63 protein-coding genes (2 of these 63 running past the window's edge) are annotated in these 53,547 nt (G+C 69.8%); 18 read left to right on the plus strand and 45 right to left on the minus strand.

Annotated features, from left to right (window positions below; genetic code table 11):
* The 4 genes in view from IEY82_RS23330 to IEY82_RS23345 are tightly spaced (at most 11 nt apart) and all read left to right on the plus strand, a layout consistent with a single transcriptional unit that may run on beyond the window.
* A protein-coding gene (locus IEY82_RS23330; RefSeq protein WP_189126333.1) for an SIS domain-containing protein crosses the window boundary here: on the plus strand, positions 1–80 show its final stretch. It extends 796 nt beyond the left edge of the window; the window shows 80 of its 876 coding nt (coding positions 797–876); its start codon lies beyond the left edge, outside the window; the stop codon is at positions 78–80.
* A complete protein-coding gene (nagA, locus tag IEY82_RS23335; protein ID WP_189126334.1) occupies positions 77–1,219 on the plus strand; it encodes an N-acetylglucosamine-6-phosphate deacetylase in 1,143 nt (380 codons plus the stop codon). The genes IEY82_RS23330 and nagA overlap by 4 nt, the downstream gene beginning before the upstream one ends.
* On the plus strand, positions 1,216–2,136 hold the full coding sequence (locus IEY82_RS23340; protein ID WP_189126335.1) for a 1-phosphofructokinase family hexose kinase: 921 nt from the start codon (positions 1,216–1,218) through the stop codon (positions 2,134–2,136). The genes nagA and IEY82_RS23340 overlap by 4 nt, the downstream gene beginning before the upstream one ends.
* Before the next feature lie 11 nt (positions 2,137–2,147).
* Positions 2,148–2,972 (plus strand): class II fructose-bisphosphate aldolase, encoded by an 825-nt coding sequence (locus IEY82_RS23345; protein WP_189126336.1) that lies wholly within the window; start codon positions 2,148–2,150, stop codon positions 2,970–2,972.
* Between the two features lie 180 nt (positions 2,973–3,152).
* Here IEY82_RS23345 and IEY82_RS23350 read toward each other — a convergent pair whose 3' ends face one another.
* The 3 genes from IEY82_RS23350 to guaB form a co-directional block, all read right to left on the minus strand.
* Positions 3,153–3,587 (minus strand): GNAT family N-acetyltransferase, encoded by a 435-nt coding sequence (locus IEY82_RS23350; protein ID WP_189126337.1) that lies wholly within the window; start codon positions 3,585–3,587, stop codon positions 3,153–3,155.
* A gap of 229 nt (positions 3,588–3,816) precedes the next feature.
* Complete coding sequence (locus tag IEY82_RS23355; protein WP_189126338.1) at positions 3,817–4,935, minus strand: GuaB3 family IMP dehydrogenase-related protein; 1,119 nt, start codon at positions 4,933–4,935, stop codon at positions 3,817–3,819.
* Positions 4,936–4,938: 3 nt separating this feature from the next.
* The gene (gene guaB / locus IEY82_RS23360) at positions 4,939–6,420 is read right to left on the minus strand and encodes an IMP dehydrogenase (RefSeq protein WP_225263606.1); all 1,482 of its coding nucleotides are present in this window, start codon (positions 6,418–6,420) and stop codon (positions 4,939–4,941) included.
* A 426-nt stretch (positions 6,421–6,846) separates the two neighbouring features.
* On the opposite strand from guaB, the gene IEY82_RS23365 reads away from it, so the two are divergent.
* Together IEY82_RS23365 and IEY82_RS23370 are read left to right on the plus strand one after the other, a co-directional pair.
* Positions 6,847–7,860 carry a helix-turn-helix transcriptional regulator gene (locus IEY82_RS23365; protein ID WP_189126340.1) on the plus strand — a complete coding sequence of 338 codons (1,014 nt, stop codon included), beginning with the start codon at positions 6,847–6,849 and terminating at the stop codon, positions 7,858–7,860.
* 36 nt (positions 7,861–7,896) lie between these two features.
* Positions 7,897–8,274: a DUF5319 domain-containing protein gene (locus tag IEY82_RS23370; protein ID WP_189126341.1), complete on the plus strand. Its 378-nt coding sequence runs from the start codon at positions 7,897–7,899 to the stop codon at positions 8,272–8,274.
* Here the strand turns inward: IEY82_RS23370 and IEY82_RS23375 are convergent.
* The 4 genes from IEY82_RS23375 to groES form a co-directional block, all read right to left on the minus strand.
* Positions 8,235–8,423, minus strand: a complete 189-nt coding sequence (locus IEY82_RS23375; protein ID WP_189126342.1) for a hypothetical protein — start codon at positions 8,421–8,423, stop codon at positions 8,235–8,237. The two genes, IEY82_RS23370 and IEY82_RS23375, sit on opposite strands and share 40 nt — an antisense overlap.
* The gene (locus IEY82_RS23380) at positions 8,420–9,055 is read right to left on the minus strand and encodes a sigma-70 family RNA polymerase sigma factor (RefSeq protein ID WP_189126343.1); all 636 of its coding nucleotides are present in this window, start codon (positions 9,053–9,055) and stop codon (positions 8,420–8,422) included. The genes IEY82_RS23375 and IEY82_RS23380 overlap by 4 nt, the downstream gene beginning before the upstream one ends.
* Before the next feature lie 368 nt (positions 9,056–9,423).
* Entirely contained in the window at positions 9,424–11,043 is a 1,620-nt protein-coding gene (groL, locus tag IEY82_RS23385; RefSeq protein ID WP_189126344.1) for a chaperonin GroEL, read from the minus strand.
* Positions 11,044–11,130: 87 nt separating this feature from the next.
* Complete coding sequence (gene groES, locus IEY82_RS23390) at positions 11,131–11,442, minus strand: co-chaperone GroES (RefSeq protein WP_043623565.1); 312 nt, start codon at positions 11,440–11,442, stop codon at positions 11,131–11,133.
* Positions 11,443–11,712: 270 nt separating this feature from the next.
* On the opposite strand from groES, the gene IEY82_RS23395 reads away from it, so the two are divergent.
* A complete protein-coding gene (locus IEY82_RS23395) occupies positions 11,713–12,978 on the plus strand; it encodes a class I SAM-dependent methyltransferase (protein ID WP_225263605.1) in 1,266 nt (421 codons plus the stop codon).
* 192 nt (positions 12,979–13,170) lie between these two features.
* On the plus strand, positions 13,171–15,267 hold the full coding sequence (locus tag IEY82_RS23400) for an apolipoprotein A-IV repeat region-like domain-containing protein (RefSeq protein WP_189126346.1): 2,097 nt from the start codon (positions 13,171–13,173) through the stop codon (positions 15,265–15,267).
* 52 nt (positions 15,268–15,319) lie between these two features.
* On the opposite strand, the gene tsaD is transcribed toward IEY82_RS23400, so the two are convergent.
* The 12 genes from tsaD to IEY82_RS23460 form a co-directional block, all read right to left on the minus strand.
* The gene (tsaD, locus tag IEY82_RS23405; RefSeq protein ID WP_189126347.1) at positions 15,320–16,351 is read right to left on the minus strand and encodes a tRNA (adenosine(37)-N6)-threonylcarbamoyltransferase complex transferase subunit TsaD; all 1,032 of its coding nucleotides are present in this window, start codon (positions 16,349–16,351) and stop codon (positions 15,320–15,322) included.
* Positions 16,344–16,775, minus strand: coding sequence for a ribosomal protein S18-alanine N-acetyltransferase (gene rimI, locus IEY82_RS23410; RefSeq protein ID WP_229697658.1), 432 nt, complete (start codon positions 16,773–16,775; stop codon positions 16,344–16,346). The genes tsaD and rimI overlap by 8 nt, the downstream gene beginning before the upstream one ends.
* Before the next feature lie 11 nt (positions 16,776–16,786).
* A complete protein-coding gene (gene tsaB / locus IEY82_RS23415) occupies positions 16,787–17,431 on the minus strand; it encodes a tRNA (adenosine(37)-N6)-threonylcarbamoyltransferase complex dimerization subunit type 1 TsaB (protein WP_189126349.1) in 645 nt (214 codons plus the stop codon).
* A 27-nt stretch (positions 17,432–17,458) separates the two neighbouring features.
* On the minus strand, positions 17,459–18,388 hold the full coding sequence (locus tag IEY82_RS23420) for an aminoglycoside phosphotransferase family protein (protein ID WP_189126350.1): 930 nt from the start codon (positions 18,386–18,388) through the stop codon (positions 17,459–17,461).
* A 32-nt stretch (positions 18,389–18,420) separates the two neighbouring features.
* Positions 18,421–18,957: a class F sortase gene (locus IEY82_RS23425; RefSeq protein ID WP_225263603.1), complete on the minus strand. Its 537-nt coding sequence runs from the start codon at positions 18,955–18,957 to the stop codon at positions 18,421–18,423.
* A gap of 2 nt (positions 18,958–18,959) precedes the next feature.
* Positions 18,960–19,616: a hypothetical protein gene (locus IEY82_RS23430; protein WP_189126351.1), complete on the minus strand. Its 657-nt coding sequence runs from the start codon at positions 19,614–19,616 to the stop codon at positions 18,960–18,962.
* Between the two features lie 166 nt (positions 19,617–19,782).
* The gene (gene tsaE, locus IEY82_RS23435; RefSeq protein ID WP_268241133.1) at positions 19,783–20,253 is read right to left on the minus strand and encodes a tRNA (adenosine(37)-N6)-threonylcarbamoyltransferase complex ATPase subunit type 1 TsaE; all 471 of its coding nucleotides are present in this window, start codon (positions 20,251–20,253) and stop codon (positions 19,783–19,785) included.
* Positions 20,254–20,296: 43 nt separating this feature from the next.
* Entirely contained in the window at positions 20,297–21,346 is a 1,050-nt protein-coding gene (locus IEY82_RS23440) for an alpha/beta fold hydrolase (RefSeq protein ID WP_189126352.1), read from the minus strand.
* Complete coding sequence (alr, locus tag IEY82_RS23445; protein ID WP_189126411.1) at positions 21,343–22,473, minus strand: alanine racemase; 1,131 nt, start codon at positions 22,471–22,473, stop codon at positions 21,343–21,345. The genes IEY82_RS23440 and alr overlap by 4 nt, the downstream gene beginning before the upstream one ends.
* 36 nt (positions 22,474–22,509) lie before the next feature.
* Complete coding sequence (locus tag IEY82_RS23450; RefSeq protein ID WP_189126353.1) at positions 22,510–23,985, minus strand: NAD(P)H-hydrate dehydratase; 1,476 nt, start codon at positions 23,983–23,985, stop codon at positions 22,510–22,512.
* Positions 23,986–23,994: 9 nt separating this feature from the next.
* Positions 23,995–24,345: a holo-ACP synthase gene (locus IEY82_RS23455; RefSeq protein WP_189126354.1), complete on the minus strand. Its 351-nt coding sequence runs from the start codon at positions 24,343–24,345 to the stop codon at positions 23,995–23,997.
* Positions 24,346–24,364: 19 nt separating this feature from the next.
* Positions 24,365–25,783 (minus strand): PhoX family protein, encoded by a 1,419-nt coding sequence (locus tag IEY82_RS23460; RefSeq protein ID WP_189126355.1) that lies wholly within the window; start codon positions 25,781–25,783, stop codon positions 24,365–24,367.
* Positions 25,784–25,967: 184 nt separating this feature from the next.
* On the opposite strand from IEY82_RS23460, the gene coaA reads away from it, so the two are divergent.
* From coaA to IEY82_RS23490, 6 genes are all read left to right on the plus strand, one after another.
* Positions 25,968–26,885 carry a type I pantothenate kinase gene (coaA, locus tag IEY82_RS23465; protein WP_189126356.1) on the plus strand — a complete coding sequence of 306 codons (918 nt, stop codon included), beginning with the start codon at positions 25,968–25,970 and terminating at the stop codon, positions 26,883–26,885.
* Positions 26,886–27,062: 177 nt separating this feature from the next.
* Positions 27,063–28,019, plus strand: a complete 957-nt coding sequence (locus IEY82_RS23470; RefSeq protein ID WP_189126357.1) for a DUF389 domain-containing protein — start codon at positions 27,063–27,065, stop codon at positions 28,017–28,019.
* Positions 28,020–28,030: 11 nt separating this feature from the next.
* Positions 28,031–28,939, plus strand: coding sequence for an ABC transporter ATP-binding protein (locus IEY82_RS23475; RefSeq protein ID WP_189126358.1), 909 nt, complete (start codon positions 28,031–28,033; stop codon positions 28,937–28,939).
* On the plus strand, positions 28,932–29,786 hold the full coding sequence (locus IEY82_RS23480) for an ABC transporter permease (RefSeq protein ID WP_189126359.1): 855 nt from the start codon (positions 28,932–28,934) through the stop codon (positions 29,784–29,786). Before IEY82_RS23475 ends, IEY82_RS23480 begins: the two co-directional genes overlap by 8 nt.
* Complete coding sequence (locus IEY82_RS23485; RefSeq protein WP_189126360.1) at positions 29,783–30,697, plus strand: ABC transporter ATP-binding protein; 915 nt, start codon at positions 29,783–29,785, stop codon at positions 30,695–30,697. The genes IEY82_RS23480 and IEY82_RS23485 overlap by 4 nt, the downstream gene beginning before the upstream one ends.
* A gap of 82 nt (positions 30,698–30,779) precedes the next feature.
* On the plus strand, positions 30,780–31,496 hold the full coding sequence (locus tag IEY82_RS23490) for an ABC transporter permease subunit (RefSeq protein WP_189126361.1): 717 nt from the start codon (positions 30,780–30,782) through the stop codon (positions 31,494–31,496).
* A gap of 16 nt (positions 31,497–31,512) precedes the next feature.
* Here the strand turns inward: IEY82_RS23490 and IEY82_RS23495 are convergent, their stop codons facing one another.
* Together IEY82_RS23495 and IEY82_RS23500 are read right to left on the minus strand one after the other, a co-directional pair.
* Positions 31,513–32,031, minus strand: a complete 519-nt coding sequence (locus IEY82_RS23495) for a pyridoxamine 5'-phosphate oxidase family protein (protein WP_189126362.1) — start codon at positions 32,029–32,031, stop codon at positions 31,513–31,515.
* Positions 32,032–32,065: 34 nt separating this feature from the next.
* Entirely contained in the window at positions 32,066–32,713 is a 648-nt protein-coding gene (locus IEY82_RS23500; protein ID WP_189126363.1) for a DUF899 domain-containing protein, read from the minus strand.
* A 92-nt stretch (positions 32,714–32,805) separates the two neighbouring features.
* On the opposite strand from IEY82_RS23500, the gene IEY82_RS23505 reads away from it, so the two are divergent.
* Positions 32,806–33,267, plus strand: a complete 462-nt coding sequence (locus tag IEY82_RS23505; RefSeq protein ID WP_189126364.1) for a winged helix-turn-helix transcriptional regulator — start codon at positions 32,806–32,808, stop codon at positions 33,265–33,267.
* 109 nt (positions 33,268–33,376) lie between these two features.
* Here the strand turns inward: IEY82_RS23505 and glmM are convergent, their stop codons facing one another.
* The 3 genes from glmM to rplM are packed head-to-tail and all read right to left on the minus strand — an operon-like array spanning position 33,377 to position 35,716.
* Positions 33,377–34,723 carry a phosphoglucosamine mutase gene (gene glmM, locus IEY82_RS23510; RefSeq protein WP_189126365.1) on the minus strand — a complete coding sequence of 449 codons (1,347 nt, stop codon included), beginning with the start codon at positions 34,721–34,723 and terminating at the stop codon, positions 33,377–33,379.
* 1 nt (position 34,724) lies between these two features.
* On the minus strand, positions 34,725–35,246 hold the full coding sequence (gene rpsI, locus IEY82_RS23515) for a 30S ribosomal protein S9 (protein WP_189126366.1): 522 nt from the start codon (positions 35,244–35,246) through the stop codon (positions 34,725–34,727).
* Between the two features lie 26 nt (positions 35,247–35,272).
* Positions 35,273–35,716 (minus strand): 50S ribosomal protein L13, encoded by a 444-nt coding sequence (rplM, locus tag IEY82_RS23520; RefSeq protein WP_189126367.1) that lies wholly within the window; start codon positions 35,714–35,716, stop codon positions 35,273–35,275.
* 310 nt (positions 35,717–36,026) lie between these two features.
* Here rplM and IEY82_RS23525 point away from each other — a divergent pair, with 310 nt between their 5' ends.
* The 3 genes from IEY82_RS23525 (at position 36,027) to IEY82_RS23535 (ending at position 41,136) form a co-directional block, all read left to right on the plus strand.
* A complete protein-coding gene (locus tag IEY82_RS23525; protein WP_189126368.1) occupies positions 36,027–36,770 on the plus strand; it encodes a CAP domain-containing protein in 744 nt (247 codons plus the stop codon).
* Between the two features lie 24 nt (positions 36,771–36,794).
* Positions 36,795–37,715, plus strand: coding sequence for a flagellar basal body-associated FliL family protein (locus tag IEY82_RS23530; RefSeq protein ID WP_189126369.1), 921 nt, complete (start codon positions 36,795–36,797; stop codon positions 37,713–37,715).
* Between the two features lie 862 nt (positions 37,716–38,577).
* Positions 38,578–41,136, plus strand: coding sequence for a hypothetical protein (locus IEY82_RS23535; protein ID WP_189126370.1), 2,559 nt, complete (start codon positions 38,578–38,580; stop codon positions 41,134–41,136).
* Here IEY82_RS23535 and truA read toward each other — a convergent pair.
* From truA to rplE, 21 genes are all read right to left on the minus strand, one after another.
* Positions 41,101–41,979, minus strand: a complete 879-nt coding sequence (gene truA / locus IEY82_RS23540; protein WP_189126371.1) for a tRNA pseudouridine(38-40) synthase TruA — start codon at positions 41,977–41,979, stop codon at positions 41,101–41,103. The genes IEY82_RS23535 and truA overlap by 36 nt on opposite strands.
* 93 nt (positions 41,980–42,072) lie before the next feature.
* Positions 42,073–42,612: a 50S ribosomal protein L17 gene (rplQ, locus tag IEY82_RS23545; RefSeq protein ID WP_189126372.1), complete on the minus strand. Its 540-nt coding sequence runs from the start codon at positions 42,610–42,612 to the stop codon at positions 42,073–42,075.
* A 150-nt stretch (positions 42,613–42,762) separates the two neighbouring features.
* Positions 42,763–43,779: a DNA-directed RNA polymerase subunit alpha gene (locus IEY82_RS23550; protein ID WP_189126373.1), complete on the minus strand. Its 1,017-nt coding sequence runs from the start codon at positions 43,777–43,779 to the stop codon at positions 42,763–42,765.
* Positions 43,780–43,884: 105 nt separating this feature from the next.
* Entirely contained in the window at positions 43,885–44,511 is a 627-nt protein-coding gene (gene rpsD / locus IEY82_RS23555) for a 30S ribosomal protein S4 (RefSeq protein WP_189126374.1), read from the minus strand.
* Positions 44,512–44,530: 19 nt separating this feature from the next.
* Positions 44,531–44,935 carry a 30S ribosomal protein S11 gene (gene rpsK / locus IEY82_RS23560; protein ID WP_020542285.1) on the minus strand — a complete coding sequence of 135 codons (405 nt, stop codon included), beginning with the start codon at positions 44,933–44,935 and terminating at the stop codon, positions 44,531–44,533.
* Positions 44,936–44,983: 48 nt separating this feature from the next.
* Entirely contained in the window at positions 44,984–45,364 is a 381-nt protein-coding gene (gene rpsM, locus IEY82_RS23565; protein WP_125644650.1) for a 30S ribosomal protein S13, read from the minus strand.
* A gap of 210 nt (positions 45,365–45,574) precedes the next feature.
* Positions 45,575–45,688, minus strand: coding sequence for a 50S ribosomal protein L36 (gene rpmJ, locus IEY82_RS23570; protein ID WP_003956441.1), 114 nt, complete (start codon positions 45,686–45,688; stop codon positions 45,575–45,577).
* A 25-nt stretch (positions 45,689–45,713) separates the two neighbouring features.
* Positions 45,714–45,935 (minus strand): translation initiation factor IF-1, encoded by a 222-nt coding sequence (infA, locus tag IEY82_RS23575; RefSeq protein WP_012887858.1) that lies wholly within the window; start codon positions 45,933–45,935, stop codon positions 45,714–45,716.
* A gap of 330 nt (positions 45,936–46,265) precedes the next feature.
* Positions 46,266–46,685, minus strand: a complete 420-nt coding sequence (locus tag IEY82_RS23580) for a hypothetical protein (protein WP_189126375.1) — start codon at positions 46,683–46,685, stop codon at positions 46,266–46,268.
* Positions 46,686–46,786: 101 nt separating this feature from the next.
* Positions 46,787–47,221, minus strand: a complete 435-nt coding sequence (locus tag IEY82_RS23585; RefSeq protein ID WP_189126376.1) for a DUF1707 SHOCT-like domain-containing protein — start codon at positions 47,219–47,221, stop codon at positions 46,787–46,789.
* Positions 47,222–47,241: 20 nt separating this feature from the next.
* Positions 47,242–48,048, minus strand: a complete 807-nt coding sequence (gene map / locus IEY82_RS23590; protein ID WP_189126377.1) for a type I methionyl aminopeptidase — start codon at positions 48,046–48,048, stop codon at positions 47,242–47,244.
* Positions 48,049–48,158: 110 nt separating this feature from the next.
* Positions 48,159–48,809 carry an adenylate kinase gene (locus tag IEY82_RS23595; RefSeq protein WP_189126378.1) on the minus strand — a complete coding sequence of 217 codons (651 nt, stop codon included), beginning with the start codon at positions 48,807–48,809 and terminating at the stop codon, positions 48,159–48,161.
* A complete protein-coding gene (gene secY / locus IEY82_RS23600; protein ID WP_189126379.1) occupies positions 48,809–50,119 on the minus strand; it encodes a preprotein translocase subunit SecY in 1,311 nt (436 codons plus the stop codon). The genes IEY82_RS23595 and secY overlap by 1 nt, the downstream gene beginning before the upstream one ends.
* Before the next feature lie 165 nt (positions 50,120–50,284).
* Positions 50,285–50,740 (minus strand): 50S ribosomal protein L15, encoded by a 456-nt coding sequence (gene rplO / locus IEY82_RS23605; protein ID WP_189126380.1) that lies wholly within the window; start codon positions 50,738–50,740, stop codon positions 50,285–50,287.
* Between the two features lie 2 nt (positions 50,741–50,742).
* Positions 50,743–50,925, minus strand: coding sequence for a 50S ribosomal protein L30 (gene rpmD, locus IEY82_RS23610; protein ID WP_080043226.1), 183 nt, complete (start codon positions 50,923–50,925; stop codon positions 50,743–50,745).
* Between the two features lie 2 nt (positions 50,926–50,927).
* The gene (gene rpsE / locus IEY82_RS23615) at positions 50,928–51,557 is read right to left on the minus strand and encodes a 30S ribosomal protein S5 (protein WP_189126381.1); all 630 of its coding nucleotides are present in this window, start codon (positions 51,555–51,557) and stop codon (positions 50,928–50,930) included.
* Between the two features lie 49 nt (positions 51,558–51,606).
* A complete protein-coding gene (rplR, locus tag IEY82_RS23620) occupies positions 51,607–51,990 on the minus strand; it encodes a 50S ribosomal protein L18 (RefSeq protein WP_189126382.1) in 384 nt (127 codons plus the stop codon).
* A 2-nt stretch (positions 51,991–51,992) separates the two neighbouring features.
* Complete coding sequence (rplF, locus tag IEY82_RS23625) at positions 51,993–52,535, minus strand: 50S ribosomal protein L6 (protein ID WP_189126383.1); 543 nt, start codon at positions 52,533–52,535, stop codon at positions 51,993–51,995.
* Between the two features lie 16 nt (positions 52,536–52,551).
* The gene (rpsH, locus tag IEY82_RS23630) at positions 52,552–52,950 is read right to left on the minus strand and encodes a 30S ribosomal protein S8 (RefSeq protein ID WP_106253393.1); all 399 of its coding nucleotides are present in this window, start codon (positions 52,948–52,950) and stop codon (positions 52,552–52,554) included.
* A gap of 179 nt (positions 52,951–53,129) precedes the next feature.
* Positions 53,130–53,315 carry a type Z 30S ribosomal protein S14 gene (locus IEY82_RS23635; RefSeq protein ID WP_189126384.1) on the minus strand — a complete coding sequence of 62 codons (186 nt, stop codon included), beginning with the start codon at positions 53,313–53,315 and terminating at the stop codon, positions 53,130–53,132.
* Positions 53,316–53,317: 2 nt separating this feature from the next.
* Positions 53,318–53,547, minus strand: partial view of a 50S ribosomal protein L5 gene (gene rplE, locus IEY82_RS23640; protein WP_189126385.1) — the end only. The gene runs 346 nt beyond the window's last position; only the last 230 of its 576 coding nucleotides appear in the window; its start codon lies off the right edge, out of view; it ends in the stop codon at positions 53,318–53,320.

The raw sequence follows: 53,547 nt of genomic DNA on the forward strand, positions 1-53,547 counted from the left end.
CGGTCGCCAGGGCGTTCGCCCGCGGCCTCAACCCCGACGAGCCGCTGCACCTCACCCGATCTGTGATTCTTTCCCCATGAGCCTCACACTCGCCGACGCCCGGATCGTGACTCCCGAAGGAGCTCACGACGGGTGGCTGACCATCGAAGACGGCCGCATCACGCACGTCGGCCGCGGCTCCGCCCCCCGCGCGGGCCACAGCCTGGGCGGCCGGCACGTGGTGCCCGGCTTCGTCGACCTGCACAACCACGGCGGAGCGGGCGGATCCTTCCCGACCGGCGATCACGACGGGGCTCGTGCCGCGGTGGCGCTGCACGAGCGCCACGGCACCACGACGATGGTGGCGAGCCTGGTCACCGGCGCGATCGACGAGCTGACCACGGCGGCGGCCTCGCTCGCCGAGCTGTGCGACGAGGGGCTGTTCGCGGGCCTGCACTTCGAGGGCCCCTACATCGCCGCGGCCCGCTGTGGCGCCCACAACCCGGCGCTGCTGCGTGAGCCGTCGCCGGGAGAGTTCGCCCGGCTGGTCAAGGCGGGGCGCGGGCACGTCCGCATGCTCACGCTGGCCCCCGAGCTGCCGGGCGCCCTCGACACGATCCGCGCGGCCGCGGCGGAGGGGGTGATCGCCGCGCTCGGCCACACCAGCGCCACCTACGAGCAGACCCTGGCGGGCATCGAGGCCGGCGCCACGGTCGCCACCCACCTCTACAACGCGATGGTGCCGCTCGGCCACCGCGATCCCGGGCCGATCGCCGCCCTGCTGCAGGACGAACGGGTCACGGTCGAGCTGATCAACGACGGCGTGCACGTTCACCCGGCGATGCTGCGCCTGGCCTACGACGTGGCGGGGCCCGCCCGCACCGCGCTGGTCACCGACGCGATGGCAGCCACCGGCATGGGCGACGGCGACTACGTCCTGGGCTCCATGCGGGTCAACGTGGCCGGCGGCGTCGCCCGGCTGGCCGAGGGCGGCTCGATCGCGGGCAGCACGCTCACCATGGACGTCGCCTTCCGGCGGGCCGTCCAGGAGGTCGGGTTGTCGCTGCCCGAGGCCGTGGAGATCGCCTCGCGCACGCCCGCCCGCGTGCTGGGCATCGCTGACCGCGTCGGCTCGATCGCCGTGGGCAAGTCCGCCGACCTGGTGGTGCTCACCGACGAGCTGGAGGTGGCCGGGGTGATGAGGCGGGGCGCCTGGGTTCGCCCAGCGGAGCCCGCATGATCCTCACCGTGACGCTCAACGCCGCCCTCGACGTCACCTACCAGGTGCCCGACGTCGACTGGGACGGCGTCAACCGGGTCTCGGCCGTGCACCGGCGGGCCGGCGGCAAGGGCGTCAACGTGGCCCGCGTGCTCCAGGCCCTCGGCCAGGAGGTGCTGGTCACCGGCCTCGCGGGCGGGCCCACCGGCCAGGCCATCGAGGCCGATCTGCGCGCGGCCGGCCTGCCCAGCGCGCTGGTCGAAGTCGCCGCCGACGCCCGCACGACGCTCGTCGTCTCCGAGACCTCCAACGACGACGGCACCCGCCGCGCGGCCCTGTTCAACGAGCCCGGCCCCGAGGTCACAGAGCAAGAGCTCCGAAATTTCACGAAAAAGTACGAAGCCTTGCTGGCCCAGGCCCAAGTGGTCGTGCTCTCCGGCAGCCTCCCCAGGGGCCTGCCCAGCGACACCTACGCCACCCTGGCCGCCATCGCCGCCGAGCACCGCGTGCCCGCGATCGTCGACGCCGACGGCGAGCCGCTGCGCCATGCCCCCCGGGGCCGCCCCGCGATCGTCAAGCCCAACGCCGACGAGCTGGCCCGCGCGGTGCCGGGCGGCACCCCCGCCGAAGGCGCCGAGCGGTTGAGGGCCCAGGGCGCCGGCTCCGTGGTCGTCTCCCTGGGCGCCGAGGGGCTGCTCGCCGTCACGCCCGAGGGCACGTTCCGGGCCCGCATGCCGTACCGGGTGGACGGCAACCCCACGGGCGCCGGCGACTCGCTGGTGGCGGGGCTGGCACTGGGCCTGGTGGAGAGCGCCGCATGGCCCGACCGGCTACGGCGGGCGGCGGCGCTGGGCGCGGCCGCCGTCGCCGCGCCGGTGGCCGGCGACTTCGACCGAGACGTCTACGCCGACACGCACGCCCAGATCGTCATCACCTGAGGAGCCCCGTCATGCCCCTTGCCGCCATCGGCGACATCGTCCACGCGTCCCCCGCGGGGGTGGGCGCGTTCAACGTGATCCAACTGGAGCACGCCACCGCGATCGTGGCCGGTGCCGAGGCGCTGGGGCTGCCGGTCGTGCTGCAGATCAGCGAGAACTGCGTGCGCTACCACGGCGCGCTGGAGCCGATCGCGCTGGCCTCGCTCGCCGTCGCCCGGCGGGCCGCCGTGCCCGTCGCGGTCCACCTCGACCACGCCACCGACCGCGCGCTGGTCGAGGAGGCCGTGCTGCTGGGCCTCGGGTCGGTGATGTTCGACGCGTCGGCGCTGCCCGACGAGGAGAATGTCGTCACCACCGCCGCCGTGGCCGCCTGGTGCCACGAGCGCGGCGTGTGGGTGGAGGCCGAGCTGGGCGAGGTCGGCGGCAAGGACGGCGTGCACGCTCCGGGCGCGCGCACCAAGCCGCACGAGGCCGTCGACTACGTGACGCGCACCGGCGTCGACGCGCTGGCCGTCGCCGTGGGCAGCTCGCACGCGATGACCACCAAGGACGCCGTGCTCGACCTGGAGCTGATCGCCGAGCTGCGCGCCGCCGTGCCGGTGCCGCTGGTCCTGCACGGCTCCTCGGGGGTGCCCGACGACACCCTCCGCCACGCCGTACGGCACGGCATGAAAAAGATCAACATCGCCACCCACCTGAACAAGGCGTTCACCGGCGCCATCCGCGACTACCTGAGCGGCGACGAGAGAGTGGTCGACTCGCGCAAGTATCTGCGGGCGGGCCGCGACGCGGTGACCCGCGAGGTCACCCACCTCCTCAGCGTGCTCACGGCGTGAACTCCTGACGTGAACACTCCTCACGCCAGAACTCCTCAACGTGAGCTCCGCACGCCTGAGCTCCTAACACGTGAGTTCCTTGCGCGCGGGTTCCTTGCGCATGAGTTCCTGGCCCAGAGTTCCTATCGCGTGAGTTCCTTGCGCAGAGTTCCTATCGCGTGAGTTCCTTGCGCAGAGTTCCTATCGCGTGAGTTCCTTGCGCATGAGCACGGCCGACCGGCCCTCGATCCCCTGGCGGCCGGTCACCACGTATCCCAGCGACTCGTACAGCGCGATGTTGGAGGCCATCTTCGCGTTGGTGTAGAGGCGCAGCGCGGGCAGCCCGAGCCGCCGCGCCTCCTCCTCCGCGAAGGCCAACAGCCTCCTGCCGACGCCCCTGCCCTGCCGCTCGGGTGACACGGCGACGTTCTCGACCAGCAGCACGCCGTCCTCGGGCACCAGCACGACGAGCCCGTCGAGCGGGTCGGTCACGTGCACGCGACCGGCCGCGATGAGCACGCCGTAGTCGGCCTCCATCGGCAGCGGACGCATGCCGACGACCTCGACCCACGGCTCGTAGGCGTCGTGCACCAGTTTCTCGACGGCCGCCAGGTCGGCGGCCACTGCCTGCCTCATGCGGACAATCTTCGCACCCGCATCACCTGCCGGGTTCGGAGCCGCCCAGATGGCCGGCAGGACGTCGTCACGGCGGCCGGCCACGTGCGGGTCAGCGGCCGTCTCCCTGGAGGCCCTCAACCGCGTGCGGCGGGTGGGGCCTCCTTGGCCGTGCCGTAAGGGATGGCGATGATTTTGACTGTGCCCTAAGGGACGGTGATCACTGTGGCTATGCCGCACAGGCTGGTGATCACTGGGTCGGGGCGACGACCACCTCGACGCGCTGGAACTCCTTGATGTCGGAGTAGCCGGTGGAGGCCATGGTGCGCTTGAGCGCGCCCATCAGGTTCATCGAGCCGTTGGCGACGCTCGACGGGCCGTGCAGGATCTGCTCCAGCGAGCCGACCGTGCCGAACTCGACGCGGCGGCCGCGCGGCAGGTCGGGGTGGTGCGCCTCGGAGCCCCAGTGGAAGCCGTGTCCCGGCGCCTCGGAGGCGCGGGCCAGCGGCGAGCCGACCATGACGGCGTCGGCCCCGCAGGCGATGGCCTTGGCGATGTCGCCGGAGGTGCCCATGCCGCCGTCGGCGATCACGTGCACGTAGCGGCCGCCGGACTCGTCCATGTAGTCGCGGCGGGCCGCGGCCACGTCGGAGATCGCGGTGGCCATCGGCACCGCCACGCCCAGGACGTTGCGCGTGGTGTGGGAGGCCCCGCCGCCGAAGCCGACCAGCACGCCGGCGGCACCGGTGCGCATCAGGTGCAGCGCGGCCGTGTGGGTGGCGCAGCCGCCCACGATGACCGGCACGTCGAGCTCGTAGATGAACTGCTTGAGGTTGAGCGGCTCGGCCCGGCCCGACACGTGCTCGGCCGAGACCGTGGTGCCCCGGATGACGAAGATGTCGACGCCCGCGTCGATGACCGTCTTGTGGTACTGGACCGTGCGCTGCGGCGACAGGCGGACCGCGGTGGTCACGCCGGAGGCGCGGATCTCCTCGATGCGGCGGCCGATCAGATCTTCCTTGATCGGCGCCGTGTAGATCTCCTGCAGCCTCCTGGTCGCGGCCTCGGCGTCGAGCGAGGCGCACTCCTCCAGCAGCGGCGAGGGGTCCTCGTAACGGGTCCACAGCCCTTCGAGGTCGAGAGGGGCCAGCCCGCCGAGGCGGCCGATCTCGATCGCGGTGGCGGGTGACACCACGCTGTCCATGGGAGCGACCACCACGGGCAGCTCGAACCGGTAGGCGTCGATCTGCCAGGCGATCGAGACCTCTTCGGGGTCGCGGGTGCGCCGAGAGGGCACAAGGCCGATCTCGTCGAGCGAGTAGGCACGCCGGCCCGTCTTGCCCCGGCCGATCTCCACCTGCTGAGTCATGAATTACCTTCTGTGATAGTTCGGAGCTTCCACGGTCATCTGGATGTCGTGGGGGTGGCTCTCCGTGAGGCCCGCCGACGTGATCGGCATCAGCTCGCAGTCGGAGTGCATCTGCGGGATCGTCCGGCAGCCGGAGTACCACATGCCCTGGCGCAGCCCGCCGATCAGCTGGTGGGCGACCGCCGCGACCGGGCCGCGGTAGGGGACCTGGCCCTCGATGCCCTCGGGGATGTACTTGTCCTCGCCGCCGACGTCGCCCTGCGCGTAGCGGTCCTTGCTGAACGAGGTGCCGCCACGCTCGCGGTTGCGCACCGCGCCGAGCGAGCCCATGCCCCGGTAGGACTTGAACTGCTTGCCGTTGATGAAGATCAGCTCGCCCGGCGACTCCTCGCAGCCCGCCAGCAACGAACCGAGCATGACCGTGTCGGCGCCCGCGGCGATGGCCTTGACGATGTCACCCGAATACTGCAGGCCGCCGTCGCCGATGACCGGCACTCCCGCGGGCCCGCATGCCAGCGACGCCTCGTAGATGGCGGTCACCTGCGGCGCGCCCACCCCGGCCACCACCCGGGTGGTGCAGATCGAGCCGGGGCCCACGCCCACCTTGACCGCGTCGGCGCCCGCGTCGACCAGCATCTGGGCGCCGGCCCTGGTCGCGATGTTGCCGCCGATGACGTCGACCTTGCTGTTGGCCTTGACCTTGGCGATCATGTCGGCCAGCCCTCGGGAGTGACCGTGGGCCACGTCCACGACCACCACGTCGACGCCCGCCTCGATCAGCGCCTTGGCGCGCAACTCGGCGTCGCCGCCGACGCCCACCGCGGCCCCCACCACCAGGCGGCCGTCGGAGTCCTTGGTGGACAGCGGATATTGCTCGCTCTTGGTGAAGTCTTTGACCGTGATCAGGCCACGCAGCCTGCCGTCGGGGTCGACCAGCGGCAGCTTCTCGATCTTGCTCTTCCTGAGCAGCGTGAACGCGTCGTCACGCGAGACGCCGACCGGGGCGGTGACCAGCGGCATCGACGTCATGACCTCGCGCACCCGGCGCGACTGGTCGGTCTCGAAGCGCATGTCGCGGTTGGTCACGATGCCGACGAGGATGCCGTCGGCGTCGGTCACCGGGACTCCGGAGATCCGGTAGGTGGCGCACAGCCGCTCGACGTCGGCCAGCGTGTCGTCGGGGGTGCAGGTCACCGGGTTGGTGACCATGCCGGCCTCCGACCGCTTGACCAGGTCGACCTGCTGGGCCTGCTCCTCGATCGACAGGTTGCGGTGCAGCACGCCGATGCCGCCCTGCCGGGCCATCGCCACCGCCATGCGGGCCTCGGTGACCGTGTCCATCGCGGCGGAGACCAGCGGGATGGACAGGGTGATGCCGCGCGACAGGCGAGACCGCGTGTCGGCCTCGCCGGGCTGCAGATCGGAGTAGGCGGGCACGAGCAACACGTCGTCGAAGGTCAGACCTGTATCGGTGAACTTGGACATGCTGCGGCCCCCTCCTGCCGTTGCGCGTGATGCTGCCAAGTCTAGGGCCTGGGACCAAACCGCATGGTTGCCGGGAGGACGATGACCCCCACGGCCCGTCGTACTCCCGGCAAGCATCGAAAAAGGGGGATGGGCCGGTCGGTGATCCGCCCCATCCCCCAGCTACCGGCACCCGGGCGGAGCGCGCAACGCGCCACCGGACCCCCCTCCGCGCCCTGATGACTGGCACCGCTTGCGCCCGGTGGGTTGCCGACTGTGGGTTAAGCCTGCGTCACTCATCGGCACATCGCAACGTGAAAACGTGCAATTGCACGAACCTGCACGCCTCGGGAGTAGCCGGGAGTAGTCGGTGCAAGGAGCGGACAGGGGCCTGGGGCCGGGTTATCCTCGCGGCACGCCCGTGTCCTCCCTACGGAGCTCTCCGTCATGCGCAACGCATCGCCCGCAGCGTCCGACCCGCTGGAGACGCTGGGGCTCGACTCCGCCCAGTCCGCCCTCTACACCGCGGTGTTACGGCTGCACCGGGCCACGGTGACCGAGGTGGCCCAGGCCATGGACGGTCCGATCGACAAGGTGAGCAGACAGCTCGACGAGCTGGTCCGGCTGGGGGTGGTGGACGAGCAGTCGGGCGAGTATCTCGCCCGGCACCCCGCGGGCGCCCTCGGGCGGTTGATCGCCGAGCGCCTCGACCGGCTGGCCGAGGAGAGCCGGCGCATCGACTCGGCGCTCGGCTCGATCCGGGGGCTCATCCACGACTACGACGCCGGACGCGACTACCAGAGCGGGCCGTTCCCGGTCGAGCTGGCCAGCGGAGCGGACGTGCTCTACGAGAGCGTGGTCGGCATGGCCGTGCAGGCGCCGCCGATGCAACTGCTGACCGCGATTCCCGACGAGCGCACCATGGCCGACTTCGTGCGTAAGTTCGCCGATCCGTGGATCGACGCGCAGGAGCGCGACCTGCTGCGCGTGCACGCGATCATCCCGGTGTGCACGCTGTCGCTGCCCGGCGTACGCGAGCAGCTCACCCGGCTGCGGAAGGCCGGCGGCCAGGTCCGCACCCTCGATCGGGTGCCCAGCTGGTTCATGACCGCGGGGCCCGACGCCGCCGGGCTGCCCGCGCTGTGGGGCGGCAACCTGCCCGACCACGCGTACAACTTCTACCTGATCCGCACACCGATCGTGGTGGGCCTGCTGCGCTCGCTGTTCGAGGAGCTCTGGGCCAGAGCCGTGCCGCTGCCCTGGGACGGCGGGATCGACGGCGTGGTGCAGGTGCTCAGGCTGGCGGCGCAGGGCATGTGCGACGACTCGATCGCCCGTCAGCTCGGCCTGTCGGTGCGCACGGTGCGCGCCAGGTTCGCCGACGCCATGAGCGAGTTGGGGGCCCAATCACGCTTCCACGCAGGGGTGGAAGCCTCGCGCCGTGGATGGCTGGGCCAATAGCCACCGCTGAGGCCGCATCGGTCATATGGTGGGAAGGTGCTGGAAGACGTTCCCCGCGACCCGTTCGCGGACGACCCGAATGATCCTTCCGCTGCGCTGGGCGAGCTCGACGACGCGGAGCCACTGACCGCGACCGAGCGCGACGAGGCCATCACCGACCTCGCCGACGTGGAGGTCTTCCACTCCCTGCTCGAACCTCAGGGGGTGCTCGGTCTCGTGCTCGACTGCCCCGAATGCGGGGAGCAGCACTTCTTCGACTGGGAGCTGCTGCGCGGCAACCTTCGTCAGATGATCGACAAGGGCCGGCCGCAGGTGCACGAGCCGGCCTTCCAGCCCGACCCCGCTGACTACGTCAGCTGGGAGTACGCCAGAGGCTACGTCGACGGTGTCATCGACACCGAGGAACGCCGCTGACCGAGCTCCGCTAACTCCGCGAGCTCCGCGAGCCCGGTCACGTCCTCCAACAGGACGGCGAGCAGCCGGGCGGCGGGGTCGCCGCAGCCGGGAGGCTCACCGCGGGCGAGAGCGTCGAGTAGCGCGTCGCTCTCTTCCTCCGGCGTCAAGCCGACTCCAGCTCAGCCATCTGCCGCAACCTCGCCAGCGCCCGATGCTGGGCGACCCGGACCGCACCTGGTGACATGCCGAGTACATTACCGGTCTCCTCGGCCGACAGCCCGGACACCACCCGCATCAGCAGCAACTCGCGCTGCGTGTCCGGCAACCGGGCGAGCAGCCGGCGGGCGTACTCGACCTCGATGTAGCGGACGACGGTCTCCTCGGGCCCCGGCCCGTCGTCGGGCCCGTCGGGCAGATCCTGGGTCGGCACGGCGGAGCGGACCGAGCTCCGCAACGCGTCGGCCACCTTGTGCGAGGCGATCCCGAAGACGAATGACGCGAACGGCCGACCCATGTCGCGGTATCGGGGCAGCGCGGACAGGACCGCGATGCACACCTCTTGGGCGACGTCGTCGGCAATGTGATATTGCCCTGCCACCCTGCCCAATCTGGCGCGGCAATAGCGCACCACTCTCGGACGCAACTCACCGAGCAGGGATTCGATCGCACCGCGATCTCCCTGTACGGCGAGGCTCGTCAGTTCCCTTAGGTCGGAGTCATCCGTCCGTGCCGGAAGTCTCGACGCGAGCCTTACCCCAATTTTGGCGTCGGCGACGCTTCCCTCGCTCACGATAGGCATGATGCCCGCCCTGATCGGGCCTGTCGTCATCGCGAACGGCTACGGATTGGTCACATTGAAGCGACGATAACCGTTAGTAATCAATTGGCGACACTGAGCCTTTCGGGCTGGTGGAATATTTCATCCCATAACCCGAATGCGCGACATTCGTCAGAGGCCCAGACGCTTTGTCCCCATGTTGGGTTTACTCGAATAAGTCACTTTCCCACATCACCTGACCAAAGCACCATCTCCCTGGCGTTTCATCAGGTACTACGTCACACGCCATATATACGCCATCCCATGGTCGTTGGAAACAGGGCGAGCGCGAAAACACAGACGGCCCGCGCCCCGCGATGCGGGGGCGGGCCGTCTGTGGTCGGGAAGGGTCAGTGACCGTGGCCGTGGCCGTGGCCCTGACCGGCGGCCGGGGCCTCTTCCTCGGGCTTGTCCACCACGAGGACCTCGGTGGTGAGGAGCATGCCCGCGATCGAGGCCGCGTTCTGCACCGCCGAGCGGGTGACCTTGACCGGGTCGATGACGCCCTGCGCGAGCAGGTCGGTGTATTCGCCCGTCGCGGCGTTGAGGCCGTGACCGGCCGGCAGCTCGGCGACCTTGTGGGTGACCACGTAGCCTTCGAGACCGGCGTTCTCGGCGATCCAGCGGGCCGGCTCGACCAGCGCGCGGCGAACGACGCCGACGCCCGTGGCCTCGTCGCCCGTCAGACCCAGGTCGTCGATCTCGGCGGCGACGTGGATCAGCGCGGAGCCACCACCGGAGACGATGCCCTCCTCGATCGCGGCCCGCGTAGCGGAGATCGCGTCCTCGAGACGGTGCTTCTTCTCCTTGAGCTCCACCTCGGTGGCGGCGCCGACGCGCAGCACGCACACACCGCCCGCGAGCTTGGCCAGACGCTCCTGCAGCTTCTCGCGGTCCCAGTCGGAGTCGGACTGCTCGATGGCAATCTTGATCTCCTTGACGCGGTCCTCGATGGCCTGCGCGTCACCGGCGCCGTCGACGACGGTCGTGGCGTCCTTGGTGACCACGATGCGGCGGGCCTGGCCGAGCACCTCGAGACCGACGTTCTCGAGCTTGAGGCCGACCTCCTCGCTGACGACCTGGCCGCCGGTGAGGATGGCCATGTCCTGCAGCATCGCCTTGCGACGGTCACCGAAGCCGGGCGCCTTGACGGCGACCGAGGTGAACGTGCCGCGGATCTTGTTGGTGACGAGCACCGCCAGGGCCTCGCCCTCGACGTCCTCGGCGACCACGAGCAGCGGCTTCTTGGTCTGCGCGACCTTCTCGAGCAGCGGCAGGAAGTCGGCGATCGAGGCGATCTTGCCCTGCGTGAGCAGGATGTAGGCGTCCTCCAGGACGGCCTCCATCCGCTCGGGGTCGGTCACCATGTAGGCCGAAAGGTAGCCCTTGTCGAACTGCAGGCCCTCGGTGAACTCGAGCTCCATGCCCATGGCGTTGGACTCTTCGACGGTGAGGACACCGTCCTTGCCCACCTTGTCGAACGCCTCGGCGATCAGGTCGCCGATCTTGGCGTCCTGGGCGGAGATCGTCGCCACATTGGCGATCTCCTTCTTGTCCTCGACCGGACGGGCGCTGGCGAGCAGCTTGTCGCTGACCTCCTTGGCCGCCTTGTCGATGCCGCGCTTGAGCGACAGCGGCGAGGCGCCGGCCGCCACGTTGCGCAGGCCCTCGCGGACCATGGCCTGGGCCAGGACGGTCGCGGTGGTGGTGCCGTCACCAGCGATGTCGTTGGTCTTGGTGGCCACCTCCTTGGCGAGCTGGGCGCCGAGGTTCTCGTAGCGCTCCTCCAGCTCGATCTCACGAGCGATGGTCACGCCGTCGTTCGTGATCGTCGGAGCACCGAACTTCTTGTCGATGACGACGTTGCGGCCACGCGGGCCGAGGGTAACCTTCACGGCATCCGCGAGGGCGTTCACGCCACGCTCAAGCGCGCGCCGGGCGTCCTCGTCGAACTCCAGGATCTTCGCCATTTTGCTGAAAGTCCTCTCCTGGTGTCGAAGGCCCCGGCCGCCGCGTGTCAGATCGACAGCGTGCGTCCGGGGCCCGACACAACCGGCTTACTTCTCGATGATCGCGAGAACGTCGCGGGCGGAGAGCACGAGGTACTCCTCGCCGCCGTACTTGACCTCGGTGCCGCCGTACTTGCTGTAGAGGACGATGTCGCCCTCGCTGACGTCAAGCGGAATCCGCTTGTCGCCGTCCTCATCCCAGTTGCCCGGGCCCACCGCGAGGACCTTGCCCTCCTGCGGCTTCTCCTTGGCGGTGTCAGGGATGACCAGGCCGGAAGCGGTGGTCTGCTCGGCCTCAAGCGGCTGCACCACAATGCGGTCGCCGAGCGGCTTAACGGGAACCTTGGTGGCGGTCGTCACGATCGGACCTCCCCTTCAGATTTGAATGATCTAGAAGAGGCGACCAGCGGGGCCTGCCGTCGCGGGTGTCAGACCTGCCTCGTCGCACATTGGCACTCTCAAGGGGAGAGTGCCAATGGGAAACATATGCAAGAGGGGCTTGACAGTCAACACGAACGCGTCTGCTCAGAGCGATCAGGCGCAAACCTTGACGTCCGCGTCGCCCACTCTGTCACCTGTCGCGCCCCGCGCCGTCCCGGTCCCGGCGGCGACGCGCTAACGTCGTCAGACGTGGACCTCGACGCCTTCAACGAGCTGCTGACACCTCGCGGCATCCGCGCGCTGGCCGAGGCTGAGGCGCTCCGGGCGGCCGGCCCGGTGGCCGCGGCGACGAGGCTGCGCAGGTCCTACGACGCGGCGCTCACCTCGGCCGCGCTCACCCAGGCAGAGCTGCGGGAGCGGGCCAGGGAGAAGTTCGGCCCCGACGCCGGGGTCATGTATTTCACACCGCACGGCCTGGAGCAGTCCACCCGCCAACAGGTCGCCCGCCACCGCGCCCACCGGCTCACCGCGTGCGAGCCCCACCGGCCGCGGGTGCTCGACGTCTGCTGCGGCATCGGGGGCGACACCATCGCGCTGGCCCGCGCCGGCTGCCACGTGGACGCGGTGGACGCCGATCCCCTGACCGCCGCCGTGGCGAGGGCCAACGTCGAGGCGCTCGGGCTCGGCGAGCGGGTGACCGTCAGGACGGCCGACGCCGCCACGGTGTCGCCGGAGGGCTACGACGTGCTGTTCGCCGACCCGGCCCGCCGCACCTCCCGTGGCCGCACGTTCGACCCCATGGCCTACTCCCCTCCGTGGCCGGTCGTGCTCGACCTCGTCTCCAGGGCTCCCCGTGCCTGTCTCAAGGTCGCGCCCGGCATCCCCTACGCGTTCATCCCGGCCGACGCCGAAGCCGAGTGGGTGTCGTACAAGGGCGAGGTGAAGGAGGTCTCGCTCTGGACGGGCGCCCACTGGCCCGGCGGCGAGGACGAGCAGCCGGGGCCGGGGGCCGCCCCGGCGGGCGGTCCGGTCGAGGTGCCGGCCGACGGGCCGGCCGAGGGGCCGCGCGTGCGGCGGGCCACGCTGCTGCCCGGAGGGCAGAGCCTGACCGCCACCGGCGCGCGCGCCCTCACCGGCCCCGTCGGCCGCTACCTCTACGAGCCCGACGGCGCGGCCATCCGCGCGCACCTCGTCGGCGAGGTGGCGGAGCTGGTCGCCGGGCGGCTGCCCGACCCGATGATCGCCTACATCACGGGCGACGTGCCGATGGACACCCCATGGGCGGCGAGGTACGAGGTCCAGGATGTGCTGGCGTTCTCCCTGAAACGCCTCCGCTCCACCCTTCGCGAGCGGCAGATCGGAAATGTCACGATCAAAAAGCGCGCTTCGGCCATCGATATCGAACGCCTCCGGGCGGATTTGCGCCTTTCGGGAGACAAGTCAGCGGTAATCATCCTGACCCGAATCATGGATAAGCCTTCGGTCCTGATTTGCCACCCGTCACCACCTGCGTAAATGACAAACAAGGGCGTTCAACCGATAACCACGACGTTTCACTTCGCTCCTGACGGACCTTGATCGAAAGACTAAGGTGGGCGGGCGGGAGTTCTCCCCCTGTAGCGGTTTACCGCGTTCTCCTTCTTTCATCTGCAAACCGGACCTACCCACCGCTGCGCGGCAGACCGTCGGCGAGCGAAGGAGCTTTCGGTGGATCATTCCAACCACACCACCCTTCTGCAGGCAGGCGGCCATACCCCCATTTCCGACAGAATGCGGGACCTGCTGGCCCGCGCCGCGCAGGATCACGTGTACGAACAGCGCACCCAGGGAGCGGTGCTCGACGAGATCCGCCAGCGGCTCGAAGGCATGGAGTGGCTGCTGCGCGAGGTGCGCGAGCGGGAGCTCGGCGGGTTGAGCGGCACCCTGGAGACCGTCAGCGGGCGGCTCGACGACATCACCGCCAAGCCGCCGATGTGGGCAGAGGGCCTCGCCCAGCACGTCGAGGCGGTGCGTGACCACGTCGACGCGGTGGGCGAGCAGGTGGGATCGGTCGACGCCCGGGTCGAGTCGGTGAGCCGGCACGTCGCCCCGGTGGGCGACCTGCCCGGCCTCTGGGCCGACCTCGGCACCATCGGCATCGGGGTCGAGGAGGCCCTCAACCGGCTCCAGTCGGTGCTCGACCGGGGCGACGGCATCGTCAGCCGGATGGGCGAGTTCGCCGGCAAGCTGAGCCAGCTCAACTCCAGCATGGAGATGGCCGCCAGCCGCTTCACGCGGCTCGACAAGTCGCTCGCCGAGTTGACCGCGCGCACCGACCGCATCGAGGGCGCGGTGACCGGCCTGTCCGAGGGCCTCGACGACAAGCTCGCCGCCGTCGCCGAGCCTCTCGCCGCCCAGGTCGACGTCGCCGCCGGTCGGCTGGCCGCCTCCGAGCAGCACCTGTCCGGCCGCCTGGCGGCGGTCGAGGAGCACGTCACCGGTCTCCTCGAAGACACCGGGCAACAGCTCACGACCCACCTCGACGCCTGCGAGCAGCGCCTGTCCGTACGCCTCGACGGCGTCGAGGGGCGGCTCGGCGCGACCGGCGAGCGGCTGGCCGCGGTCGACGGCCGGCTGGGCCGGCACGACGGCCGCTTCGACGCCCTCACCGGCCTGGTCACCACGCTCGACGGCCGGGTCGCCGCCGTCGACCAGCACCTGAGCGACACCGCGACGCGCAACGAGGGCCGCTTCAACCACGTCGACAACCACCTGGAGTCCCTCGACGAGCGCCTCAACGAGATCGAGGAGCACGTGACGACCCGCTTCGACGGCGTCGACAGCGCCGTCGCCGGCCGCTTCAACACGGTCGACGCCAAGCTGGCCGCCGGGTTCGAGCGCGTCGCCGGTCGTTTCGAGAGCGTCGACAGCACGGTGACCGCCCGCTTCGAGGCCGTCGACACCGGCCTGGCCGCCCGCATCGCCTCCGTCGACTCCACCATCGCGGCCCGGCTCGACATGGTCGACACCAAGCTGGCCGCCCGGCTCGACACGGTCGACTCCGACCTCGCCGCCCGCATCGACACCGTGGCCAACCGGCTCAACAGGGTCGACACCAACGTCGCGGCCCGGCTCGACACCGCCGACACCAACCTGGCGGCCGGCATCGACGCCGTGACCGCCCAGCTCGACACGGTCGACGCCAGGCTGACCGCGCGGCTCGACAGCGTCGACGCCGATCTCGCGGCCCGGCTCGACACGGTCGACACCAACGTGGCCGCGCGCCTCGACACCGTGGACACCCACCTGTCCACCCGCATCGACTCCGTCGACAACAACGTCGCGGCCCGTTTCGACACCGCCGACGGCAACCTGGCGGCCCGGCTCAACAAGGTCGACACCCACCTCGCGACCCGGCTCGACGCCGTCGACACCCGGCTGCACGCGCGCTTCGACGGCGTCGACGTCCACCTGACCGACCTCGCCGCCCGCGCCGAGCAGGCCGGAGAGCAGCTCGAGACCGTCGACGACCGCGTCGAGGCCGTCAATCAGCGGGTGCAGCGGCTGCCCGGCACGTCCGACATCGGTGACCGGATCAGCCAGTTGCTCGCCACCGAGGCGACCGCCCAGGTCGAGCGCCTCGCCGTGGCGGCGGCGACGCTCACCGAGATCGTCCAGACCCGTCCCGACCGTGACGAGCTCGCTCAGACCGTCACCGGCATCGTCGAGCCGGCCACCACCGATCTCACCAAGCGCCTCGGCGCCTTGGAGGAGACCATGCTGGCGCTCGCCGAGGCTCTGCTCCGGCCGACTCGCAAGGAGTGACCGCGCGTGAGGTCCCGCGCCGCACAGCGGGACCTCACCCCCCTTCAGGTGGTCACACGTGGACGGTCGTGATGGGCATCGAGGAGTCGGCCGGGATGCCCAGCGTCGACGGTGTGACCCCGGCCGCCACCAGGTCGGAGCCCAGGGCGGCGACCATGGCGCCGTTGTCGGTGCACAGCCCCGGCCGGGGCACCCGCAGCCGCACGCCCGCGGCGTCGCATCGCTCGCGGGCCAGGGCGCGCAGCCGCGAGTTGGCCGCGACGCCGCCGCCGATCAGCAGATCGTGCACGTCGTACTTACGGCACGCCTGGAGCGCCTTGCGGGTCAGCACGTCGACCACGGCCTCCTGGAACGACGCGGCCACGTCGGGCACGTGGATGGTCTCGCCGGCCGCCTGACGCGCCTCCACCCAGCGGGCCACGGCCGTCTTGAGGCCGGAGAAGGAGAAGTCGAGCGTGCCGTCGTCGAGCTTGCCCCGGGGAAAGGCGACGGCGGTGCCGGACCCCGAGGTGGCGGCCCGGTCGATGTGCGGGCCGCCGGGGAACGGCAGCCCGAGCACCCGCGCGACCTTGTCGAAAGCCTCGCCGGCGGCGTCGTCGACGGTGGAGCCGAGCGAGATCACGTCCTGGGCCACGTCGGGCACCAGCAGCAGCGAGGAGTGGCCGCCGGACACCAGCATCGCGATGCACGGCTTGGGCAGCGGGCCGTGTTCGAGCTGGTCCACGGCGACGTGGGCGGCCAGATGGTTGACGCCGTAGAGCGGCACCCCGAGCCCGAGCGAGTAGGCCTTGGCCGCGGCCACGCCGACGAGCAGCGCCCCGGCGAGCCCCGGACCGGCGGTCACGGCGATCGCGTCGATGTCGGAGAAGGCGACTCCCGCCTTCGCCAGCGCCGCCTCGACGGTCGGCGTCATCGCCTCCAGGTGAGCCCGCGAGGCCACCTCCGGCACCACGCCGCCGAAGCGGGCGTGCTCGTCCATGCTGGACGCGATCGTGTCGGCCAGCAGGGTGTGGCCCCTGACGAGTCCGATGCCGGTCTCGTCGCAGGAGGTCTCGATGCCGAGGACCAGGGGTGCGTCAGCCATCCAGCTTCCTTCTCATCATGATCGCGTCGGTGCCGTCGTCGTAGTAGCGGCGGCGCAGGCCGATCTCCTCGAACCCGAAGCGCTCGTACACGCCGCGGGCCCGCGGGTTGTCGGAGCGGACCTCCAGGAAGATCTCCCGTGCTCCCCGCCTGCGGGCCTCGGCCAGCAGCTCGGCCAGCATGGCGCCGCCGACGCCGGTGCCCTGGTGGGACTCCAGCACCGCGATGGTCTGCACGTCGGCCTGGTCGGCCGCGGCGGCCAGGCCCGCATAGCCGACGATCACGTCGTCGACCACGGCCACCACGTAGTGGCGGGTGCGCGGCTGGTCGCCCAGCTCGCCCCGCATCATGCCCTCGCTCCACGCGTCGAACGGGAACGTGGCGCGCTCGATCGCCATGACCGTCGGCAGGTCGGCCTCGGTCATCTGCCGGAGTCTCACGCGGTCACCCGCTTGGGCGCGCCCGGCACCACCGCGTCGGGCCGCCGCAGGTAGATCGGGCGCGGCGGGTCGAGCGGAACACCCGCCTCGATGCGTTCGGCCGCCAGCGCGGCCAGCGCACCGGCGTAGGGGTAGAGCGGGCCGCTGGACCCGCCCAGCACGTCGGGGTAGAGGTCGGCGCCGGCCCCCACCACCGGCGCGCCTGCCAGGGGGACGTCGGCGGGCCGGTCGACGAACGGGCCGTCGGCCCTCGTGCGCAGGTCGGAGTAGCGGGCCCAGAACACCTCCTTGCGCCGCGCGTCGGTGGCGACCAGGAACGGCCCGGTCAGCCCGCTGCCGTAGGCGACGGCGTCGAGGGTGCAGACGCCGTAGGCCGGGACTCCCGCCGTGACGGCCAGCCCCTGGGCGGTCATCAGCCCGACGCGCAGGCCGGTGTAGGGGCCGGGGCCACTGCCCGCGACGATGGCCGTGACGTCGCCGAGCGAGGCCCCGGCCTCGCGCAGGACGATCTCGATGGTGGGAGCGAGCAACTCACCGTGGCGCCGAGCGTCGATCGTCGTCGACTCGGCGAGCACCTGACGGCCGTCGTGGAGCGCGGCGGTGACGGCGGGAGTCGCGGTATCAAAAGCCAGGACCAGCACGACTGTTTAGCCTACCCGCCGGACGGGTCACACCCAGCCGGTGCGCTGTTTCAGCCACTCGAGCGCGACCACGCCCTGAGCCCGCTGGAACGCCCTGACCGTCGGCAGGCCCGGCGGATCGGGCAGGCGGCCGTGGCGGACCATGAAGCCCGCGATCGCGGCGACCACGGCGGTGACGGCGGGATCGGGGTCTGGCAGGAGCTCGTGCGGCTGCGGGCCGCCCTGCATGCCGACCGACGGCAGCATGGCCACCCGGTCGAACCAGGCCACGCCCACGCACGCCCACGGCCAGTCGACGACGTAGACGCGGTCGCCGGTGAGCAGCAGGTTGTCGGCCCGCAGGTCGGCGTGGACCAGGGTGTCGCCGGTCGCCGCCTCCGGCCAGCCCGACTCCAGGTCGGCCAGGGCGGCGAGGTGACGCAGCGCCCACGGGTCGAGCCCGGTGGTGTCCTCGGTGAGCAGGTCGCGCCAGCCGCGGAAGGCGTCGGCGTAGCGCCGTGCGATGGTCGGCGCGCTGATCGGGGCCGGGGTGAGCGCGGCGGACATCCGCTCCACGGCGCCGAGCACCAGGTCCAGCTCGTCGCGCCGCCACGGCAGGGCCGGGTGGCGGCCGTCGATGTCCTCGAAGACCAGGGTCACCCATCCGTCGAGATCGAAGCTCGTCAGCAGCCGCGGGGCCGGCACGGAGACCGGCAGGGCGGCGGCGATCTCGGCCTCGGAGCGGTAGATGCGGACGCTGTCGGGGTTGGGCTCGGGGCCGACGGCCTTGACGAAGGCGCGCCGCCCGCCGGCGGTGCGCACCCGCACCGCCGCGGCGGGCGAGAAGCCGCCCGTCTGGGTGACCGCCTCGGCCACGGGTCCGCCGAGGAACTCCTCGACCGCCTCGCGGACGGCCGGATGGATCTCTGGCCAGGGCACCCGCACGCCGGACGCGGGTGGATGGGAGTCGACGTTCATGCCAACCATCCTGCGGGTGACCGCAACCGGATTTAGGCTTTGGACGCGTAGACGATCACGTTGTCGAGGTACTCGCCCTTGGCGTAGTCGAACGTCCCGCCGCAGGTGACCAGTTTGAGGCCGTCGTCGACGTACACCCGTTTGAGCGGGAAGTTGTCCTTGTGCACCTGCTGGACCGAGTCCACCTTGTACGTGGCGACCTTGCCGTCGCTGCGCTTGACCTTGACGATCTCGCCCTTGCGTACCCGCTTGAGCTTGTAGAAGACGGCGGGGGCGGTCTTGGTGTCGACGTGGCCGACGATCACCGAGGCGCCCTTCTCGCCGGGCACCACGCTGCCGGTGAACCATCCGGCCATCGCGGGCTTCTCGTACGGAGGCAGTTCGACCTCGCCGTCCTTGCTCAGCCCGAGCTTCATCAGCGGCGCCTCGACGTCGATCGAGGGGATGTCGATGCTCTCGGGCACCACGCTCGCGGCGGGCTGGGTGCCGATCTGGAGGTTCTTGCCGAACATGACGAGCAACAGCCCGGTGGCGGCCCCCGCGAGGACCACCCCTCCCTTGCGGGCCATGGTCAGGCCCGGCGGCGCTTGATCGCTATCCCCGCGCCCGCGGCCAGGACGAGCGCCAGCCCCGCGCCGATCGGCCCGAGCGGCAGGGTCGAGTCGTCCTCGGCCTCCTTGCCGAACATGCCGCCACCACCCGCCCGGGGCGCCTTGGTGGGCACGCCGGTGGGCACGTCGGCCCTGACCACCCGGAGCGTGGCCTTGCCGGTGTCGTTGGTGCCGTCGCACTTGACGTCGACCGTGTAGGAGCCGCGTTTGACGGTGCCGGAGACCTGCGCCTCGCCGCGCACCCATGGCCCGGTGGCCTGACGGCCGGTCGCGGCGGGTGTGGCCAGCGCGTCGGTGGTGGGGTTGAGCGTGACGCCGCTGACGAACGCCTTGGAGGTGGCGGTGCCGGTGTGGGCGGGACCGCCGGTGGGGACGGGGCAGTTGGCCAGGATCCACACCTTCGAGGTCTCGCCCGCGGTGACCCTGTCGGGGTTGACCTGCACGTTGATGGCCGGTCGGGTGACCGTGGAGGTGGGGGTCGCGGTGGCGGCGGGGTCGGTGACCGTGGTGGTCGGGGTGGGAGTGGGGGTCGGTGTCGTCTCCGCCTCCGCCGAACATCCCATCGCGCCGATCACGAGGATGGCACCCGCGTACGCGACTCGTCTTGCCCTGAGCACCAGCGCACCCCACTTCGCCGTCCTGCACCAAGCATCCACCAAATTTGCGGATGCTGCCCCTCCTGATACCCAGAATTTCTGGGCGAATCCATGACCAATGATCATGATTGATGGCATTGGCCGAATACGTCAAGGGTGACAGCATTGCCCGGGGTGGGCGCGGGTTTTACTCTTCGGGGCGATCAGACGGCGTGTCGGCCCAGCGGGAGCCGACGCCCCGAAGCGTCACGGTGCGCGCCTCGTCGCCGGTCTCGCGGTCGATGTGGATCTCCAGGCGGTCGTCGGACAGGCCCTCGACCAGCCCCTCGCCCCACTCGACGACGGTCACCGAATCCTCCAGCGAGGCGTCGAGGTCGAGGTCGTCGACCTCGAGGTCGCCGCCGAGCCGGTAGGCGTCGACGTGGACGAGCGGCGGGCCCTGGCACAGCGACGGGTGCACCCGGGCGATCACGAACGTGGGCGAGGTGATCGGGCCGCGCACCTTGAGGCCCTCGGCGATGCCCTGCACGAGCGTGGTCTTGCCGGCGCCGAGCGGCCCCGACAGGACGACCAGGTCGCCGGGGCGCAGCCGGGCGGCCAGGCGCGCGCCGTAGGAGCGCATGTCTTCGGCGGTCGCGAGCCGCTCCGCGTTCACCACACGACCTCCGTCGAATGCGCCGACGGGCGGCGCTGCCCGTCCACTACAGCTCCACCCGCTTGATCAGCTCGCGCAGCGCGTCGTTGACCGGGCCCGGACGCTCCAGCTGGATCAGGTGGGAGGTGCCGGGCACCTCGGTCAACCGGGCCCTGGGCAGCGCGGCCGCGATGGCCCGGCTGTGCTCGGGCGGGGTCAGCCAGTCTTTGTCGCCGACCACGATCGCGGTGGGCACCGGGTCGATGACGTGCAGCGCCGACAGCTTGTCGTGGTTCATCAGCGCGGGGTAGAAGTCGGCGACCACCTCGGTCGGCGTCGCCCTGATCATCGTCTCGGCGAAGTCGACCAGGGTCGGGCTGACGTTGCGCGAGTCACCGAAACCCATGTGACGGGTGACGAGGAAGGCGATGTCGCTGCCCGCGTGGCGGGTGCGGTCGACCAGCGAGCCCCTCTTGCCGAGCATGGAGACCGTCGTCGGGGCGACCTTGTGGACGGCCTTGGACACCAGGGCCGGCAGGCCCAGCGTGAGCTCGGCCAGCTTGCCCGCCGAGGTCGCGATCAGCGCCACGCCCCGGATCCGGTCGCCGAACAGCTCGGGGTGGCGGTCGGCCAGCGCCATGATCGTCATGCCGCCCATGGAGTGGCCGACCAGCACGCACGGGCCGGGCACGAACTCCTTGACCACCTCGGCCAGGTCGTCGCCCAGCCGGTCGATCGTGCTGTCATCGGCGGTCCCCCGCTGGGAGCGGCCGTGGGAGCGCTGGTCCCACAGCACCATGCGGTGCGTGCCGCGCAGGTCACGGCGCTGGTAGTGCCACGACTCGAGGTTGAGGCAGTAGCCGTGGCAGAACACGATCGTCAGCGGCGCGTCCTCGGGCCCGTCGACCTCGACGTGCAGGGCCGTGCCGTCGGAGGTGGTGAGCGTGTGCTCCCTGCCGCGCAACTCGCCGAACGGCTCGCCGGCCTCCAGATCGGGCCGCAGCCTGATCCGGCCCACCGCGAGGCGTTTGGCCAGCGCCGCCGCGGCGACACCCGCAGATGCGGCGCCGACGATCGCACCCGCGACCCCGACCCTGCGCCGTGTTGTCGTCGTCATGTCCCCGACTCCTTGTACACCCGCGGCACCCGCGCACCGATCCTGGTCACGATCTCATGCGTGATCGTGCCGAGGGTATCCGCCCACTCCTGAGCGGTGGGCTCCCCCTCCGCACCGGGACCGAACAGGATGACCTCGTCCCCCGCGTCCAGCGGATCGTCGCCCAAGTCGATCATGAACTGGTCCATGCAGACCCGTCCGGTCACCGTCCTGCGCCGCCCCCCTGCCAGCACCTCGGCCCGTCCGGTGGCATGCCGGAGGATACCGTCGGCGTAGCCGAGCGGGACCAGGCCGAGCGTGGTCTCGCGATCCGTGACGTGGAGATGCCCGTAGGACACTCCGGCCCCCTCCGGCACCCGCTTGGCCAGCGCGATGCGCGCCACCAGCGTCATCGCCTGCCGGAGGCCGAAGTCGCCCAGCTCAGGGATCGGGCTGAGCCCGTACATCGCGATGCCCGACCTGACCATGTCGTAGCGGGCCCGCGGCAACGTCACGATCGCGGCGGAGTTGGCCATGTGCCTGATGACGTGGGACCCGCCCGCGCCCGCCTGGTCGGCCAGTTTGAGCGCCGTCTCGAACGCGTCGATCTGCAGGTCGATGGAGGGATGGCCGGGAATGTCGGAGCAGGCGAAGTGGGTCCACAGCCCGACGATCTCGATGACGCCCTCGGCCCGCAGCGCCAGCGCGCGGTGCAGCAGCCCCGGCCAGGCGGCCAGCGGCGAGCCGCCCCTGCTCATGCCGGTGTCGGCCTCCAGATGCATCCGGGCCGTGACCCCGGTGCGCCGGGCGCCGGCGGCGATCTCGTCGAGCAGCGGCTCGTCGGAGGCGGACAGCTCGATGCCGGCCCGCAGCGCGTCGTCGACCGGCTCACCCGGGGTGATGATCCACGACAGCAGCGGCGCGGTGACGCCGGCCTCGCGCAGGGCGAGCGCCTCCCGGATGAAGGCGGTGCCGAGCCGGTCCACGCCGGCCCGTAGAGCGGCCTCGGAGGTGGGCACCAGCCCGTGGCCGTAGGCGTCGGCCTTGACGGCGGCCATCAGCTCGGCGCCGCCCGCGTGCTCCTTGAGCAGCGCCACGTTGTGCCTGATCGCGGCCAGGTCGACCCGCGCCTCCGCGGGCGTGGCCATCGGGTAGTGCACCATCTCTCCAGTCTGGCAGCTCCCTCACGTGGTCGAGCGCGGTTCGCCCCTCACGGTACGGATCGCCGAGGGGATCTCCGCCACCACGTCCGCCGCCGTCAGCGGCGCCCCGTGGGCGGCGATCCGACCGGCCAGCCCGTGCAGGTAGGCGCCGCACGAGCCGGCCTCGTAGCAGCCGAGCCCCTGGGCGAGCAGCGCCCCCGCCACGCCGGACAGCACGTCGCCGGTGCCTCCCGTGGCCAGCCACGAGGTGCCGGTGCGGTTGACGCGGGCCGGCCGGTGCTGCTCGGCGACGACCGTGGTGGACCCCTTGAGCAGCACGGTCACGCCCAGCTCCGTCGCGGCCCGGTGGGCGTGCTCCAGCCTGGCGGCCTCGATCTGGTCGCGGTCGGCCCGCGTCAGCCGCGCCAGCTCGCCCGCGTGCGGGGTGATCAGCACCGGCGCCGTACGGCGGAGCAGGCTCCGGTCCCGGGCGACCAGGGTCAGCGCGTCGGCGTCGATCAGCACGGGCACGTCGCTGGCGAGGACGCTCCTGGCCAGCTCGTGAGCCCAGTCGTCGGTGCCCAGGCCGGGCCCGAGGACCCAGGCCTGAACCCTGCCGACCTCGCCGATCGAGGGCCGGTCGAGCTCCGTGATGACGGCCTCGGGCCAGTGCGCGCGGACCTGCCCGACCGGTGCGCTCTGCCCGGCGTAGCGCACCATGCCCGCCCCCGCCCGCAGCGCACCGCCGACGGTCAGCACGGCGGCTCCGGTGTACTGGACACTGCCCGCGGCGACGCCGAGCACGCCCCGGCGGTATTTGTCGGACTCGTTCGACGGGCGGGGCAGCAACTCCGCCACGTCCTCGGGGGTGAGCACCACCACGTCGGGATCCGGCAGGTAGGGGCCGAGCCCGATGTCGACCAGCTCGACCACCCCGGCGTGAGCCGCGCCGGGATCGACGAGCAGCCCCGCCTTGTAGGCGCCCATCGTCACGGTCACCTGGGCCTCGATGGCCGTGCCCGGCACCCGGCCGGTGCTCGCGTCGACCCCGCTGGGCACGTCGACCGCGACCACGGGGACGGGCGCGGCGTTGACGGCCCGGACCAGGCCGGCGTAGGGCTCGCGCAGCGCCCCCGTCACCCCGATGCCCACCAGTCCGTCGAGCACGAGGTCAACGAAAGAAAGGTCGGCGCGGTCGACCGCCTCGGGGCCGACGACCCGGCCACCGGCCAGCCGGAACGCCTCCAGCCCCGCCTCGTGGGTCCTGGTGCCGGCCAGGATCGCCTCCACCCTGGCCCCCCGCCTCGCCAGCAGCATCCCCGCGTAGAGGGCGTCGCCGCCGTTGTCGCCGCTCCCGACGAGGAGCAGCACGCGGGAGCCGTACACCATGGGGAGCAGGGCGGCGCTGACGGTGGCGAGCCCGGAGGCGGCGCGCCGCATGAGCGACCCCTCGGGCAGCCGCGCCATCAGCACGTGTTCGGCGGCTCTGATCTGGTCGGCGGTGTAGGCGGTGCGCATGATCCGAAGCTATCCCTCGGCGATCACGTAGGCCACGGCCACGCCCGCGTCGTGGCTCAGCGAAATGTGCCACCGCTTGACGCCGAGGCCGTGGGCGATGTCGGCGGCCTTGCCCGTGACCTTGACCTCGGGCTTCCCGGAGTCGCCGGAGCGCACCTCGGCCTCCAGGTGGCCGACCCCCCGGGGCGCGCCGAGCGCCTTGGCCACGGCCTCCTTGGCGGCGAACCTGGCGGCCAGCGAGTGCACGGGGAGCGGCCGCTCCGCCTCGGTGAACACCCGCTCGCGCAGCCTGGGGGTGCGCTCCAGCGCCGCCTCGAACCGCGCGATGTCGACGATGTCCACTCCGATGCCCAGGATCATCTCCCCAGGCTAACCTCGCTCAGAACGCGCCCCGCTGCCATGGACCCCAGATCGCGAACGACATGCCCTGACGGGACTGGATGTTCGCGTAGAGGGTGTGGCCCCCCGGGCCGAAGGTCGACCCGGCGAACTCCGCGCCGGCGTCGCCGGAGATGGGCGCCAGCCGGCAGAAGTCGAAGATCTCACCCTGCCGGCTGAGCCCGCGCAGGTAGTTGTCGCCGTCGCCGTCCTCGCAGAGCACGAGGGTGCCCCGCGGGCTGACCGTCACGTTGTCGGGCAGGTCGAGCATCGACGCGCGCGGCGACTCGTAGACGAGCTTGAGCCGGCCGCTCGCCGTCTCGTAGGCCCACACCTGGCCGTGCCCCTTGCCGAACCCGTCGGGCACCGGGGCGTCGGGCACGGGGGCGCCGCCCTGCGTGGAGACGAAGTAGACGGTGCCCTGGTGGTGGATCGCGCCCTCCAGCCGGGAGAAGATCGCGGCTCCCTTGGCCCGCCCCTGCCTGCCCACCGCCTGGACGGCCTCGTCGTTGGACGGCTTGCCGGTGAAGGTGGGGTCGGGGTCGTCGATGTCGACCCAGGTGGTCGGGTAGACGGCGCCCGGTCGCTGCCCCGCGGACAGGTCCTGGCGCGGCGAGCCCTTCACGGCGAGCATCTGCAGCCTGCCGCCGTCGAGGAGGCGCCCGGCCTTGACCGGGTTCGCCGGAGGCAGGTAGCGGTAGAAGCCCGAGGCGAACCTGAAACAGTCCTCGGTCAGGTAGAGCGCCCCGGAGGCGGGGTCGAAGGCGGCCGACTCGTGGGCGAACCGGCCCGCCGACCTGATCGGCTTGGCCGTCGCGGCGCCGAGCACCGGCACCTCGAAGATGTAGCCGTGTCTGCGGGCCAGTCTGGAGTTGTCGCCACCGGAGTGGTCGTCGCCCACGTCGGGCCCGTTGACCGTCTCCTCGCAGGTCACCCAACTCTTCCACGGCATGGGGCCGCCGGAGCAGTTCATCATGGTGCCGGTGAGCGACGGGCCGCTCCGCATCACCTCGCCGTAGCGGGTGACCCGCAGCGTCGAGGTGCCGCCCCCGGCCATCCTGTCGTAGGCCTTGCCCTTGTCGCCGAACGCCCCGACGGGGCCGTTGACCTCGTGGTTGCGTACGAGGTAGGCGGTGCCGCGCGGGGCGGCGAACGCGGCCATCCCGTCGTGCCTGCCGGGCACGGCCGAGCCGTCGGAGAACTTCTCGCCCGCCGCGCTGAACGACCGGTAGGCGAACCCGTCGGGCAGGTGCAGCCTGACCTTGCCGTCACGCAGGTCGGCCACGGGACGCAACGGCCCGTAGCCGCGCACCGGCTTGGCCTCGCCCCGCTCGCCCGCGCAGGCGACTCCGGCGAACGGCCCGGCGATGCCCGCGGCCATCGTCATGGTGGCTCTGGTGAGAAAGCGACGGCGGTCCATGGCAGCCTCCAACGATGCTCGTCAAGAACAGTAACCCCCCAGAACTCGCCGCTTGACCGGTTCGGTGAGATCACGAACCGCCGGTTTCCCGAACTGATTCTCGGTTTACCCACAAGCTCGTCCACAGCCTGTGGACAACGACCCGACCGAAGGCCGACCTGAGGCCCGTCGCTACGCTGCCAGGGTGAACAACGGCTACGTTGAACTGAGCAGGGAGCGGTGGAGCGAGCTCCGCAAGAACACGCCCTTGACTCTCACCGCGGAAGAGCTCGAAGAGCTGCGCGGCGTCGACGATCCCATCGACCTCACCGAGGTCACCGACATCTATCTCCCACTGACGAGGCTGCTCAACCTGCACTTCACCGGGTCCAAGCAGCGCAGCAGCGTGCTGAGCGCCTTCCTGGGGCACCACGAGCAGCGCGTCCCGTACATCCTGGGCATCGCGGGCAGCGTCGCGGTCGGCAAGTCGACCACGGCGCGGTTGCTGCACACGCTGCTGGCGCGCTGGCCCGAGCACCCGCACGTGGAGCTGGTCACCACCGACAGCTTCCTGTTCCCCAACGCGGTGCTGCAGGCCAAGGGCATCATGCAGCGCAAGGGCTTTCCCGAGAGCTACGACCGCAGGGCCCTGGTCAGGTTCGTGGCCGAGGTGAAGGCCGGGGCGGCGGAGGTCAGGACACCGGTCTACAGCCACCTGGAGTACGACATCGTGCCTGGCGCACACCAGGTCGTGAAAAATCCGGATATTTTGATCATCGAAGGGCTCAACGTCCTCCAGCCCGCCCCACCCACCTCCCTCGCCGTCAACGACTACTTCGACTTCTCCATCTACGTCGACGCCAAGGTGGAGGACATCCGCGACTGGTACGTCGAACGCTTCCACAAGCTGCGCCGCACCGCCTTCGAGGACCCCAAGTCCTACTTCCGCCACATCGCCGAGCTCTCCTACGAGGAGGCCACGGACTTCGCGGTCAAGGTCTGGCGCGACATCAACGAGCGCAACCTGATCGAGAACATCGCCCCCACCCGCGGGCGGGCCGACCTGGTGCTGAAGAAGGGCCCCGACCACGCGGTCAAGCGGGTACGGCTTCGCCGGACCTGAAGACCTCCTCGTACACGTAGGCCGCGAACCTGCCCGCGCACCCCAGGTCGTCGATGTCGACGAACCAGCAGTCCGCATCGTGAATATGGCACCAAAATGTCCTCATTCCGGCAGGGTCGCGGACCCGGGTCAATGGAACGTCAATGTTCGATCGACGACATCGACGACAATGGCCCGATGCTCCATCTGCGACTGATCACCCCGGCCACGCGCACCGGCGAGGTGATCGCGGCACTCGATCAGTGCGCGGGCACCACCAACCTCGTCGTCCTGCCCGGCGCGGCCCGCCTGCCCGAGGGCGACCTGATCTTCTGCGACGTGGCCCGCGAGTCGGCCAACGAGGTGATCGACCGGCTCGGATGGCTCAAGGAGGAGGGGTCGATCGCGGTCGAGCAGGTGGACCTCGCGCTCTCCAGAGTGGCCGACGAGGCCGTCGAGGAGGCGCCCGGCGAACCCGAGGACGCGGTGGTCTGGGCGGAGTTCGCCCAGAAGATGGCGGACGACTCCCGCGTCACCTGGGCCTACCTCGTGTTCCTGGTGATCGCCACCATGCTGGCCGCCATCGGTGTGCTGCAGAACTCCCTCATCCTGATCGTCGGCGCGATGGTCCTCGGACCGGAGTTCGGCGCGATCGCGGCCGTCTGCTTCGGCCTGCTGGGCCGCGACCGGCGACTGATCGCCGGCTCCCTGCGCACCCTGATCATCGGGTTCGCGATCGCGATCGCGGTGACGTTCGCCTGCGCGCTCGCCCTGCGCGGGCTCGGCTGGATCGGCCCGCACCACCTGCGGGTCAACGAGGAGGTCCAGTTCATCGTCAAACCCGACCGCTGGTCGTTCATCGTGGCCCTGCTCGCCGGCGTGGCAGGGGTGCTGTCGATCACCGCGGGCAAGTCGTCGGCCCTGATCGGCGTGTTCATCTCGGTCACCACAGTCCCGGCGGCCGGATTCGCCGCCGTGGCGCTCGCCCTCGGCGACTGGCCCGAGGTCGCAGGCTCGGTCTCGCAGCTCGCGCTGAACATCGCCGGCATGCTCATCGCGGGCACCGGCACGCTCATGGTCCAGCGGGGATTCTGGCCGCAAGTAGGACGCGGCTCATCCCTTCGACCGATGCGGGAGCGCGAAGCCGGCGGGTAGGGTCCGGACCTATGCACATCCTCGCCACCGAGGGGCTGACCAAACGCTTCCCGACGGTCACGGCGCTCGACCAGCTGACGGTCACAGCCGGGCCCGGCGTCACCGGCCTGGTGGGAGCCAACGGCGCGGGCAAGTCGACGTTGATCAAGATCATGCTGGGGCTGCTCCCGCCCACCGGCGGCAGCGCGCGGGTGCTCGACCTCGACGTCGCCACCCGGGGCGCGGAGATCCGCGGGCTCGTCGGATACATGCCCGAGCACGACTGCCTCCCGCCCGACGTCTCCGCCACCGAGCTGGTCGTCCACCTCGCCCAGATGTCCGGGCTGCCGCGCACGGCCGCCCGCGAGCGCGCCGCCGACGTGCTGCGCCACGTCGGCCTGGCCGAGGAGCGCTACCGAGCCGTCGGCGGCTACTCCACCGGCATGAAGCAGCGCGTCAAGCTCGCCCAGGCCCTCGTCCACGACCCCAAGCTGATCTTCCTGGACGAGCCCACCAACGGGCTCGACCCGCGCGGCCGTGACGAGATGCTGACGCTGATCAGGCGCATCGGCACCGAGTTCGGCATCAGCGTGCTCGTCACCTCCCACCTGCTGGGCGAGCTCGAACGCATCTGCGACCACGTGATCGTCATCGACGCCGGCCGGCTGCTGCGGTCCTCCGCGATCGCCGAGTTCACCCACGCCACGCGGAGCGTCACGGTCGAGGTCGAGGAGGGCGCGACCCCGCTCGCCGCGCGACTGACCGAGCTCGGCCACACCGTCACCCCGCACGGCCGCCTGCTGCTGGTCGAAGTGACGGGTCCCGAGACGTTCGACGCGATCCGCGACACCGCCGTCGACCTCGATCTCTGCCTGATCCGGCTGGAGCAGGGCCGCCATCGCATCGAGGACGTCTTCCGGGAGGAGGTGGCCGGTGTCTGAGATCTACGACATTGGCTACCGCCACTACGACGGGCCACGGCTCGGCCGCGCGTACTCCACGCGCGCGCTCACCGTCCACAGCCTGCGCGCCGTCTTCGGCCTCGGCCGCACCGCGCGCAGCAAGATCATGCCGTTCGCGCTGGCGGTCATCATGCTGCTGCCCGCCGTCGTGTCGATCGCGGCGATGGCCCTGATCGGGCAGCGCGCCATGGGCTACAGCTCCTACGCGGTCATCATGCAGGCGGTGCTGGCCATCTTCCTGGCCTCGCAGGGCCCCGCGATCATCGCCCCGGACCTGCGGTTCCGGGTGCTGCCGCTGTACCTGTCACGGCCCGTGTCGATCGTCGAGTACGTGGGCGCCAAGGTCACCGCGATGACCGCCGCGCTCTTCCTGATGGTCGCGGTGCCACTGACGCTCATCTATCTGGGCGAGCTGCTCATCGACCTCGAAGGGCCGCCACAGACCAAGGAATACCTCGGCGCCCTGGCCATGGCCCTGGTCCTGGCGGTGCTGCTGTCCGCCTTCGGTCTGGCCATCGCCTCGCTCACGCCCCGGCGCGGGCTCGGAGTCGCCTCGGTCATCGCCGTCTACCTGCTGGCCTCGGCCTCGGTCCCCATCTTCTACGGCACCCTGATCTCCACGGGCAACGACGCGGCGGCCAGATGGGCGTGGCTGGTCAACCCGTTCTGGCTGGTCGACGCCGTGCAGGTGTGGCTGTTCGACACGACGCCCAACTCCGAAGGCGGCTATCCCCCGGGGCCCGCCTCGGCCGCCATCGTGGTCGTGCTGATCGCCGTCGCCGTCTCGGTCCTCGCGCTCCGCTACCGGAAGGCGGCCTCTCAATGAAGGTCGAGCTCTCCCAGGTCTCGCGCTGGTACGGCAACGTCGTCGCGGTCAACGACGTGACGATGACCATCGGGCCCGGGGTCACCGGCCTGCTCGGCCCCAACGGGGCGGGCAAGTCGACCCTCCTGCACCTGATGGCCGGCTTCCTGGCCCCGTCAGGCGGCTCGGTCACCCTCGACGGCACCCAGATCTGGAAAAATCATCACATTTATCGAAACATCGGGCTCGTTCCTGAGCGCGAGGGTGTCTACGGCTTCCTGACCGGCTGGCAGTTCGTCCTGTCGGCCGCCAGACTGCACGGCCTGTCCGACCCCGTCCAGGCCGCCCGCAAGGCCCTGGCCACGGTCGAGATGGAGGAGCCCAAGGACCGCCGCGTCGAGACCTACTCCAAGGGCATGCGCCAGCGCGTCAAGGTCGCCGCGGCGCTCGTCCACGACCCGCCGGTGCTCCTGCTCGACGAGCCCTTCAACGGCATGGACCCACGCCAGCGGCTGCACCTGATGGACCTCATCCGGTCGATGGGCGTGGCGGGCAAGACCATCCTGTTCAGCTCCCACATCCTGGAGGAGGTCGAGCGGGTCGCCCAGCACATCGAGGTGCTGGTCTCCGGCCGGCACGCCGCCTCGGGCGACTTCCGCGAGATCCGCCGGCTGATGACCGACCGGCCGCACCTGTTCCGGATCCGCTCCAGCGACGACCGCCGACTGGCCGCCGCCCTCATGCTCGACGCCTCGGCCGGCGGTGTGACCCTCGGTCCCGACGGCCTGGAGGTGCAGGCCATCGAGTTCCGCAGGTTCGCCCGGCTCCTCCCGCGGGTCGCCCGCACCGAGGGCATCCGCCTGCACCAGGTCTCCCCCGCCGACGATGACCTGGAAAGCGTCTTCTCCTACCTGATCACCCGGAGCACCTGATGACCCCGCACGGAGCGAACCCGCCCCACGGCGTGAGGCCGCGAGGCCCCTCGGCGAGCACGCCGCCGAACGGAGTGAGGCCATGAACACCGTGGTCGCGGGCATCACCTACCGGGCGTTGCTGGGCAGGCGCAGGATCTTCCTGCTGGCCCTGCTCCCCGTCGCCCTGATCGGCCTGGCCCTGCTGCTGCGCCTGGTGGGCAGCGACGACCAGCGCTCGACCATGCTGTTGATGGAGAAGTTCGCCATCGGCACCATGCTTCCGCTGCTCGGCCTCATCGCCGGCACCGGCGTCATCGCTCCCGAGATCGACGACGGCACGATCATCCACCTGATGTCCAAGCCGATCTCCCGCCCCGTCATCGCGCGGACGAAGTTCGTGGTGGCCGCCTCGCTGCTCGCGCTGTTCGCCGCGATCCCGACCTTCGTCTCGGCCTGGCTCCTGGTGGGCAACGAGGACGGCATCGCCCTCGGCTTCGCTGTGGGCGCGCTCGTGGCGGGCATCGCGTACGCCGCGATCTTCCTGCTGCTGGGCGTCGTCACCCGCCACGCGGTGACGATCGGCATCATCTACGCCCTGGTCTGGGAGAGCCTGATCGGCGGTTTCGTCCAAGGAGCCCGGAAGTTCTCGGTGCAACAGTGGGCCGAGTCGATCGCCGATCAGATCTCCACCTCGCCGTTCCTGACGGCCGACGTGACGCTGGGCTTCGCCGTACCCGCTCTGATCGTCGTGACGGTGGTCGGCGTTTTCTGGACGGGCCGCAGGCTGCGGGTCTTCTCTCTGACGGGCGACGAGTGACCGGGCGGCGATTCGGTCAGAAGCGCCAGCGGGTCGCGGTCAGACCGTCCGAGCCGTACCCGTAGGCACGCAGGGGTGTGACCCGGTAGAAGGCGTACTCCGGGGAGCCGGGAAGGCTGTCGTCGTGGACGGAGCCGTCATGCAGGGCGAACCCCCACTGATATTTCGCCAGGAAGGCGTCGGCCACCTCCCGCTGCTGAGCCGGGTCGCGAACGAGGACGGCCACTCCTTCGAGCACGAGGTCGAGTTCCGGGCCGGTGACCGTGAGGACACAGTTGCCGTTGTGGGCGAGGTTCCTGCCCTTGCGGGACGCCGGGCGGGTGGCGAAGCACGGTGCCTCATCGGCCCAGACCGGCATCACCGGCATGGCGTGCGGTCGTCCGTCGGGTCGCACCGTCGACAGCAGTGCCTTCGGCGCCGTTCGCAGGCACGCACGCGCCTCGCTCCAGGGCTTCACGGTCGTCGGGTCGGTGCTCATAGGTGTCGCGTCGGCCTCGCCGAACAGAAGTTCGGCGCGGGGCGTCGGGCGGGTCATGGCGGGTGTTTCCTTTCGGCGGATCTCGGGCCGGTCAGTACTCGTCGTGCAGACGCCACCAGTGGTAGGGCGCGCTCTGCGGCCATCCGTCAGGTGAGTCTTCCCAGGTCTCCTGCCTTCCGTACGGGGTCAGGTCGAGAAATGTCCAGTTGCTGCCAAGCCGTTCGACGCCTCGTCCGCTGGTGACATAGGTGCGATAGACGTCCTCGCCGTCACGCAGGAAGACGTTCAGCGCGAAGCCGTCGCCTGCTCCCTGGTCGTGGTTGAACTCACCGTCCGGCGCGGAGTACCACGGGATGGTCCAGCCCATGCGCTGCTTGTACGGCATGATCTCGGCCAGCGGTCCGGTGGAGACCAGCGCCAGAGAGACGTCGCGCGCGTGCAGGTGAGCCAGGTGGCCGATGTTGTCGGTGAACATCGCGCACCCCGAGCAGAACTCCTCGGCGCCATGCCACATGAAGGAGTAGACGATGAGCTGGTCGCGCCCCTCGAAGAGGTCTCCCAGGCTTCTCGTCCCGTCCGGGCCGGCGAACCGGTAGTCCTTGTCCACCCGGACCATCGGCATCCGGCGGCGTTCGGCGGCCAGGTCGTCCAGCGCGCGGGTGAGCTGCTTCTCCTTGACCAGCAACGCGTCTCGGGCGCTGCGCCACTCCTGCTCCGAGACGATCGGGGGTCGCGTCATAAGGCACTCCATGGCTTTCTTGAAGAAAGGGACTGCGTCACAACCTAGCCAAGTTGCTTTCTTAAGGGAAGTGGCTCGGCTAGGCTGACCGTATGCAGCGCACCCGGTTCGGCGACATGGCCTGCTCCATCGCCCGCACCCTGGACATCATCGGAGAGCCCTGGTCGCCCCTGATCTTGCGCGACGTCTACGCCGGCATCACCCGCTTCGAGCACCTCCAGCGCGACCTGGGCATCTCCAGCAAGGTGCTCAGCGAACGGCTGAAGTGGCTCGTCGACAACGGCGTGCTGGACCGCCGGGAATACTCACAACGCCCCTCGCGCCACGAGTACACACTCACGGAGAAGGGCCGGGAGTTGTGTGACCTGCTGCTGGTGATGGTGCGTTGGGGCGACCGGTGGACGGCCGACGCGTCAGGGCCGCCCGTGCTCTACCGACACCAGGCCTGCGGCCAGATCAGCCAAGTGGAGTTGCACTGCTCAGTGTGCGATCGCCCGATGCGTGCCACGGACATCGACATGCTGCCCGGCCCAGGGGCCCCAGCGCCCGCCTAGGGCCCACCGGCGCTTCGGCCGGCCGGGCGGCCCGCATCTCTCCTGGCCGCCGGGTCCGGACATGACGAAGGGGTACGGCGACAGCGTCGCCGTACCCCTTCGGACAGCGTCAGACGCAGGCGACCCGCACCACGCCCGCGAGCCGGTCGGCGACCTTGGTGGCGTGCTCCTCCGAGGAGGCCTCCACCATCACCCGGATCATCGGCTCGGTGCCGCTCGGCCTGATCAGCACCCTGCCCGACTCGCCCAGCTCCGCCTCGGCCTCGGCCACGGCGGCGGTCAGCTCGGGCACCGCGGCCTTGCCCCGGTCGACGTCCTTGACGTTGATCAGGATCTGCGGCAGCGGCGTCATGATCGACGCCAGCTCCTTGAGCGGCCGGCCGGTGGCCGCCATCACCGACAGCAGGTGCAGCGAGGTCAGCAGCCCGTCTCCCGTGGTCGCGTGGTCGAGCATGATGACGTGGCCCGACTGCTCACCGCCGAGGTTGTAGCCGTCGGCCTTCATCCGCTCCAGCACGTAGCGGTCGCCCACCGCGGTCTCCACCACGTGGATGCCCGCGTCGCGCATGGCCAGCTTGAACCCCAGATTGGACATCACGGTCGCGACCACGGTGTCCTTGGCCAGGGCTCCCTCGGCGTGCATGGCACTCGCCAGGATCGCCATGATCTGGTCACCGTCGACGATCGCGCCCGTGTGGTCGACCGCCAGGCAGCGGTCGGCGTCGCCGTCGTAGGCGATGCCGATGTCGGCGCCGCGCGAGACGACGATCTGCTGCAGCTTGTCCATGTGCGTGGAGCCGTGGCCGGCGTTGATGTTGAGGCCGTCGGGCCGCGCGCCGATCGCCTCGACCGTGGCTCCGGCCCGCAGCAGCGCCTCGGGCGCGACCATGTGGGCGGCGCCGTGGGCACAGTCGACGACGACGTGCAGGCCGTCGAGCCTGTCTCGCGTCGTGGCCAGCACATGGGTGATGTAGCGGTCGGCCTCGCCGTACGCGTCACGCACCCGGCCCACGGCGGAACCGACGGGAAAGCTCCAGTCCTCGCCCAGCCGCCGCTCGATCTCGTCCTCGACCGCGTCGGACAGCTTGAAGCCGCCACGAGCGAGGAACTTGATGCCGTTGTCGGGCGCCGCGTTGTGCGAGGCCGACAGCATGACACCGAGATCGGCGCCGAGCGCGGCCGTGAGGTGGGCGACGGCCGGGGTGGGCAGCACGCCGAGGCGCAGCACATCCACTCCGGAAGCCGCGAGGCCGGCGACCACAGCGGCCTCGAGAAACTCTCCCGAGGCACGCGGGTCCCGGCCTACGACCGCTATCGGACGACGTCCGGTAGCGGCGAACGCGCCTGCATCGCCGAGGACGTGAGCCGCCGCGACCGAAAGGTCCATGGCAAGCTCCGCCGTGAGGTCGCGTCCAGCGACCCCACGTACCCCGTCGGTGCCGAAAAGACGCGCCAACTCAGCGCTTGCTGTACTGCGGAGCCTTACGGGCCTTCTTGAGGCCGTACTTCTTCCGCTCCGTGGCGCGGGCGTCACGGGTGAGGAAGCCGGCCTTCTTCAGCGGCGGGCGGTTGACGTCGACGTCCAGGACGGCGAGCGCGCGGGACAGGCCCATGCGGAGCGCGCCGGCCTGGCCGGTCACGCCGCCACCGTCGATGCGCGCGATGACGTCGAACGCCTCTTCGGCGCCGAGCACCACGAAGGGCTCGTTGACGATCTGCTGGTGGACCTTGTTGGGGAAGTAGACATCCAGCGAACGACCGTTGATCGTCCACTTGCCGGTGCCGGGGACGATGCGCACCCGGGCGATCGCCTCCTTGCGGCGGCCGGTGCCGTACGAGTTGCCCGTGGTGACGGGCTTACGCACGGGAGCGTCAGCGCTGGCGGTGGATTCGGTGGTGTATTCGGAAGGGAACTCCTCGCCGGAGAAGTCCTCCACCTCGGCCTCTACGACCGTCTCGACACCGGTGGGCTCAGCCACGGTTCTCCTCTAACTCTTTCGGACTTCTACTGGGCGATCTGGGTGATCTCGAACGGCACCGGCTGCTGGGCCTGGTGCGGGTGCTCGGAACCCGCGTAGACCTTCAGCTTCTTGGCCATCTTCCGGCCGAGGGAGTTCTTGGGCAGCATGCCCTTGACGGCCTTCTCGACGGCCTTGTCGGGCCGCTTCTCCATGAGCTCGCCATAGCTCACGGAACGCAGACCACCCGGGTAGCCCGAGTGGCGGTAGGCCTTCTTCTGCTCCAGCTTGTTGCCGGTGAGCGCGATCTTGTCCGCGTTGATGACGATGACGAAGTCACCGGTGTCGACGTGGTTGGCGAAGATCGGCTTGTGCTTGCCGCGGAGCAGGATCGCGACGTGGCTGGCCAGCCGGCCCAGCACGACATCGGTCGCGTCGATGACGTACCACTGACGCTGGACGTCGGCGGGCTTCGGTGAGTACGTGCGCACGGTCGTAGCCTTCTTATGCTCGCGTCTTCGGCGCGCTGCCGGATGCGGCAGCGCTGGGGTCGGTCGGTGCGGGCACACGACGGCCCGGACCTTCCGTCTCCACAGAGAATGGGAGATGACGCCGGACGCGCCGCGCATCGGTCTCGCTGGACCTATGCACACAACGAACGTTCAGGTTACCCGCCCTCGCAGGCGCTGGTCAAAATACCGGTAACCCTCGTCGAGTCTACCCGACCACAGAACGGTTCTATTTCGGTTCCCGCCATTCCCTTCATCACCAGTACCTCACATCTCTATCGTTGACTGCGGTATGTGGCAGACCTCTCACACCCGGCACACCCAGCGGAGCGCACGGCGCCGGAGCCATCTGGGCGTGTTGGCCTGCCTCATGGCCGCGCTCTTCTTCATGGGCGTGCTGCTCGGGCGGGCGAGCGACGACGTCGAGCCGGCCGGCCACATCTACCTCCAGGAGACCGTGCCGTCCGCCGTCCCCACGGCCACGCCGTCGCCCAAGACGGCGCAGCCCTACGCGGGCCGCATCCCCCGGCAGACGACCGCGGCCGTGCCGCACAGCCGGACGAGGCCCAAGCCGACCCCGTCGTCCACCGACCTGATCGACGGCTACACCGCCGATGACCCCACCCGCGTGCTGGGCGAGGAGACGTTCCAGGCGTCACCGTCCATGGCGGCCCGAGTCGTCTCCCTCACCAACGCCGCCCGCGCCAAGCACGGATGCGGCCGGCTCAGGGTCGACGCCAGGCTGGCCCGTGCCGCCCGGATCCACTCGCTGGAGATGGCCAGGAGCGGGAAGTTCGCCCACGACTCCCCCGACGGCAGTTCCCCGTGGGACCGCATGGAGCGCGCCGGATATCCCGCGGGCGCCGCCGAGAACATCGGCCGCGGCTACTCCAGTGCCGAAGAGGCGGTCCGCGGCTGGCTCGACAGCCGCGACCACCGGCAGAACATCCTCAACTGCAAAATCACGGCCATCGGCGTCGGCGTGGTCGCCGGTCCCGGCGGCCCGTGGTGGACCCAAGACTTCGGATATTCCTGACACCTTCGCGATAGTCTCGCCCGCATGGTTTTTCCCGAGGACCGTGAGAGCAGCACGGAGAGCACCCCCCGCCGGTTCCGGAAGAAGCGCGAGGACGAGACCGAGAGCGTCTTCAGTCCCCGTAAGCAGCACGGTGACCGCGGGGAGGGCACGAAGGGCCCCGAGGCCGCCGGCGACGCCAAGCCGGAGGAGGCCGGGCCGCGCGCCGAGACCTGGAGCCCCTACGCCGAGGGCAAGCGCTCGCGCGGGCCACTGTGGTTCACCCTCGGCGGCGTCGGGGTGCTGGCCCTGCTCGCCGGCGGGCTCGTCGTGATGATGAAGTCCGGTCCGGCCGACCCCGCCGCCACAGGAGAGGGCAGGCGCACGTCCGCGCCCTTGCCGTCGGCGCCGCCCGGAAAGTACAGCTACGCGGCCGAACGCACCACGGACCCCGAGCCGCTGACGGTCAAGGAACTCTTCCCCAAGAAGAAGTTCGCCGTCTCGGGCCGCTCCTACGAGATGACGGTCACCAGCAAGCTCAAGAAGTGCGCCGACGGGGCCGTGGGTGACAAGCTGCTGAAGGCGCTCAAGAGCGGCAAGTGCACGCAGCTCATCCGGGCCAGCTTCCGTGACAAGAGCGGCAAAGTGATCGGCACGGTCGGCGTGGCCAACCTCAAGTCGAGCAAGACCGCGACCAAGGCGGCCTCCGTCGGCAACGACGCCAACTACGTCAAGCCACTCGCCGGCAAGGACGAGGTCACCAAGTTCGTCGGCTCGGGCAGCGGCGGCACCAAGGTGTGGATGCACGGCCACTACGCGGTCATGATCTGGTTCCAGAACAAGGACGGCGTCAAACCCGACTCCAAGGGGTCCAAGGTGATCTTCCGGGCGGCAACGGACATCACCAAGGCGACCGTCTTCAAAGCTCTCGACGCCCGGACGCTGACCGGTTTTCCGGCGACCTGAAATAGCCATTTCGGCTCGTTAAGATCACAAACCGGGCGTCCGATCCGGCCGGGAACGCACATACCGGCATGACGATCTCGTGTCTCTCGCTAGGCTCGCCCTTATGCGTGGCCAGGAACCTGGGTCTGAGCACGATCGTAGGGAAGCCGACGGCTCGGCAGCGCCGGGGACGCCACCTCCGAGCTTCGGCCAGCCCTCAGAGCAGCCCCCGCCGCCACCCTCGGTGGCGGCGAGCGGGCCATCGCCTCACGCGCTCCCCCCGGACCCGACACCGTCCACCCCGGAATCCGGCGTCACCTCTCCCGCTCACCAGGTCCCGCTCACCCTTGAGCCCGGCGAGGGCATCTCCTGGACCCTCCCCGTCCTGGGGGTCAGCGCCGCCCTCTCCCCTGACCCGGCCCCACCCGCGCGAGAGCCCGACCCCGACACCTCCTGGACACCCCCTGTCCTCGGCACCACCCCGCCCCCTCAGGCCGCCCCCACTCCCTCCCCACCGTCCTCCTGGGGGCCACCGCCACCCCCGCTCCACCCGAACGTCGGCCCATCGCCCACCCCCGGCCGTCCCACCAACACCTCCCCACCACCCGCGCCGGACACCACCTGGCACCCGGCGCCGGGCTCCGGCGGGGGCGGCTCATGGGCTCCGTCCACGCCGGAGCCCGGCACAGGCGCTTCACACACGCCATCCATCCCCGAGCCCGGCGCGGCCCCCCTCCAGGACCGGACGCCCTCCGAAGCCGCCCCCGGCACAACCTCCGGCCCCGAGCCGGTCGTGCCCCCTTCTCACGGCTGGTCACCGTCCGAGTCCAGTACGGGCCCCCACCAGGCAGGACCTCCGCCCTCCTCCGCGCCACAGCCAGGCGTGAACCCTTCCCAGGGCTGGGCACCGTCCCAGTCCGGGCAGACGCCCCCACCCAGCGACACCGAGACCACGGCCGAGGCACGGATCCCCCGCCCAGCCATGCCGTTGCCCTCGCCCCGCGCGCCCGAGAGCCGCGAGCAGGACGAGAGCCGTGAGCACGAGAGCCGTGGGCAGGACGAGAGCCGTGAGCAGGACGAGAGCGACCCGCCCGTGCTCCCCGTCTTCCCCGGCGCGCAGCCCTGGGAGGTGCCCGAGGACGACGCCGCCCCCTACGACTGGTTCGCGGGCGCCACCGATCCCGAGCATCGCGCCCGCGAGGCCGCCCCCGAGGACGTCACCACCTGGACGGACGAGCCGCCGGTGCCCTACGCGACCGACGAGCAGGCGCCGTGGGGAGCCGCCCCCGTGGTGCCGGGGGCGCCTTCCTGGGAGCCGCCGCCCGCTTTCACGGCGGCCGCGGCCGGCATGCGGGTGTGGCCCGCCCCCGTGGCCGACCCTCCCGTGATGCCCTCGTGGCCGGCCGCCACGGGAGAGCCCGTGCCCGGTCTGGACGAGGCAGAGGCGTCCGAGCCGGACCGCCCAGGCGCACAGCCGGACCGCCCTCGGCCAGGCCCCCCAGGCACAGAGCCGGACCGCCCTCGGGCAGGCCACCCGGCCACCGACTCCACCGCCCCTCACCCTTTCGGCCCCAACACGACCACCCCAGACCCCGTCGGGCCCGCCGCCCCCGCTGGGATCAGCACCCCCGGGCACCCTCGTGGCGGAAGCGACACACCAGCCGTACAGTCCCCCGCATCGGGCGCCAGCCCGCCCCCGGGACAACACCTCGCCGAGAGCGCCACCCCAGCAGGCCCGCATCCCACCGCGAGCGGCGAGACAACGGCCGGACAGCAGTCCGCCGGCGGCGGCACGCCGCCCGTCCAGACTCACGGCGGCAACCCGCCCGCCGGCCAGCCGACCGAGCCGACCGGCGCACCCCCATCCCCCCAGCCAGCCACACCCGCCGGCGCACCACCGTCCAGCCAACCGTCCACGCCCACCGGCGCACCACCGTCCAGCCAACCGTCCACGCCGACGGGCGCACCCCCTTCGCCCCTGAAGGCCACGGCCCCTGGCAGGCCGCACCTGCCCGCGCCTGGCGACATCCCCGTCTGGCCCCCCGCCCCCCGCCCCACGCACCAGTCCGACACCGGCCCCATGCCGGTGGCCGACCTCCCGGCCCCCGCATCGCAACCGGCCCAGACTCCCCCGGCGACCTCCGGGTCCAAGACCTGGCCCCCTCGCCCCCAGTCCAAGGGCGAGCCCCCCACCCCACCGCCGTCCTCGCCGACCGGCACCGGCACCGGCACGCCCGAACCCGTCACGCCCCAGCCCGACGCCCAGGCCGCCACGCCCGGGATCAGGAACACCTCCGACATGCCCGCCCCGGCAGGCGCCGAGCCCACCGCGCCGGAAGACCCAGGAGCCGGCTCACCCGCGTCCCCGTCCGGCAACCGGCCGTCGACGGCACGATCGGAGCTCCGCGCCTCCTCCCGCCCCAAGCCCCGCCCTTCCGAGCTGCCTGAGGTGACAGGCCCCGACACGCAGCCGACCGTGCTGAGGTCCGACTCCTGGCCCCCCGCGCCGCAGACCGAGGAGCAACGCCAGGAGGAGCAACTCCCCGAGCTGCCTTTCAGCCCCGAGGTGTGGGGCCAGAAGCCCGCCCCGGCCAGGGTCCCGATGCCCCTGCAGCCGGCCGCGTACGACCTGCCGACCCCGCCCCAGGGCCCCACCGTCCACCCGCCGGTCGCGTTCCCGCAACAGCCGGGCCAGCCGCCCGCCGCCAAGCAGCCTGGCAAGAGCAGGCAGGCGCTGTTCGCCACGCTGGGCGTGCTGGTCCTGGCGGGCGTCGCGACGGGCGGTTTCTTCGCCTACAAGTCGCTGAGCACGCCTCCGCCCCCCGCGGCGACGGCCACCCAGCCGCCGGCGCCGACCGTGACGGCCACTTCTGCGCCGCCCACCACGGCCGAGCCCAGTCCCCCCGCGGCCGCCATGCTCAACTCCGAGGACACCGACCCGCGCAAACTCTCGCTCTCCGAGGCGTTCCCGAAGAAGAAGGTGGCCGCCGGCGGCGCGCAGTTCGCCCGAGTCAAAACCCACCTGGAGCCCAAGTGCGCGAAGGCCGCGTCGGGCCCGTTCGCTGAGGCGCTGAGCGACCAGAAGTGCAGCCGGGTGCTGCGCGCCACGTACGTCGACACCAAGCGCCGCTACGCGGTGACCACCGGCATCGCCGTGCTCCCCACGAGGGACGCCGCCCTGCGCGCCGACGAGACCAAGAACCTCTCCCGCAACCTGTGGTTCCGGGCGCTCCCCGGACCGGCGGGCACGGGCGGCGAGCGTGTGCACATCGCGGGCGGCTACGCGGCGGGCCTGGTCTGGGGCCGCTACATCGTGTTCAGCTACGCCACCTACGCCGACGGCCACACGCCCGCGGCGAAGGACAGGACGCTCGGCAAGGTGAGCGACGCCTTCCGCGACCAGATGTCACTCGTGCTCGAGCGGCGCATCGCGGGCGGCTGACGCGGTGCGCACCCGCCGCGTCGCGGCGGCGCGCGCCGCGAGCCGGTCATCCGGCGGATACGCCACCTCTTCCAGGCACAGCCCGTGCGCGGGCGCCACATGCACGCCGGAGTCCCGTACGGCCCGCGTCAGCACCTGGCCGGGCCACTCCACCGGCCGTCGGCCGTCACCGGCGGCCAGCAGTGAGCCCACGAGGGCGCGCACCATCGAATGGCAGAACGCGTCGGCGACCACGGTGGCGACCAGCAGGCCGTCATCGCGGCGCACCCAGTCGAGCCGTTGCAGCTCCCTGATCGTGGTGGCCCCCTCGCGCTTCTTGCAGAACGCCGCGAAGTCGTGCTCGCCTCTCAGACGCACGGCGGCGGCGTTCATCGCGTCGACGTCGAGCGGCCGGTTGTGCCAGACGACCTCGTGGCGGCGCAGCGGATCGCCGCCGCCGGGCGCATCGCACACCCGGTACGCGTAGCGGCGGGACATAGCGGAGAAACGTGCGTCAAAGCCCTCAGGAGCCACCGAGACGCGATGAACCCGCACATCCTGGGTCAGAACCCCGGCCAGGCGTCGCACGAGCGCAGCGAGCCGCTCATCCACGGACGCGGGCCCAGCGCTCCGGTCAAGCTCGGCCAGCGCCTCCACCGGAAGGTCCACGTGCGCCACCTGGCCCCGCGCGTGCACGCCCGCGTCCGTCCGCCCGGCCACGGTCAGCGAGGCCGGCTCGGCCAGCCGCAGGATCCTGCCAAGGGCCTGCTCGATCTCGCCCTGCACGGTACGCCGGTTCGGCTGACGGGCCCATCCGGAGAAGCCGGTGCCGTCATACCCGAGGTCGAGGCGGAGCCGTACCACGAACTTCCTCCAGAAACTGTGCGCGGCCGATCAACGAGAAACGGGCCCGGAACCCCGCGATGGGGTCCGGACCCGGTTCGGCTGCCTGACGGATCAGGCTTCGTCCTTCTTCGCCTCGGCCGGAGCCTCAGCGGGGGCTTCGGCCGACTCGGCGGCGGGCGCCTCCTTGGCCTCCGCGGCCGGAGCCTCGGTCTCCTCGACCTCGGCGGCCGGGGCCGCGCTCTCCTCGGTCTTGGCCGCGGGAGCCTCGGTACGCGAGACGCTGACCGACTTCAGCGGCTCGGTCACCAGCTCGATGACGGCCATCGGGGCGTTGTCACCCTTGCGCGCGCCAATCTTGGTGATGCGGGTGTAGCCGCCGGGACGCTCGGCGAACGTCGTCGCGATCTCGGTGAAGAGGTGGTGGACGACGCCCTTGTCCTTGACGACGGTGAGCACCTGGCGACGGTTGTGGATGTCGCCCTTCTTCGCCTTGGTGATCAGGCGCTCCGCCAGCGGCCGAAGGCGCTTGGCCTTGGTCACCGTGGTGCGGATCCGGCCGTGGCGGAACAGGTCGGTGGCGAGGTTCGCCAGGATCAGCCGCTCGTGCGCCGGGCTGCCGCCGAGACGCGCGCCCTTGCTGGGCTTGGGCATTTCTCTCTCCTTGGAGTTAACCGCTCCGGCCGTACGAGGTACCGGAGTCGGGGACGGGGGCCGCTCGCACGGCCCCTGTCAGATCAACCAGTCCGCAGGGCCGGGCCCCGCGGAGCCCGCGAGGACCTGGGGCCCTCGCGGGTGAACCTACTAGTACTGCTCCGTCTCGACGTACGCGCTGTCGTCGTCGTCGTAACCGGCACCGGCCACCGCGCTCGGGTCGAACCCGGGCGGGGAGTCCTTGAGCGCCAGCGACATCTCGTGCAGCTTCTGCTTGACCTCTTCGATGGACTTCGCACCGAAGTTACGAATGTCGAGAAGGTCCTGCTCACTGCGGGCGACGAGCTCACCCACGGTGTGGATGCCCTCGCGCTTGAGGCAGTTGTACGACCGGACGGTGAGGTTGAGCTCCTCGATCGGCAGCGCCAGGTCGGCCGCCAGAGCGGCGTCGGTCGGCGACGGGCCGATGTCGATGCCCTCGGCCTCGACGTTGAGCTCGCGGGCCAGGCCGAACAGCTCGACGAGGGTCTTACCGGCCGAGGCCACCGCGTCGCGGGGCTTCATGGCCGGCTTGGTCTCGACGTCGAGGATGAGCCGGTCGAAGTCGGTGCGCTGCTCGACTCGGGTCGCCTCGACCTTGTACGTGACCTTCAGCACCGGGGAGTAGATCGAGTCGATCGGAATGCGACCGATCTCCTGGCCGGGCTGCTTGTTCTGGGCGGCGGAGACGTAGCCGCGACCGCGCTCGACGGTCAGCTCCATCTCCAGCTTCGCCTTGCCGTTGAGCGTGGCGATGCGCAGCTCGGGGTTGTGCACCTCGACACCGGCCGGAGGTGCGATGTCGGCGGCGGTGACCTCACCCGGGCCCTGCTTGCGGAGGTACATCACGACCGGCTCGTCGTGCTCGGACGAGACGACCAGTTCCTTGAGGTTGAGGATGATGTCGGTGACATCCTCCTTGACCCCCGGAACGGTCGAGAACTCGTGCAGCACGCCCTCGATCCGGATGCTCGTCACGGCCGCGCCCGGAATGGACGACAGCAGCGTGCGGCGGAGCGAGTTGCCGATGGTGTAGCCGAAGCCCGGCTCCAGCGGCTCGATGACGAACCGGGACCGGGTGTCGTCGATCGACTCCTCGAGAAGAGTCGGGCGCTGAGCGATCAGCATCTGTGGGATCTCCCCTTTTCGTGTGGCGCCCGCTATATGACGCCACTCCGATGAACAACCCTGGCCCGCGTACGGTCTCCCGCACGCGAACCAGCAGGCGAGTGACTACTTCGAGTAGTACTCGACGATGAGCTGCTCCTGGACCTGGGTGTCGATCTGCTGGCGAACCGGCAGCTGGTGAACCAGGACACGGAGCTTCTCGGGCACGACGCCGAGCCAGGCCGGGACCGTGCGGTCGCCGGCGGTGGCGCGGGCCACCTCGTAGGGCAGCAGGTTGCGCTTGGTCTCACGGACCTCGATGATGTCGTGCTCGCGCACGCGGTACGAGGGAATGTCGACCTTCTTGCCGTTCACGGTGATGTGACCGTGACGGACCTGCTGGCGAGCGGCGTCACGCGACTGGGCGAACCCGGCGCGGTAGACGACGTTGTCGAGGCGGCTCTCCAGGATCTGGAGGAGAACCTCACCCGACTTGCCGCTCTTGCCCGCGGCTTCCTCGTAGTAGTTGCGGAACTGCTTCTCGAGGACGCCGTAGATGCGACGGGTCTTCTGCTTCTCGCGAAGCTGAAGCTGGTACTCGGACTCCTTGGGACGTCCGCGGCCGTGCTCACCCGGCGGGTAAGGACGGATCTCGATGGGGCACTTGGCGGACTCGCACTTGCTGCCCTTGAGGAAGAGCTTGGTCTTCTCGCGACGGCAGAGCTTGCAGTCCGCGCCCGTGTAACGAGCCATTTCTCAATATCTCCTGGAATCAGACGCGGCGGCGCTTCGGCGGACGGCAGCCGTTGTGCGGAACCGGCGTGACGTCCTGGATCGAACCGACCTCGAGGCCGGTGGCCTGGAGGGAGCGGATCGCGGTCTCACGGCCGGAGCCGGGGCCCTTGACGAAGACGTCGACCTTGCGCATGCCGTGCTCCATGGCCCGGCGGGCGGCGTTCTCGGCGGCCATCTGAGCGGCGAACGGGGTGGACTTACGGGAGCCCTTGAAACCCACGTGGCCGGCGCTGGCCCAGGAGATCACGTTCCCGTTCGGGTCGGTGATCGAGACGATCGTGTTGTTGAACGTGCTCTTGATGTGGGCGTGCCCGTGAGCGACGTTCTTCTTTTCCTTGCGGCGCACCTTCTTCGGCGCACCCTGACGGCTCTTAGGAGGCATCCTTTGCCTTCACTCCTGAGGTCTTCGGTCCTGCGGCTGCTCGGACTACTACTTCTTACCGGGCTTCTTCTTGCCGGCCACGGTCTTCTTCTTGCCCTTGCGGGTGCGCGCGTTGGTCTGGGTGCGCTGGCCGTGGACGGGCAGGCCCTTGCGGTGCCGGATGCCCTGGTAGCAACCGATCTCGATCTTGCGACGAATGTCGGCCTGGACCTCGCGGCGCAGGTCACCCTCGATCTTGAAGTTCGCCTCGATGTAGTCACGCATCGGAACGAGCTCGGTGTCGGAGAGCTGGTGCACGCGAAGGTCGCCGCTGACACCGGTGGCCTGGAGGATCTCCTGGGCGCGGGTGCGGCCGATTCCGTAGATGTAGGTAAGAGCGATCTCCAGCCGCTTTTCGCGGGGGAGGTCGACGCCAACCAGGCGAGCCATGGTCGGGCATTCTCCTTCGTTGTGGCGGAGGTCTTGCGCCTCACGACCCCTCCCCATGCCCGGGGTGAGGGCCCCGGCCTCCGACCGGGGGTCTTCTGAACGGTTCGGCTCGCACCGCCTGCTCAGATGTGACGCGCTATTGCTGGCTCAGGCTCCTCATGCGTCGAGCCCGCTCCCGTCTGGGGCGGACTCGGAGAAGCCTTGCGGCGACTAACCCTGACGCTGCTTGTGGCGCAGGTTGTCGCAGATCACCATGACGCGACCGTGCCGGCGAATCACCTTGCACTTGTCGCAGATCTTCTTAACGCTCGGCTTTACCTTCATTGTCCTTCGTGTTCCTCAGACGCTCTTACTTGTATCGGTAGACGATCCGCCCACGACTCAGGTCATAGGGGCTCAGTTCCACGACTACCCGGTCGTCGGGCAGGATCCGGATGTAGTGCATCCGCATCCGTCCGCTGATGTGGGCCAGGACCTTATGGCCGTTGTCGAGCTGCACCCGGAACATGGCGTTCGGGAGCGACTCAACCACAGTGCCCTCGATCTCGATGGCGCCGTCTTTCTTGGCCAAAATCCCTCGCGTTTCACTGATCGGTCGTCTGAGGCTCCGGTTCACTAAGCAGCCGCGACCTCACGCTTCGAAGAGAGCGGCGATCGGCAAAGACCGCCGACGCGTGATGAGTCATAGTGAGCCGACTAAGGAGTGTACGACACCTGAGCCAAGAACGCGAAACGCGTGCCAGGTGTCCTGACACAACCACGGATCAGTTTACCCCAAGGCTCCGTACACGTAAGCCATTCGCCGGGTCTCCATACGGTTCGGCCCCGCACGCGTAAGGCCCACCGGGGGAACCGGCGGGCCTTGTCAGATCGACGACCTGAGGAATGCGACCTGGGAGATCTAGTAGATGCGGTGCGACGGACCGCAGTACTTGGAGGGGCTGCCCCAGCAGGTGTAGGTGTAGACCTTCTTGACGCCGCCGCGGGCCCAGGTCTCGCTGTGCGACCCGTTCCACTTCCGGTAGAACTTGTGCCAGCTGCCGTTCGAGTAGTACTTGAACCAGACGTAGCCGTGCTTACTCGTCGACTCCTTGCCGTACCACTTCGTGTAGACCTTGCCGTTCGACTTCCAGGTGTGGCCGTAGTTGTAGGCCTTGTGGTTCGAGGAGTAGTACTTGCCCCACTTGTGGACCGGAGCCGTCTGCGCGGAGGCGGGGGCGGCGACGGTCGCCGTGGCGGTGGCGGCCTGGGCGGGAGCGGCGAGGGACAGTCCGGCGGCGATCGAACCGGCGAGGGCTGCGGCCGCAAGGATCTTGCGCATGTGGTTCCTCCAGTGAGTCGGTGCTTCTCGACACCCCTCACGTTAGGAAGGTCCGCAGCTCCGATCTGTGGACGAATGCACACAATGCACTAGTGCACAGTTCACTGCTTCCGCGAGCTTCCACCGCTCCCGAAAATGCTGCTCACCAGCAGCACCGCCCCCCACGGACCCATCACCCACAGCGGCCAGGGATAGATCAGATTCCCCGATGTGACGCTGACGATCAGCCAGATCACCCAGTTGATCGAGCTGGCCATGGCCCACGCGCCCCAGGCGGCCTTCATCCCCGAGTGCATCTCCGGCTTCGTCGCGGGACTGGCCGGCACCTTGGCCACCTGACGATGGCGCAGATCGACGTCGGGAAGATCGGCGGTCAGATGGGCCAGCTCACCGTACGTCTTGCTCTTGTAGAGCTGCTCCAGCCGTTCGTGGAACTCGTCCATCGTGATGCGGCCCTGAGCGGTGTGCTCACGGAGTACGGCCGCCACCCGGTCGCGGTCGACGTCGGAGGCACGCATCTCGGGGGTCTGTGCCATACCCACACTCCAGGCTAGTTCTACAGCTGCGCCAAGCGCTCTTTGCCCCCATCGAGGGCGGTTAGCACCCAAGGACCATTATGTGTCACCGCGACGCTGTGCTCGAAGTGCGCGGAGGGCTTCCCGTCCATCGTCACGACGGTCCAGTCGTCGGCGAGCACGCGGGTCCGGTCGGTGCCGAGGTTGACCATGGGCTCGATGGCCAGGCACATGCCCGCCTCCAGCACCGGGCCCTTGCCGGGCTTGCCGTGGTTGGCGATCCACGGGTCCATGTGCATCTCGGTGCCGATGCCGTGGCCGCCGTACTCCTGCGGGATGCCGAACCTGCGGCCCTGCGACCTGACGAACTTCTCGATCTCGTGACCGATGTCCGAGAGCCGGCGGCCCACCTCCAGCGCCGCGATGCCCCGCCACATCGACTCCTCGGTGACCCGCATCAGCTCCGTGAGCTCGGGATCGACCTCGCCGACGCCTACCGTGACGGCGGAGTCGCCGTGCCAGCCGTCGAGGATCGCGCCGCAGTCGATCGAGATGAGATCGCCTTCACGCAGCTTGCGGACGTTGGTCGGGATGCCGTGCACCACCTCGTCGTTGACCGAGGCGCAGATCGTCGCGGGAAAACCCTGGTAGCCCTTGAAGGAGGGGATCGCGCCCTCGTCCCTGATCGCCTTCTCGGCGATGACGTCGAGGTCGAGCGGCGTCATGCCCGGCTCGACCGAGCGCCTGAGCAACTCCAGCGTGCGCCCGACGACCAGACCGGCCGCGCGCATCTTCTCGAGCTGCTCGGCCGACTTGATCTGTATTCCATGTCTGTTCTTCTTGAACACGTTCGGCGAACCCCCAGGGTGTCAACGGGCAGAGGCGGGAGTCTAATTCCCCCACAATAGCCGCGAGGTGGCACGGAATACCGTGCCACCTCCGCAGTCGGTCATCGGAGCTATCCCATGAACGGGCGAATCGCCTCCATGGCTCGCTGAGTGACCTCCTCGACCGGACCCGTCGCGTCGACACCGACGAGGATGCCCTCGTCGGCGTAGTAGGCGATGAGCGGTGACGTCTGCTCCTGATAGACCTCCAGGCGGTGCCTGACGGTGTCTTCCTTGTCATCGTCACGCTGGAACAGGGTGCCACCGCAGGCGTCACACCTGTCGTCCTGCTTGTCGTCGAACTCCACATGCCAGATGCGGCCACACTGGCTGCACGTGCGCCGCCCAGCCAGCCGCCTGACGACCTCGTCGTCGTCGACGACCAGCTCCAGCACCAGGTCGAGCGCCTGGCCCCAGTCTTTGAGCATGTCGCGCAGGATCTCGGCCTGTGCCACGTTGCGCGGAAAGCCGTCGAGCAGAAACCCGTCCTGCGCGTCGTCCTCCGAGAGGCGATCACGGACCATGGCGATGGTGACCTTGTCGGGCACCAGGTCACCGCGGTCCATGTAGGTCTTGGCGAGCTTGCCGAGATCCGTGCCGCCGGAGACATTGGCACGGAAGATGTCACCTGTCGAGATCTTCGGGATGGACAGGTTAGATGCGATGTACTGGGCCTGCGTCCCTTTTCCCGCTCCGGGGGGCCCTACCAGAACGAGACGCACTACCGCAGGAAGCCTTCGTAGTTACGCTGCTGAAGCTGACTCTCGATCTGCTTGACCGTGTCCAGGCCGACACCAACCATGATCAGAATGCTCGTCCCTCCGAACGGGAAGTTCTGGCTAGCTCCGGCCACCGCGAGCGCGACGATCGGGACCATGGAGATCAGACCCAGATAGAGCGCGCCGGGCGCGGTCAGACGGTTGAGCACGAAGCCCAGGTATTCAGCCGTCGGCCGGCCCGGGCGGATGCCCGGAATGAACCCACCGTACTTCTTCATGTTGTCCGCGACTTCAGTGGGGTTGAAAGTGATGGACACGTAGAAGTAAGTGAAGAAGACGATCAGGAGGAAGAAGGTGGCCATGTAGATGGGGGTGTCGCCCGTGGCCAGGTTCGCCGAGATCCACTGCACGACGGCGTTGGGGTTCTCGGCGTTGGCGAACAGCGAGGTCACCAACTGCGGCAGGTAGAGCAGGGAGGAGGCGAAGATGACCGGGATGATGCCGGCCTGGTTGACCTTCAGCGGGATGTACGTGGACGTGCCGCCGTACATCCGGCGCCCGACCATCCGCTTGGCGTACTGCACCGGAATGCGGCGCTGAGCCTGCTCGACGAAGACCACAGCGGCGATCATGAAGATGCCGACCACGAGGACGACGGCGAAGGTGAACTTGTTCGCCTGGAAGATGTTGGCGAGCTCGGACGGGAAGACCGAGACGACAGAGGTGAAGATCAGGATGGACATGCCGTTGCCGACCCCGCGGTCGGTGATCAGCTCGCCCAGCCACATGATCACAGAGGTGCCGGCGGTCATGATGATGACCATCGTGACGACCGAGAAGATGTCGTCAGGCGCGATCAGCACGTTCTGCTGACAGTTGGGGAAAAGCTGGCCCGAACGCGCCAGCGCGATGAAAGCCGTCGACTGCAGGACACCGAGACCAATGGTCAGATAACGCGTGTACTGCGTGATCTTGGTCTGACCGGACTGCCCTTCCTTCTTGAGCGCCTCAAGACGGGGAATCACGACGACGAGTAGCTGGAGAATGATGCTCGCGGTGATGTACGGCATGATGCCGAGCGCGAACACCGAAAGCTTCAGGAGGGCGCCGCCGCTGAACAGCTGCACCATCCCGTAGATGTTGCCGGTGTCGCCAGTGCGGGCCTGATCGAAACAGGCCGCCAGATTCTCGACGTGAACGCCGGGAGTCGGCAGAACCGAGCCAAGACGGAACAGCGCGATGATGCCCAGGGTGAAGAGCAACTTCTTGCGCAGGTCCGGGGTCCGGAACGCCCGGGTAAACGCGGTCAGCACGGTCCCTCCTGCGCGCCTAAAAGGCGGTGTGAGTATGCGATGTGCGGGGATCTGCGATCTGAAGTCTCAGGTCAACGAGCCGAACAAAGCCAGTCGTCTCGCGAACTCTAACGCACTACGGGCGTGGGAGCCCATTGCCGGAACCCCCACGCCTCGTAATAGCTCTTACAGCTCGGTAACGGAGCCACCGGCTGCGGCGATCTTCTCCTTCGCGGCGGCCGAGAAGGCGTGAGCCTGCACGTTGACCGCGACCGAGATCTCACCCGTGCCGAGCACCTTCACCAGCTGGTTCTTGCGGACGGCACCCTTGGCCACCAGCGTCTCGACGGTGACGTCGCCACCCTCGGGGAAGAGCTCACCGAGCCTGTCCAGGTTGACGACCTGATAGGTCGTCTTGAACAGGGCGTTGGAGAAGCCCTTGAGCTTGGGCAGACGCCTCTGCAGCGGCACCTGGCCACCCTCGAAGCCGAGGGGAACCGTGGTGCGGGCGCGGCTGCCCTTGGTGCCGCGACCGGCGGTCTTGCCCTTGGACGCCTCGCCACGGCCCTTGCGGACCTTGGCCTTGTTGGCGCCCGGAGCCGGACGCAGATCGTGAATCTTGAGCGGAGCCTTGTCAGTCATGACTAGTCGACCTCTTCCACCTCGACGAGGTGCGTCACCACGGAGACCATCCCGCGAATCTCGGGGCGGTCCTCCTTGACGACGACGTCGCCGATTCGCTTCAGGCCAAGCGAACGCAGCGAGTCACGCTGGTTCTGCTTGCCACCGATCTTCGAGCGAACCTGAGTGATCTTCAGGCGTGCCATGACTAGCTCACCGCCTTCGCGGCCGCTGCCTCGGCCATGCCCTCGCGCTGAGCCTTGAGCATGCGAGCCGGAGCCACGTCCTCGATCGGCAGTCCACGGCGAGCCGCGATCTCCTCGGGGCGCGACAGGCCCTTCAGAGCCGCCACGGTGGCGTGCACGATGTTGATCGGGTTGTCGGAGCCGAGCGACTTGGACAGCACGTCATGGATGCCGGCGCACTCCAGCACGGCGCGCACCGGGCCACCGGCGATGACACCGGTACCGGCGGAGGCCGGACGCAGGAAGACGACACCGGCCGCCTCCTCACCCTGCACGGTGTGCGGGATGGTGCCCTGGATCCGAGGCACCTTGAAGAAGTGCTTCTTCGCCTCTTCGACGCCCTTGGCGATGGCCGCGGGCACTTCCTTGGCCTTGCCGTAGCCGACGCCGACCAGGCCGTTGCCGTCACCCACGACGACCAGGGCGGTGAAGCTGAAGCGACGACCACCCTTCACGACCTTGGCCACTCGGTTGATCTTCACTACGCGCTCGATGTACGAGACGCCCTTGTCGGCGGCGCCACCGCGGCGATCGTCACGACGGTCCCGCCGCTCGCCACCGGTGCCGCCACCGCGACGCGGAGCTGCAGCCATCAGTGGTTCCTCATCTCAGTTGCCATCAGTTGTGATCCCCGGGCCCGCATCAGAACTCGAGCCCGCTCTCACGGGCGCTGTCCGCCAGAGCCGCGATGCGGCCGGCGTAGCGGTTGCCGCCGCGGTCGAAGACCACAGCGGTGATCCCGGCTTCCTTGGCCCGCTGAGCGAGGAGCTCGCCGACCTTCTTGGCCTTCTCGGTCTTGTCCGCCTCCAGCGTGCGCAGCGAGGCGTCCATGGTGGACGCGCTCACCAGCGTGTGGCCGACGCTGTCGTCCACGATCTGCACGAACAGGTGACGGGTCGAGCGGTTGACGACCAGGCGCGGACGCTGGGCCGTACCGACGATGTTCTTGCGGACGCGGCGGTGACGACGGGCCCGCGAGACGGTGCGGGCAGCCGTGTGCTTGCCGAACGCAGTCTTCGGAGCCATGCCTACTTACCAGCCTTTCCGACCTTGCGGCGGATCTGTTCGCCCTGGTAACGCACACCCTTGCCCTTGTACGGGTCAGGCTTGCGCAACTTGCGGATATTGGCCGCGACCTCGCCGACCTTCTGCTTGTCGATGCCGTCCACGTGGAACAGCGTCGGCTTCTCGACGCGGAAGGTGACGCCGTCGGGGGCGTCGATGATGACCGGGTGACTGAAGCCCAGTGCGAACTCCAGCTGCGTCGGGCCCTTGGCCTGGACGCGGTAACCGACGCCGACGATCTCAAGGGTCTTGGAGTAACCCTGAGTGACGCCCTGCACCATGTTGGCGATCAACGTACGGGACAGACCGTGCAGCGCGCGGACCTTGTTCTCGTCGTTGGGCCGGGTGACGGCGATCGCGCCGTCGTCATCGCGAGCCACGGTGATGGGCTCGGCGACCGTGTGAGAAAGCGTGCCCTTCGGGCCCTTGACCTGGACATCGCGGCCGTCGATCGTGATGTCTACGCCATTCGGCACAGGGATGGGCAGCCGTCCGATTCGTGACATGCTGTGTTCCTCCCCTCTACCAGACGTAGGCGAGGACTTCCCCGCCCACACCACGCTTGCCGGCCTGCTTGTCGGTCATGAGACCGGCCGAGGTCGAGATGATCGCGACGCCCAGCCCTCCCAGCACTCGAGGCAGGTTGTCCTTCTTCGCATAGACCCGCAGACCGGGCTTGGAGACCCGGCGCAGGCCCGCGAGCGACCGCTCACGGGTCGGGCCGAACTTGAGCTCCACCACGAGGTTCTTGCCAACCTTGGCGTCTTCGACGGTCCAAGCCTGGATGTAACCCTCCTGCTGGAGGATCTCGGCGATGTGCGCCTTGATCTTCGAGTACGGCATCGACACGCTTTCGTGGTACGCCGAATTCGCATTACGCAGACGCGTGAGCATGTCTGCGATGGGGTCGGTCATCGTCATGGCCAGTGGCCTTCCTCGCCGCGGTTTCCAGTCGGCCAAGCGCGATGCTCTGCCGGTGGACCTTCGGCGTGGTCATGGGCACTCTCGTCGAGAGCACCCGGAATCTGATTTCTGAATATGTACGGCTGGCGCACCGTCGGGGACGGCCCTGCGCGAACGCAGCCCGCCCCCAAGGGTAACTACCAGCTGGACTTGGTGATGCCAGGCAGCTCGCCCCGGTGCGCCATTTCGCGGAAGCACACGCGGCAGAGCCCGAACTTCCTGTAGACGGCGCGGGGCCGGCCACAGCGGGTGCACCGGGTGTAGGCCCGGACCTCGAACTTCGGCTTACGCTTCGCCTTGGCGATCAGCGACTTCTTCGCCATGATCAGGCCTCCTTGAAGGGGAACCCGAGGAGCTTCAGCAGCGCCCGGCCCTGTTCGTCGTTCTTCGCGGTGGTCACGACCGTGATGTCCATGCCCCGCGGCCGGTCGACCTTGTCCTGGTCGACCTCGTGGAACATGACCTGCTCGGTCAGTCCGAAGGTGTAGTTGCCGTTGCCGTCGAACTGCTTGGGCGACAGACCGCGGAAGTCCCTGATGCGGGGCAGAGCCAGCG

Origin of the sequence: Nonomuraea cavernae, from assembly GCF_014646355.1 — a bacterium.
Lineage (GTDB): Bacteria > Actinomycetota > Actinomycetes > Streptosporangiales > Streptosporangiaceae > Nonomuraea > Nonomuraea cavernae.

What these genes read in the sequence shown, in the direction of transcription:
- rpsM (WP_125644650.1), bottom strand. Translation starts at nt 45,364, where the DNA reads ATGGCTCGCCTGGTTGGCGTCGACCTCCCCCGCGAAAAGCGGCTGGAG.
- rplF (WP_189126383.1), bottom strand. Translation starts at nt 52,535, where the DNA reads ATGTCACGAATCGGACGGCTGCCCATCCCTGTGCCGAATGGCGTAGAC.
- IEY82_RS23500 (WP_189126363.1), bottom strand. Translation starts at nt 32,713, where the DNA reads ATGACGCGACCCCCGATCGTCTCGGAGCAGGAGTGGCGCAGCGCCCGA.
- rpsD (WP_189126374.1), bottom strand. Translation starts at nt 44,511, where the DNA reads ATGGCTCGTTACACGGGCGCGGACTGCAAGCTCTGCCGTCGCGAGAAG.
- IEY82_RS23345 (WP_189126336.1), top strand. Translation starts at nt 2,148, where the DNA reads ATGCCCCTTGCCGCCATCGGCGACATCGTCCACGCGTCCCCCGCGGGG.
- rpsH (WP_106253393.1), bottom strand. Translation starts at nt 52,950, where the DNA reads ATGACGATGACCGACCCCATCGCAGACATGCTCACGCGTCTGCGTAAT.
- IEY82_RS23440 (WP_189126352.1), bottom strand. Translation starts at nt 21,346, where the DNA reads ATGACGACGACAACACGGCGCAGGGTCGGGGTCGCGGGTGCGATCGTC.
- IEY82_RS23355 (WP_189126338.1), bottom strand. Translation starts at nt 4,935, where the DNA reads ATGACTCAGCAGGTGGAGATCGGCCGGGGCAAGACGGGCCGGCGTGCC.
- IEY82_RS23530 (WP_189126369.1), top strand. Translation starts at nt 36,795, where the DNA reads ATGGTTTTTCCCGAGGACCGTGAGAGCAGCACGGAGAGCACCCCCCGC.
- rimI (WP_229697658.1), bottom strand. Translation starts at nt 16,775, where the DNA reads ATGACCGAGGCCGACCTGCCGACGGTCATGGCGATCGAGCGCGCCACG.
- alr (WP_189126411.1), bottom strand. Translation starts at nt 22,473, where the DNA reads ATGGCCACGCCCGCGGAGGCGCGGGTCGACCTGGCCGCGATCAGGCAC.
- IEY82_RS23490 (WP_189126361.1), top strand. Translation starts at nt 30,780, where the DNA reads ATGAACACCGTGGTCGCGGGCATCACCTACCGGGCGTTGCTGGGCAGG.
- IEY82_RS23525 (WP_189126368.1), top strand. Translation starts at nt 36,027, where the DNA reads ATGTGGCAGACCTCTCACACCCGGCACACCCAGCGGAGCGCACGGCGC.
- rpmD (WP_080043226.1), bottom strand. Translation starts at nt 50,925, where the DNA reads ATGGCACGCCTGAAGATCACTCAGGTTCGCTCGAAGATCGGTGGCAAG.
- IEY82_RS23495 (WP_189126362.1), bottom strand. Translation starts at nt 32,031, where the DNA reads ATGACCCGCCCGACGCCCCGCGCCGAACTTCTGTTCGGCGAGGCCGAC.
- IEY82_RS23485 (WP_189126360.1), top strand. Translation starts at nt 29,783, where the DNA reads ATGAAGGTCGAGCTCTCCCAGGTCTCGCGCTGGTACGGCAACGTCGTC.
- IEY82_RS23450 (WP_189126353.1), bottom strand. Translation starts at nt 23,985, where the DNA reads ATGCGCACCGCCTACACCGCCGACCAGATCAGAGCCGCCGAACACGTG.
- IEY82_RS23475 (WP_189126358.1), top strand. Translation starts at nt 28,031, where the DNA reads ATGCACATCCTCGCCACCGAGGGGCTGACCAAACGCTTCCCGACGGTC.
- rpsE (WP_189126381.1), bottom strand. Translation starts at nt 51,557, where the DNA reads ATGGCTGCAGCTCCGCGTCGCGGTGGCGGCACCGGTGGCGAGCGGCGG.
- rplO (WP_189126380.1), bottom strand. Translation starts at nt 50,740, where the DNA reads ATGACTGACAAGGCTCCGCTCAAGATTCACGATCTGCGTCCGGCTCCG.
- IEY82_RS23470 (WP_189126357.1), top strand. Translation starts at nt 27,063, where the DNA reads ATGCTCCATCTGCGACTGATCACCCCGGCCACGCGCACCGGCGAGGTG.
- IEY82_RS23350 (WP_189126337.1), bottom strand. Translation starts at nt 3,587, where the DNA reads ATGAGGCAGGCAGTGGCCGCCGACCTGGCGGCCGTCGAGAAACTGGTG.
- rplR (WP_189126382.1), bottom strand. Translation starts at nt 51,990, where the DNA reads ATGGCTCCGAAGACTGCGTTCGGCAAGCACACGGCTGCCCGCACCGTC.
- nagA (WP_189126334.1), top strand. Translation starts at nt 77, where the DNA reads ATGAGCCTCACACTCGCCGACGCCCGGATCGTGACTCCCGAAGGAGCT.
- IEY82_RS23585 (WP_189126376.1), bottom strand. Translation starts at nt 47,221, where the DNA reads ATGGCACAGACCCCCGAGATGCGTGCCTCCGACGTCGACCGCGACCGG.
- rpsK (WP_020542285.1), bottom strand. Translation starts at nt 44,935, where the DNA reads ATGCCTCCTAAGAGCCGTCAGGGTGCGCCGAAGAAGGTGCGCCGCAAG.
- IEY82_RS23340 (WP_189126335.1), top strand. Translation starts at nt 1,216, where the DNA reads ATGATCCTCACCGTGACGCTCAACGCCGCCCTCGACGTCACCTACCAG.
- rplQ (WP_189126372.1), bottom strand. Translation starts at nt 42,612, where the DNA reads ATGCCCAAGCCCAGCAAGGGCGCGCGTCTCGGCGGCAGCCCGGCGCAC.
- IEY82_RS23505 (WP_189126364.1), top strand. Translation starts at nt 32,806, where the DNA reads ATGCAGCGCACCCGGTTCGGCGACATGGCCTGCTCCATCGCCCGCACC.
- IEY82_RS23635 (WP_189126384.1), bottom strand. Translation starts at nt 53,315, where the DNA reads ATGGCGAAGAAGTCGCTGATCGCCAAGGCGAAGCGTAAGCCGAAGTTC.
- guaB (WP_225263606.1), bottom strand. Translation starts at nt 6,420, where the DNA reads ATGTCCAAGTTCACCGATACAGGTCTGACCTTCGACGACGTGTTGCTC.
- IEY82_RS23425 (WP_225263603.1), bottom strand. Translation starts at nt 18,957, where the DNA reads ATGGCCCGCAAGGGAGGGGTGGTCCTCGCGGGGGCCGCCACCGGGCTG.
- IEY82_RS23580 (WP_189126375.1), bottom strand. Translation starts at nt 46,685, where the DNA reads ATGCGCAAGATCCTTGCGGCCGCAGCCCTCGCCGGTTCGATCGCCGCC.
- groL (WP_189126344.1), bottom strand. Translation starts at nt 11,043, where the DNA reads ATGGCGAAGATCCTGGAGTTCGACGAGGACGCCCGGCGCGCGCTTGAG.
- rpmJ (WP_003956441.1), bottom strand. Translation starts at nt 45,688, where the DNA reads ATGAAGGTAAAGCCGAGCGTTAAGAAGATCTGCGACAAGTGCAAGGTG.
- IEY82_RS23455 (WP_189126354.1), bottom strand. Translation starts at nt 24,345, where the DNA reads ATGATCCTGGGCATCGGAGTGGACATCGTCGACATCGCGCGGTTCGAG.
- IEY82_RS23380 (WP_189126343.1), bottom strand. Translation starts at nt 9,055, where the DNA reads ATGCCTATCGTGAGCGAGGGAAGCGTCGCCGACGCCAAAATTGGGGTA.
- tsaD (WP_189126347.1), bottom strand. Translation starts at nt 16,351, where the DNA reads ATGGCTGACGCACCCCTGGTCCTCGGCATCGAGACCTCCTGCGACGAG.
- IEY82_RS23460 (WP_189126355.1), bottom strand. Translation starts at nt 25,783, where the DNA reads ATGGACCGCCGTCGCTTTCTCACCAGAGCCACCATGACGATGGCCGCG.
- IEY82_RS23420 (WP_189126350.1), bottom strand. Translation starts at nt 18,388, where the DNA reads ATGAACGTCGACTCCCATCCACCCGCGTCCGGCGTGCGGGTGCCCTGG.
- IEY82_RS23550 (WP_189126373.1), bottom strand. Translation starts at nt 43,779, where the DNA reads ATGCTGATCGCTCAGCGCCCGACTCTTCTCGAGGAGTCGATCGACGAC.
- IEY82_RS23365 (WP_189126340.1), top strand. Translation starts at nt 6,847, where the DNA reads ATGCGCAACGCATCGCCCGCAGCGTCCGACCCGCTGGAGACGCTGGGG.